Annotated in this window: 65 protein-coding genes (1 of these 65 running past the window's edge); 12 read left to right on the top strand and 53 right to left on the bottom strand. The window is 42.9% G+C overall.

Features of this window, described 5'->3' with window-relative positions; genetic code table 11:
* Positions 1-100 precede the first annotated feature (100 nt).
* From EV212_RS09175 to EV212_RS09245, 15 genes are all read right to left on the bottom strand, one after another.
* Complete coding sequence (locus EV212_RS09175; RefSeq protein WP_132092197.1) at positions 101-1,165, bottom strand: sensor histidine kinase; 1,065 nt, start codon at positions 1,163-1,165, stop codon at positions 101-103.
* The gene (locus EV212_RS09180; RefSeq protein WP_132092200.1) at positions 1,162-1,845 is read right to left on the bottom strand and encodes a response regulator transcription factor; all 684 of its coding nucleotides are present in this window, start codon (positions 1,843-1,845) and stop codon (positions 1,162-1,164) included. The genes EV212_RS09175 and EV212_RS09180 overlap by 4 nt, the downstream gene beginning before the upstream one ends.
* A 117-nt stretch (positions 1,846-1,962) precedes the next feature.
* Positions 1,963-3,333: a sensor histidine kinase gene (locus EV212_RS09185; RefSeq protein WP_132092203.1), complete on the bottom strand. Its 1,371-nt coding sequence runs from the start codon at positions 3,331-3,333 to the stop codon at positions 1,963-1,965.
* Positions 3,324-3,986, bottom strand: coding sequence for a response regulator transcription factor (locus EV212_RS09190; RefSeq protein ID WP_207669093.1), 663 nt, complete (start codon positions 3,984-3,986; stop codon positions 3,324-3,326). The genes EV212_RS09185 and EV212_RS09190 overlap by 10 nt, the downstream gene beginning before the upstream one ends.
* Positions 3,987-4,024: 38 nt before the next feature.
* On the bottom strand, positions 4,025-4,402 hold the full coding sequence (locus EV212_RS09195; protein ID WP_132092209.1) for a NisI/SpaI family lantibiotic immunity lipoprotein: 378 nt from the start codon (positions 4,400-4,402) through the stop codon (positions 4,025-4,027).
* Complete coding sequence (locus tag EV212_RS09200) at positions 4,395-5,138, bottom strand: lantibiotic immunity ABC transporter MutG family permease subunit (RefSeq protein ID WP_132092212.1); 744 nt, start codon at positions 5,136-5,138, stop codon at positions 4,395-4,397. Before EV212_RS09200 ends, EV212_RS09195 begins: the two co-directional genes overlap by 8 nt.
* 2 nt (positions 5,139-5,140) lie before the next feature.
* Positions 5,141-5,887, bottom strand: coding sequence for a lantibiotic immunity ABC transporter MutE/EpiE family permease subunit (locus EV212_RS09205; protein WP_132092215.1), 747 nt, complete (start codon positions 5,885-5,887; stop codon positions 5,141-5,143).
* The gene (locus EV212_RS09210) at positions 5,888-6,592 is read right to left on the bottom strand and encodes a lantibiotic protection ABC transporter ATP-binding protein (protein WP_132092218.1); all 705 of its coding nucleotides are present in this window, start codon (positions 6,590-6,592) and stop codon (positions 5,888-5,890) included.
* A 144-nt stretch (positions 6,593-6,736) separates the two neighbouring features.
* Positions 6,737-7,051, bottom strand: coding sequence for a helix-turn-helix domain-containing protein (locus tag EV212_RS13570; protein WP_207669094.1), 315 nt, complete (start codon positions 7,049-7,051; stop codon positions 6,737-6,739).
* A complete protein-coding gene (locus EV212_RS09220) occupies positions 7,048-7,245 on the bottom strand; it encodes a hypothetical protein (RefSeq protein ID WP_132092221.1) in 198 nt (65 codons plus the stop codon). The genes EV212_RS13570 and EV212_RS09220 overlap by 4 nt, the downstream gene beginning before the upstream one ends.
* Positions 7,242-8,150: a dihydroorotate dehydrogenase gene (locus EV212_RS09225; RefSeq protein WP_132092224.1), complete on the bottom strand. Its 909-nt coding sequence runs from the start codon at positions 8,148-8,150 to the stop codon at positions 7,242-7,244. The genes EV212_RS09220 and EV212_RS09225 overlap by 4 nt, the downstream gene beginning before the upstream one ends.
* Positions 8,143-8,910 carry a dihydroorotate dehydrogenase electron transfer subunit gene (locus EV212_RS09230; RefSeq protein WP_132092227.1) on the bottom strand — a complete coding sequence of 256 codons (768 nt, stop codon included), beginning with the start codon at positions 8,908-8,910 and terminating at the stop codon, positions 8,143-8,145. The genes EV212_RS09225 and EV212_RS09230 overlap by 8 nt, the downstream gene beginning before the upstream one ends.
* Positions 8,911-8,923: 13 nt before the next feature.
* Positions 8,924-9,808 carry a radical SAM protein gene (locus tag EV212_RS09235; RefSeq protein WP_132092230.1) on the bottom strand — a complete coding sequence of 295 codons (885 nt, stop codon included), beginning with the start codon at positions 9,806-9,808 and terminating at the stop codon, positions 8,924-8,926.
* Positions 9,809-9,811: 3 nt separating this feature from the next.
* On the bottom strand, positions 9,812-11,011 hold the full coding sequence (gene metK / locus EV212_RS09240; RefSeq protein WP_132092233.1) for a methionine adenosyltransferase: 1,200 nt from the start codon (positions 11,009-11,011) through the stop codon (positions 9,812-9,814).
* 19 nt (positions 11,012-11,030) lie between these two features.
* Positions 11,031-11,462, bottom strand: coding sequence for a DUF1934 domain-containing protein (locus tag EV212_RS09245; protein ID WP_132092236.1), 432 nt, complete (start codon positions 11,460-11,462; stop codon positions 11,031-11,033).
* Between the two features lie 187 nt (positions 11,463-11,649).
* Between EV212_RS09245 and EV212_RS09250 the strand changes: the two genes are divergently transcribed.
* Positions 11,650-11,994 carry a winged helix-turn-helix transcriptional regulator gene (locus tag EV212_RS09250; protein WP_132092239.1) on the top strand — a complete coding sequence of 115 codons (345 nt, stop codon included), beginning with the start codon at positions 11,650-11,652 and terminating at the stop codon, positions 11,992-11,994.
* A gap of 365 nt (positions 11,995-12,359) precedes the next feature.
* Here the strand turns inward: EV212_RS09250 and EV212_RS09255 are convergent, their stop codons facing one another.
* The 19 genes from EV212_RS09255 to EV212_RS09340 all read right to left on the bottom strand — a co-directional run bounded on the left by EV212_RS09255 (position 12,360) and on the right by EV212_RS09340 (position 31,043).
* Positions 12,360-12,836, bottom strand: a complete 477-nt coding sequence (locus tag EV212_RS09255; RefSeq protein WP_132092242.1) for an Hsp20/alpha crystallin family protein — start codon at positions 12,834-12,836, stop codon at positions 12,360-12,362.
* Between the two features lie 209 nt (positions 12,837-13,045).
* The gene (locus EV212_RS09260) at positions 13,046-13,924 is read right to left on the bottom strand and encodes an MBL fold metallo-hydrolase (RefSeq protein ID WP_132092245.1); all 879 of its coding nucleotides are present in this window, start codon (positions 13,922-13,924) and stop codon (positions 13,046-13,048) included.
* 15 nt (positions 13,925-13,939) lie between these two features.
* Positions 13,940-14,497: a helix-turn-helix domain-containing protein gene (locus EV212_RS09265; RefSeq protein ID WP_132092248.1), complete on the bottom strand. Its 558-nt coding sequence runs from the start codon at positions 14,495-14,497 to the stop codon at positions 13,940-13,942.
* 23 nt (positions 14,498-14,520) lie between these two features.
* Positions 14,521-14,694: a flavodoxin gene (locus EV212_RS13805; RefSeq protein WP_132092251.1), complete on the bottom strand. Its 174-nt coding sequence runs from the start codon at positions 14,692-14,694 to the stop codon at positions 14,521-14,523.
* 183 nt (positions 14,695-14,877) lie between these two features.
* The gene (locus tag EV212_RS13885; protein ID WP_330570489.1) at positions 14,878-15,156 is read right to left on the bottom strand and encodes a hypothetical protein; all 279 of its coding nucleotides are present in this window, start codon (positions 15,154-15,156) and stop codon (positions 14,878-14,880) included.
* Entirely contained in the window at positions 15,111-15,599 is a 489-nt protein-coding gene (locus EV212_RS09275; RefSeq protein WP_330570490.1) for a MerR family transcriptional regulator, read from the bottom strand. Before EV212_RS09275 ends, EV212_RS13885 begins: the two co-directional genes overlap by 46 nt.
* 170 nt (positions 15,600-15,769) lie before the next feature.
* Positions 15,770-16,660, bottom strand: coding sequence for a DUF3658 domain-containing protein (locus tag EV212_RS09280; RefSeq protein ID WP_243115520.1), 891 nt, complete (start codon positions 16,658-16,660; stop codon positions 15,770-15,772).
* A 147-nt stretch (positions 16,661-16,807) separates the two neighbouring features.
* Positions 16,808-16,933: a hypothetical protein gene (locus tag EV212_RS13810; protein WP_257591955.1), complete on the bottom strand. Its 126-nt coding sequence runs from the start codon at positions 16,931-16,933 to the stop codon at positions 16,808-16,810.
* Positions 16,934-17,420: 487 nt separating this feature from the next.
* The gene (locus tag EV212_RS13950) at positions 17,421-17,642 is read right to left on the bottom strand and encodes a flavodoxin (protein WP_132092452.1); all 222 of its coding nucleotides are present in this window, start codon (positions 17,640-17,642) and stop codon (positions 17,421-17,423) included.
* A 246-nt stretch (positions 17,643-17,888) separates the two neighbouring features.
* Entirely contained in the window at positions 17,889-18,272 is a 384-nt protein-coding gene (locus EV212_RS09295; protein ID WP_132092257.1) for a DUF6262 family protein, read from the bottom strand.
* Positions 18,256-19,752, bottom strand: coding sequence for a tyrosine-type recombinase/integrase (locus tag EV212_RS09300; RefSeq protein WP_132092260.1), 1,497 nt, complete (start codon positions 19,750-19,752; stop codon positions 18,256-18,258). The genes EV212_RS09295 and EV212_RS09300 overlap by 17 nt, the downstream gene beginning before the upstream one ends.
* Positions 19,742-21,499: a tyrosine-type recombinase/integrase gene (locus EV212_RS09305; RefSeq protein WP_132092263.1), complete on the bottom strand. Its 1,758-nt coding sequence runs from the start codon at positions 21,497-21,499 to the stop codon at positions 19,742-19,744. Before EV212_RS09305 ends, EV212_RS09300 begins: the two co-directional genes overlap by 11 nt.
* A 14-nt stretch (positions 21,500-21,513) precedes the next feature.
* Positions 21,514-22,638: a tyrosine-type recombinase/integrase gene (locus EV212_RS09310; RefSeq protein WP_132092266.1), complete on the bottom strand. Its 1,125-nt coding sequence runs from the start codon at positions 22,636-22,638 to the stop codon at positions 21,514-21,516.
* A 127-nt stretch (positions 22,639-22,765) separates the two neighbouring features.
* Positions 22,766-23,227, bottom strand: coding sequence for a type II toxin-antitoxin system PemK/MazF family toxin (locus tag EV212_RS09315; protein ID WP_132092269.1), 462 nt, complete (start codon positions 23,225-23,227; stop codon positions 22,766-22,768).
* Between the two features lie 187 nt (positions 23,228-23,414).
* Positions 23,415-23,870: an IS200/IS605 family transposase gene (gene tnpA, locus EV212_RS09320; RefSeq protein WP_132092272.1), complete on the bottom strand. Its 456-nt coding sequence runs from the start codon at positions 23,868-23,870 to the stop codon at positions 23,415-23,417.
* Between the two features lie 267 nt (positions 23,871-24,137).
* Positions 24,138-25,016: a LysR family transcriptional regulator gene (locus EV212_RS09325; protein ID WP_132092275.1), complete on the bottom strand. Its 879-nt coding sequence runs from the start codon at positions 25,014-25,016 to the stop codon at positions 24,138-24,140.
* Between the two features lie 65 nt (positions 25,017-25,081).
* Positions 25,082-28,132 carry a type III restriction-modification system endonuclease gene (locus EV212_RS09330; protein ID WP_132092278.1) on the bottom strand — a complete coding sequence of 1,017 codons (3,051 nt, stop codon included), beginning with the start codon at positions 28,130-28,132 and terminating at the stop codon, positions 25,082-25,084.
* A gap of 13 nt (positions 28,133-28,145) precedes the next feature.
* The gene (locus tag EV212_RS09335) at positions 28,146-30,005 is read right to left on the bottom strand and encodes a site-specific DNA-methyltransferase (protein ID WP_132092281.1); all 1,860 of its coding nucleotides are present in this window, start codon (positions 30,003-30,005) and stop codon (positions 28,146-28,148) included.
* Positions 30,006-30,017: 12 nt separating this feature from the next.
* Entirely contained in the window at positions 30,018-31,043 is a 1,026-nt protein-coding gene (locus EV212_RS09340; RefSeq protein WP_165873350.1) for a hypothetical protein, read from the bottom strand.
* Between the two features lie 115 nt (positions 31,044-31,158).
* Between EV212_RS09340 and EV212_RS09345 the strand changes: the two genes are divergently transcribed.
* Together EV212_RS09345 and EV212_RS09350 are read left to right on the top strand one after the other, a co-directional pair.
* Positions 31,159-31,770: a TetR/AcrR family transcriptional regulator gene (locus EV212_RS09345; protein WP_132092287.1), complete on the top strand. Its 612-nt coding sequence runs from the start codon at positions 31,159-31,161 to the stop codon at positions 31,768-31,770.
* Positions 31,767-32,981 (top strand): cation:proton antiporter, encoded by a 1,215-nt coding sequence (locus EV212_RS09350; RefSeq protein WP_165873351.1) that lies wholly within the window; start codon positions 31,767-31,769, stop codon positions 32,979-32,981. The genes EV212_RS09345 and EV212_RS09350 overlap by 4 nt, the downstream gene beginning before the upstream one ends.
* A gap of 217 nt (positions 32,982-33,198) precedes the next feature.
* Here EV212_RS09350 and EV212_RS09360 read toward each other — a convergent pair whose 3' ends face one another.
* The 4 genes from EV212_RS09360 to EV212_RS09375 form a co-directional block, all read right to left on the bottom strand.
* A complete protein-coding gene (locus tag EV212_RS09360; protein ID WP_207669095.1) occupies positions 33,199-33,858 on the bottom strand; it encodes a GNAT family N-acetyltransferase in 660 nt (219 codons plus the stop codon).
* Positions 33,859-33,931: 73 nt separating this feature from the next.
* The gene (locus EV212_RS09365) at positions 33,932-34,084 is read right to left on the bottom strand and encodes a MazG-like family protein (protein ID WP_132092293.1); all 153 of its coding nucleotides are present in this window, start codon (positions 34,082-34,084) and stop codon (positions 33,932-33,934) included.
* A 20-nt stretch (positions 34,085-34,104) separates the two neighbouring features.
* Positions 34,105-34,287 carry a DNA/RNA helicase domain-containing protein gene (locus EV212_RS13955; protein ID WP_334295612.1) on the bottom strand — a complete coding sequence of 61 codons (183 nt, stop codon included), beginning with the start codon at positions 34,285-34,287 and terminating at the stop codon, positions 34,105-34,107.
* Positions 34,232-34,513, bottom strand: coding sequence for an acylphosphatase (locus EV212_RS09375; protein WP_132092296.1), 282 nt, complete (start codon positions 34,511-34,513; stop codon positions 34,232-34,234). Before EV212_RS09375 ends, EV212_RS13955 begins: the two co-directional genes overlap by 56 nt.
* 103 nt (positions 34,514-34,616) lie before the next feature.
* Between EV212_RS09375 and EV212_RS14050 the strand changes: the two genes are divergently transcribed.
* The 4 genes from EV212_RS14050 (at position 34,617) to EV212_RS09395 (ending at position 37,098) form a co-directional block, all read left to right on the top strand.
* Complete coding sequence (locus tag EV212_RS14050) at positions 34,617-34,769, top strand: helix-turn-helix domain-containing protein (RefSeq protein ID WP_257591957.1); 153 nt, start codon at positions 34,617-34,619, stop codon at positions 34,767-34,769.
* 124 nt (positions 34,770-34,893) lie between these two features.
* The gene (locus EV212_RS09385; protein ID WP_132092299.1) at positions 34,894-35,688 is read left to right on the top strand and encodes an enoyl-CoA hydratase/isomerase family protein; all 795 of its coding nucleotides are present in this window, start codon (positions 34,894-34,896) and stop codon (positions 35,686-35,688) included.
* A 31-nt stretch (positions 35,689-35,719) separates the two neighbouring features.
* Positions 35,720-36,439: a 3-oxoacid CoA-transferase subunit A gene (locus EV212_RS09390; RefSeq protein ID WP_132092302.1), complete on the top strand. Its 720-nt coding sequence runs from the start codon at positions 35,720-35,722 to the stop codon at positions 36,437-36,439.
* Entirely contained in the window at positions 36,439-37,098 is a 660-nt protein-coding gene (locus tag EV212_RS09395; protein WP_132092305.1) for a 3-oxoacid CoA-transferase subunit B, read from the top strand. Before EV212_RS09390 ends, EV212_RS09395 begins: the two co-directional genes overlap by 1 nt.
* Positions 37,099-37,148: 50 nt before the next feature.
* On the opposite strand, the gene EV212_RS09400 is transcribed toward EV212_RS09395, so the two are convergent.
* Both EV212_RS09400 and EV212_RS09405 read right to left on the bottom strand, forming a co-directional pair.
* Positions 37,149-37,736 (bottom strand): helix-turn-helix domain-containing protein, encoded by a 588-nt coding sequence (locus EV212_RS09400; protein WP_306812251.1) that lies wholly within the window; start codon positions 37,734-37,736, stop codon positions 37,149-37,151.
* Positions 37,737-37,845: 109 nt separating this feature from the next.
* On the bottom strand, positions 37,846-38,526 hold the full coding sequence (locus EV212_RS09405) for a Crp/Fnr family transcriptional regulator (RefSeq protein ID WP_132092308.1): 681 nt from the start codon (positions 38,524-38,526) through the stop codon (positions 37,846-37,848).
* Between the two features lie 105 nt (positions 38,527-38,631).
* Here EV212_RS09405 and EV212_RS09410 point away from each other — a divergent pair, with 105 nt between their 5' ends.
* Positions 38,632-39,357 carry a 4Fe-4S binding protein gene (locus EV212_RS09410; protein WP_132092311.1) on the top strand — a complete coding sequence of 242 codons (726 nt, stop codon included), beginning with the start codon at positions 38,632-38,634 and terminating at the stop codon, positions 39,355-39,357.
* A 90-nt stretch (positions 39,358-39,447) separates the two neighbouring features.
* Here EV212_RS09410 and EV212_RS09415 read toward each other — a convergent pair whose 3' ends face one another.
* The 11 genes from EV212_RS09415 to EV212_RS09465 all read right to left on the bottom strand — a co-directional run bounded on the left by EV212_RS09415 (position 39,448) and on the right by EV212_RS09465 (position 51,239).
* Positions 39,448-41,307 (bottom strand): hypothetical protein, encoded by a 1,860-nt coding sequence (locus EV212_RS09415; RefSeq protein WP_132092314.1) that lies wholly within the window; start codon positions 41,305-41,307, stop codon positions 39,448-39,450.
* Between the two features lie 159 nt (positions 41,308-41,466).
* Positions 41,467-42,423: an NAD(P)H-dependent glycerol-3-phosphate dehydrogenase gene (locus EV212_RS09420; protein ID WP_132092317.1), complete on the bottom strand. Its 957-nt coding sequence runs from the start codon at positions 42,421-42,423 to the stop codon at positions 41,467-41,469.
* 71 nt (positions 42,424-42,494) lie between these two features.
* Positions 42,495-43,781, bottom strand: a complete 1,287-nt coding sequence (locus EV212_RS09425) for an aminotransferase class I/II-fold pyridoxal phosphate-dependent enzyme (protein ID WP_132092320.1) — start codon at positions 43,779-43,781, stop codon at positions 42,495-42,497.
* A gap of 50 nt (positions 43,782-43,831) precedes the next feature.
* Positions 43,832-45,007, bottom strand: coding sequence for a MalY/PatB family protein (locus tag EV212_RS09430; RefSeq protein ID WP_132092324.1), 1,176 nt, complete (start codon positions 45,005-45,007; stop codon positions 43,832-43,834).
* 86 nt (positions 45,008-45,093) lie between these two features.
* A complete protein-coding gene (locus EV212_RS09435) occupies positions 45,094-45,861 on the bottom strand; it encodes an RnfABCDGE type electron transport complex subunit B (protein WP_132092327.1) in 768 nt (255 codons plus the stop codon).
* A 13-nt stretch (positions 45,862-45,874) separates the two neighbouring features.
* Positions 45,875-46,471, bottom strand: a complete 597-nt coding sequence (locus EV212_RS09440) for an electron transport complex protein RnfA (protein WP_132092330.1) — start codon at positions 46,469-46,471, stop codon at positions 45,875-45,877.
* Entirely contained in the window at positions 46,471-47,157 is a 687-nt protein-coding gene (rsxE, locus tag EV212_RS09445) for an electron transport complex subunit RsxE (protein WP_132092333.1), read from the bottom strand. Before rsxE ends, EV212_RS09440 begins: the two co-directional genes overlap by 1 nt.
* Positions 47,157-47,729 (bottom strand): RnfABCDGE type electron transport complex subunit G, encoded by a 573-nt coding sequence (locus tag EV212_RS09450; protein WP_132092336.1) that lies wholly within the window; start codon positions 47,727-47,729, stop codon positions 47,157-47,159. The genes rsxE and EV212_RS09450 overlap by 1 nt, the downstream gene beginning before the upstream one ends.
* Entirely contained in the window at positions 47,729-48,679 is a 951-nt protein-coding gene (locus tag EV212_RS09455; protein WP_132092339.1) for an RnfABCDGE type electron transport complex subunit D, read from the bottom strand. The genes EV212_RS09450 and EV212_RS09455 overlap by 1 nt, the downstream gene beginning before the upstream one ends.
* Before the next feature lie 19 nt (positions 48,680-48,698).
* The gene (gene rsxC / locus EV212_RS09460) at positions 48,699-50,051 is read right to left on the bottom strand and encodes an electron transport complex subunit RsxC (protein ID WP_132092342.1); all 1,353 of its coding nucleotides are present in this window, start codon (positions 50,049-50,051) and stop codon (positions 48,699-48,701) included.
* A gap of 120 nt (positions 50,052-50,171) precedes the next feature.
* Positions 50,172-51,239, bottom strand: a complete 1,068-nt coding sequence (locus EV212_RS09465; RefSeq protein WP_132092344.1) for an FAD:protein FMN transferase — start codon at positions 51,237-51,239, stop codon at positions 50,172-50,174.
* A gap of 205 nt (positions 51,240-51,444) precedes the next feature.
* On the opposite strand from EV212_RS09465, the gene EV212_RS09470 reads away from it, so the two are divergent.
* From EV212_RS09470 to EV212_RS09480, 3 genes are read left to right on the top strand one after another with little or no spacing between them, the layout of a single operon-like run.
* Positions 51,445-52,503, top strand: a complete 1,059-nt coding sequence (locus tag EV212_RS09470) for an ABC transporter substrate-binding protein (RefSeq protein WP_132092347.1) — start codon at positions 51,445-51,447, stop codon at positions 52,501-52,503.
* A gap of 32 nt (positions 52,504-52,535) precedes the next feature.
* On the top strand, positions 52,536-53,423 hold the full coding sequence (locus EV212_RS09475; protein WP_132092459.1) for an ABC transporter permease: 888 nt from the start codon (positions 52,536-52,538) through the stop codon (positions 53,421-53,423).
* Positions 53,420-54,199: an ABC transporter ATP-binding protein gene (locus EV212_RS09480; RefSeq protein ID WP_132092350.1), complete on the top strand. Its 780-nt coding sequence runs from the start codon at positions 53,420-53,422 to the stop codon at positions 54,197-54,199. Before EV212_RS09475 ends, EV212_RS09480 begins: the two co-directional genes overlap by 4 nt.
* 47 nt (positions 54,200-54,246) lie before the next feature.
* On the opposite strand, the gene EV212_RS09485 is transcribed toward EV212_RS09480, so the two are convergent.
* Positions 54,247-54,756, bottom strand: a complete 510-nt coding sequence (locus tag EV212_RS09485; protein ID WP_132092353.1) for a CarD family transcriptional regulator — start codon at positions 54,754-54,756, stop codon at positions 54,247-54,249.
* 308 nt (positions 54,757-55,064) lie between these two features.
* Here EV212_RS09485 and EV212_RS09490 point away from each other — a divergent pair, with 308 nt between their 5' ends.
* A complete protein-coding gene (locus EV212_RS09490; protein WP_132092356.1) occupies positions 55,065-56,573 on the top strand; it encodes a carboxypeptidase M32 in 1,509 nt (502 codons plus the stop codon).
* Between the two features lie 245 nt (positions 56,574-56,818).
* On the opposite strand, the gene EV212_RS09495 is transcribed toward EV212_RS09490, so the two are convergent.
* On the bottom strand, positions 56,819-57,038 hold the 3' end of the coding sequence (locus EV212_RS09495) for an HAD family hydrolase (protein WP_132092359.1). It continues 446 nt past the right edge of the window; only the last 220 of its 666 coding nucleotides appear in the window; the start codon falls outside the window, past its right edge; it ends in the stop codon at positions 56,819-56,821.

A 57,038-nucleotide genomic window follows, 5' to 3' on the forward strand; every position in this document is an offset into this window, starting at 1 on the left:
TGGCAGGTTCTTCGGATCCTGCTTTTCTATTTTTAGACATAAAAATGGAGCCATTGCTCCATAGATGATTATTCATCTATTTTGCAACGGCCCCAGATGATTATTCATCTATTTTGCAACGGCCCCTTTTTCCATGTTCATGCGGGAGAAAAACAGAAAAGGTGGCTCCTTTGCCCGGCTCTGACGCTACCTTGAGATACCCACCCTGCATTGTGATAATCTCACGGGCCAGATATAGGCCAATACCAATTCCCTCTATATCGTGTACTCCGGGTTCCCGGTAAAATCGCTTGAATATCGTGCCATGCAGATTTTCGGGGATACCTTTTCCGGTATCGGTAATATCAATCTTTAAATAAAATTCCCAGCTTTCAACAGCAACATGGATTTTCCCACCATCAGGTGTGTACTTTACTGCATTATCCAGAATGTTAAACAGGGCCTCACTTGTCCACTTCCCGTCATGAGAAACAGCCAGATTTTCCGGACATTCGACGCTGACATGGATATGTTTTCTTTCCGCATTCAGGAAAATACCGCCTAGAGCTGTTGCCATCGTGTCATAAATCGGCTGCATTTTCTTTTCCAGTGAAATAACACCTGTTTCCAGACGTGAAGTCTTAATCATGGCCTGCATGAGAAAGTCCAGCTTATCAAGCTGTATCCCGCTATCCAATAAAAACCTTTGGCGTTTTTCCTCCGTCATGGGTTGCTCAAGCAATGTAGTATTTATCATTTTCAGATTCGTAATCGGTGTTTTTACCTGGTGGGAAATATCTGAAATCAGTTCCTGCAGATCAGCCCTTTCCTTTGCAACGATGTTTCGATTTTCCCGCATGACTTCATAAAGCCGTATCAGGCGGTGATTGATTTTATAAAACAGGCTTTCTTCCTCTGCTGCCTGCGGAGGTTCTGTTTCTTTGGTCAGCATATTGTCCAGTAGTTCACAAAAACGATTTGAGAACAGAACCAGCTTTCGTCGTATCAAAGCAACAAAAAGGGCAACACATAGCAACGTCAGCATAGTATAAGACAATCCACACAATACCACCGTTACATCGTTTGTAAGGAAATAAAGAACCTTAAGCTGTATTGCCGATACCAGCACAAGAAAAACCGCCATTATAACACAGGCTTTATTCATTGAGAGCTTTCGTGCATTCATTTTTTCAGCCTTCCAATCCACATGTAACCCATGCCATACACCGTTTTGATATATTGCCGACCATCCGTTTCGATTTTATTCCGTACCCGGCTGACTGCAGCTGTCAGGGCATGTTCATCCACAAAATTTTCATCAATATCCCACAGCTTTTCGAGAAGTACCTGCCTCGTCAGAACAACCTTTGGATTTTTCGTCAGCACCTTTAGCAGCCGGTATTCCAGCGGTGTAAAGGTAATCGCTTCTCCGGAAATGGTCGCAGTCATTTCCGAAAAGTTTATGAACAGGATACCATCCTCATAACAGTCCCCACCTGATTGCTTTGCTATGCGCCCCAGCAGCACCGCCAGCTTTTTTTGAAAAACGCTCATGTGGAATGGCTTCGTCACATAATCGTCTGCACCTAACTCATAGCCTTTGAGCATATCACTTTCCATATCATTTGCAGTCAGGAAGATGACTGCGGTATCAGGATACCGTTCTTTGGCTTCCCGGCAAAACTCAAAGCCATTTCCATCCGGCAGATTCACATCCAGCACGATCAGATCGTAATCCTGCTTCTCAATAAAATTCGTTGCCGCCTGCTTTGATAAAGCAGAATCTATGATATATCCCATCGTATTTAGGTTATAGCATAGTGTATTATTCAAAAGACGATCATCTTCGACTACCAAAATTCGCATTACATCACATCCTTTTCTTTATAGCGTATCAACTAAATGTCACAGAAACCTCACGGCTAAACTATTTTTTATCCTTTTTATATCGTTTGTCAATCGGTTTTTCCGCAGTTTTGAGAATCAGCCAGATATGGGAATTTTGATTGTAACCTGTGCGCCGCCAGTTTTTTCGGAATTGCCTAAAATAAGTTGCCCGTTGTGTTGTTGAACAATAGATTTTGTGATAAACAGGCCCATTCCAAAATGCAATTTAGAACTCCGACTGCGGTCTGCCATGTAAAATTGTTCCTGTGCGTGTAATAAATCCTCCTGTGAAAAGCCGCTGCCTGCATCTGCCACGGAAATTTGCAGGTTTTGCTGAACACCCATAATTGTAATATAGACGCAGCCATCTCTCGGAGAATAATCCAGCGCATTGCTCACCACGTTCATAATCGCTCGTTCTAACAATAGCGGATCTGCTGACAATGTGTCAGGCAAGTGACGGGTTTCCATCTGCAAACCGATTTTTTTCGTCTGGCATAAAGCGTCAATCTGCCCCCGCAATTGTTCCGCAAAAGCGGGTAGGTCAATATCCACCATATGAAGTTGATAGCCAACCGCCGCCCGTGAAATATCAATCAAGGTTCTAATATACAACTGCATCTGTTCGGAACTGCTGCTGATATATTCCGCATATAACCGTTGTTCCTCGTTCAACTCCGTTTCAATGATAAGGTCAGCATTTCCCTGAATAACCGTCAGGGGCGTTTTCAAATCATGGGCAAGTGCGACGATCTGATCTTTCTGTGTCTGCTCCGTTTTCCATTGACGTTCTAACGAAATTTTCAGATTATCTTTCATATCTGAAAAAGATGCAAGGACATCTTCAAACTCTTTGATTTTAGAATGTCCTACTTCAAAGTCAAGGTTTTGCTTTGCAACTTCCGTAGTAGCTTCAAAAAGCGGTGTCAGCTGTGTACGCAGGTTCTTTGCAAATCTGGCGGTCAGAACGATAATGACCAGCAGCGAATTTACACCCATCAGGATAAAAGTAAGCGTGTCAGGAGATGGAAAAAAATCCGGCAGCCATGACACTGTAAATTGGGAATCAATGTAATACCTTAAAACGCAAAATTCATTTTCCCGGACAACAAGCGCAAACTGCCTCCCCGTAGCATATTCAATATATTCTCCTTTTGCGTACAGCAGAGCAATTTCTTTTTCATCATCGTCCATGTTGCTGTAAAGCTCGTTAAAATTCTTATCCAGAATTAAGTAGCCGCATCCCTGTGGAATCACAACCTTTGTAATATCCGGGGCAATCGTCAGCGTTGGAATAATCTCTTTTACCTGCAATTCACTTTGATTTGCCCTTGTAGCCAATCCTGCATTTACAGCGAGGCTCTCCAAAGCAAAAGGAACAATAATTGCCGCTGCCAGCACGACAATAAGGAAAATAGCAAACTGGCGAAACAATATTTTCAATGTGGGTTTCTTTTTCACTCCCATTTATATCCTATCCCCCATACGGTGCTGATCGGGCTTATTTTGAAATGCTCCAATTTCGCACGAATATTTTTTATATGCGTTGAGATCGTAGAGTTATCGCCTATTCCATCAAACCCGAAAACGGCTTCATAGATTTGTTCTTTTGTAAAAACCTGTCCCCGGTTTTTTGCAAGGTATTCACAGATGGAATACTCGCTCTTGGTCAGGGAAACCGGCTGTTCTGAAACATACAGTGCCTTTGCGGAAAGGTCAAATCTTATATCAGGCTCAAAGGAAAGCGTACTGTGACGCTCCCTTTTTTCTCTGCGTAAATGTGCTGCAACACGGGCGCGAAGCTCCTGAATACGAAACGGTTTCGTAATATAATCATCCGCCCCGAGACCCAATCCAAATAATATATCTTCCTCTAACGTCTTTGCGGTCAGAAAGAGAATCGGGCAGTCTACCATATTCCTGATTTGCTTGCAAAAATCAAATCCGTCTGTTCCAGGCATCATTACATCCAAAAGAATGAGGTCATAGCAACGCAGCTTTTTGATGTCTACATCATCCGCATTTTGACAGGCTGTTATCAAATAGCCGTCTTTCCCTAAACTATTCTTAATCAGTTCCAGGATAGAAACTTCATCGTCAACTACAAGTAAGTGGGTCAAAAAATCACCTCCCGCCCCATTGTACCACATTACAGGGGTTACTCGTCATTATATTTAATGTCAGCTTTCCGATATTCGTTGTTGATATTTACAGCTACGGCATTGCTTATATCCACATCCACAATACTGTAGACATAGCCGAAACTGAAATCTTCCCCCGCCACATTCTTGAAGCGTTTCGATACCTGCCCGATTTCTTCTTGCAGTTCTGACATTTCCAGACATTCATCCGTTATGGTATAGGTCAGGCCGTTATAGGAAATTTCATCATAGTTTGCGGCGTTCAGTTCATAATACGGCAGAGATTCATTTAACGCCTTGTTTTTACCGGCAGTATTGCGGAGCGCACCGCAGGCCGATAAACAAATAAGACTCACAAGCATCATTACCACGGCAAACAGACACTTTTTATTCACTGTTTTTACCTCCCTCCCAACTACGAAACCAAACTAAACTGGTAATCAACAAACAGACAGTACAGCATACAGAAATAATCATACCACTGGAAAAATCAGTTTTTACCTGTGCATACAGTTGGGGACTATCCCATGCAAGCACAGTATAATCCATAGCACGAACGCTCCAGGCCCAGGGAATGTATCTCCATACAGCGTCACCAAGGCCTGTTATCATAAGGGCAGCTATGAGACTTCCGGCAATGCCCAATCCCATAGACGCACCCTTTCCAAAGCTCATTCCCACAAACAAATGAATCAGGTAAATAGGGAGTATGGTAATCAACAATAGAATCCCTGCTTTCAGGTATAGGCTTGCCGGGGCGTCCCTGTATAGTACAGCAAATGTTCCCAATGCTAAAAATGTTGCACCCATAGCACAGATCATCAGAAACCCAAGTTTACCAATATACGTTGCTATGCGGGATGGGATTGTTCCTAACAAAAGCTGATAATGCCCGGCCTGATTTTCAATCTGAACAACCAGACCCACTATAATGCCGATCAGGAACGGAAAGGCAGCGGCCAATACTTCCAGATAGGCACTGATTTTGGTCGCCGGTTCCCATCTGGATATATGATAATACCCCACAAAAACCGCCGCACACATAATTGGAATCAGGCTGTGCATATAGAGCAAAATGCTGTGTTTACACTTCTGATATTCTGCTTTCCAGCACCGAATCACAGATACCATAGTTACCCCACCTCCTTTTTTTCAAACCATCTTGCCGTTAAAAATGACAGCACCGCAAACCAGGCCAACGAAGTGACAAGCACAAGTAGAATCATCCAAAACGCCATTGCCGCGCTCTGATCTGGAACCGGTTCACCGTTCGGTAAAATACCTAACACGGAAATCATAAGATGCGGCACCCAACTATACGGGCAGATCATCCACAAAGAGGTTGTAGCCGTGAAAATTCCCAAAACGCTGCCAAGTCCGGCATTAAGAATCACCGCGACAAAGATACCAACCTTTTTTGATAACCATAAGCACAACGGAATTTCCCACAGGCTTGCAATGACGATACAAGCGGTTCCGGCGATGGCCTGCCCAACACCGATTGTCAGGGGAATTTGGTTGATAACTAATATTGCAAAACCGCCCAGCAGATTTAGCGCCATGAAAATGAAGTTCCCCACGCAAGAGTAACTACCGGCCACTCCAATTTTAGCTTTCCAGACTTTGTTCTGCGAAACAGGCAATAAAGCAACCGCACGATATTTTAATTTGCCATTATCCCGCTGCTCAATCAAAGCGCAGGTAAGCGTGAGAAATCCTGGATAGAGCAGGATATACCACCAGTTATAAGAATTGAGCTGGAACCAAAGAGGGGCGAAAAAGTTCATCAGCGCAGTTACAAATGGGGCCAGAATCATCAGCGTTTTCGTGAAAGTTCTCTTATGCTTTAGGTTCTCGGCCTGAATATATGCCATTTCCATTTAATATCCCTCCTTGCCATTCCTACGGATAACATCCATAAAGAGCTGTTCCAAATCTTCACCGGCGCGAAGTTCCCCCTCATATCCAAGGATGCCGCCAGCAATAATACCTACATGATCTGCAATCTGCTGGACTTCTGACAAAATATGGCTTGACAGAATGACCGTAATTCCATTGGACGGAAAAGAACGAATCAGTTCACGAAGTTCCTCAATTCCCAAAGGGTCAAGTCCGTTTGTCGGTTCATCCAGAATCAAAAGCCGGGGACTGTTCAGCAATGCAATAGCAATACCAAGCCGCTGCTTCATGCCAAGAGAAAACTGTCCGGCCCGTTTCTTGCCGGTATTCGTAAGCTGAACAATTTGTAATACCTCGTTAATTCGCGCATCATCCAGGCCAAGCAATGTAGTTCTGACTTTGAGATTTTCATATGCAGTCAGATTTTCGTAAAGCGGGGGCATCTCGATCAAAGCGCCGATATGCTCCAAATCGTTCCGTTTCCACGGGTGGCCGTCAAATTCAATGCTTCCCGATGTGGGGCGTAAAATGCCGGTGAGCATTTTCAAAATTGTAGATTTACCAGCCCCATTCGGCCCCAGCAGGCCATAAACCGAATTGCGCCGGATATTCAGCGACACGTTGTTTACCGCCATCTGCCCTTTGAAATCTTTGCAGAGGTCAGTCGTTTTCAAAATCATATCCATGTAATCAAGTCCTTTCTTGTAATTTCATGGATATCATACAGAGTAATTTTGAAGATTCCATAAAGATTTCTTCTTGATTTTTTATCAGAGCACATGAAAACATCCCAAAGCAGCAATTCTACATTGTTACTCTGGGATGTTCTTTTACCCCACAAACTTATATCCTCTCCTGATAACCGTCTGTATCATATCCGGGTTCTTCAGTTTCTTTCTAATCTGGCAAATCACGTTATAGACCACGCTCTCACAACCAGACACGGGACCTGCAACCAATAAACCAAGAGGCATTGGCAACGAAATAATACTGTTCAATAGGGAAAATGCCACATCTGACTTTGGAAGAAACCCGCTAATGAGTGTGGTACTGCCAAGGCCAAATAATCCAATGAAGGCAGTACAGATAACGTTATATTGCAACTCATTTCCAAAATGATTTATTGTAAAAGTTCCAATCATCATACCTGCGGAATAAAGAAAACCATACAAATTGTGGCGGCGAGAGTCAAAACGAAAAGCCGCTTATCCATCAGAAATATCCGAAACCCTTCTTTCCATTCCGTTACAAATCCCATCGAATTATCATCCACTCTTGCGATATAAGGAATTTTCACATACTTTCCAGACAATTTATCGTTCCGTAAATCTATCCTCAATCAATACATCCTCTGATTTCCTCCAGAGAAGGAATCCTGTTTTCTTTCATGTATTGCCTGATTCCATCTATGATTTCCACAGACGCATATGGATTATGGAAATTTGCGGTTCCAACAGCAACCGCCTGTGCGCCTGCCATAATAAATTGAAGGGCATCTTCAAATGTCGAAATACCACCCATTCCAATCACCGGCACATCAACGCTATGGCAGACCTCGTAAACCATCCGCAGGGCCACTGGCATAACACCCGGGCCGGAATAACCGCCTATCTTACTGGCAAGGATAGGCCTGCGCTTATGAATATCTATCTTCATCCCTCTTAGGGTGTTAATTAGTGAAAGGGCATCAGCCCCGCCGGAAACAGCAGCTCTGGCAACTTCCATTATATCAGTGACTTCCGGCGATAATTTTACAATCAAAGGCTGCTTTGCATAATGGCGCACAGCCTTTACCACTCTTTCTACAACATGAGGATCTGTTCCAAAACTCAAACCGCCCTCCTCCACATTCGGGCAGGAAATATTGAGTTCCAACATGTCAATGTCACAATCTGCAAACTTTTCTGCAACTGCACAATACTGTGATAAAGTATGTCCACAGATATTGACGATGATCTTTGTATCGTACTGCCTGAGAAACGGAATATCATGATTTATAAAATACTCTGCTCCTGCGTTCTGCAGGCCGATAGAATTTAAAAGACCGCTTTGGGTTTCTGCAAGTCTGGGGACAGGATTCCCTTTCCACGCTTCCTCAGAAACTCCTTTTACTGTGATCGCCCCTAAACGGTTTAAGTCGATCAACTCCCCATATTCACGGCCGGAACCAAATGTACCGGATGCTGTTGTCACCGGATTTTTCCATGTTACGCCTGCGATGACTGTTTCCATTCTGCTATCCATTCCAGACTACCTCCTCCCCTGAAAAAACAGGGCCTTCTTTGCATACCCTGAGATATCTCCAGTCCTGCTCTCCTGGCTTTTGTATTTTCACTCCACATCCAAGACAGGCACCAAGGCCACAGGCCATCCGTTCCTCTAAGGATACCTGAATGGGGACGTCATGCCCTTTTGCCCACATCGAAACAGATTGCAGCATCCGGCGAGGTCCACAGGCAAATATCTGTCCCGCCGGAAGAGTGAGATTCTCCAGCAAATCCAACACGGTCCCGTGAAAACCGTAGTTTCCTGATTGGCTTGCAATATGGACCTCCAGACCTAATCTTTGAAACTCCTCTTCCATAAACGGATCTTCCCGATACCCAAGCAATGCCACTGTATTTCCATGAAGCCTTTTTGCAAGTTCCAAAAGAGGCGGGATACCCAGGCCGCCGCCAACAATCACATTTTGTTCTCCTGCATCCGGAAGCGTGAAACCATTTCCCAACGGTCCCATAACACGGACCATATCATCCACTTGCAGGCATGAAAACTGCTTTGTTCCTTGTCCCACAACCCGATATACCACCGTCACACTCTCTTTAGATATGGAGGAGAGGCTGATGGGACGCGCCAGCAGATTTCTCTCATCCGGTGGATATAACTGAATAAATTGTCCCGGCCTTGCCGTTTTTGCGATCTCCGGCACCGCCAGCTCCATCTTCCATACTCCCGGTATGATTTCTTCGTGGTTTATCACCGTTGCAGTGCAATATGTACTCATGCCTGTCCTCCCATTACAGATGCCGCAGATTTTCACGATACCTTCTAAGCTCTTTTTCGTCCACAGAACTGATCACTTCATCCAGCCATTTTATCATCCTCGTTTTATCCTTTGGCAAATGTCCTTCCACATTGACACAATTCGATGCGCCCATCGTTGCAAAATAGGTATCAATATTCAGATTTCCGATCAGCACTTTCAGCTCCATAAGCTTTTCGATTTCTGTTTCTTCTTTCCAGCTACCGTCCTGAATCTCCTGATAGAGCTCAGAAGTACAGTAGATCGTCATCATAGAGTTAATAATAATCTTAGGATTCAGCTGGTTGAAGACTACCGCCGTATTCTTTGCACCGATTTCTCCACGTCCACGGCCATAAATTCCGGCAAGGTAGAAAAAGTTATATTCCATCCCGGCCTCATCCAGCCGTTTACATTCACGAATAATTTCCTTTGTACCAAAACCCTTATGCATAAAAGACAGCGCTTCATCATCTCCGGCTTCTACACCAATCGTAATACTGTTATACCCCAGCCGGCGCAGTTCCTTCAGCTGCTCATCCGTCTTAGGCGTAATATCGGTAATGCGGGCGAAACAGCCAATGGACTCTGCCTTTGGATAATATTTCCTGACCAGCCCTGCCAGAGTTTTCAGTTTATCAAAACTCAGGACAAACGGGTTTGCCCCGGTAAAAAATACACGTTTCGCATTCCGGTAATAGCAGCTGATCTCTTTCAAATCTTCTTCCACCTCTGATAAAGGGGACATACGGAATTTAAACGGTACATCCTCATAAAGAGTACAGAATTTGCATTTATGGTGGGTGCAGCCAGCCGTCACCTGAACCAGCGCACTATAAGCCTCATAAGGCGGTCTCCAAATTGTTCCTGTGTAATGCATAGATCATTTCTCCTTTCCATCCTCTGTTTTTGCTAATGCATTGCGAAGCACTGTCACTTTATCTGTCCATTCCCAGGGCAGCTGCAGATCTTTCCGGCCAAAGTGACCATAAGCAGCCGTTTGCCTGTAAATTGGTTTCCTGAGCCCTAAGCCATTGATGATGGAAGATGGACGCAGATCAAAATAAGTATCGATCAGTTCCAAAACCTTCTCATCTGAAATTGTTCCCGTTCCAAAGGTATTTACCGAAACGGAAACAGGCCGTGCAACACCAATGGCATACGCAATCTGTATTTCACACCGGTGGGCAATTCCGGCTGCAACCAGGTTCTTTGCCACATACCGGGCAGCATATGCGGCGCTGCGGTCAACCTTCGTCGGGTCCTTTCCTGAAAAAGCACCGCCGCCATGTCTGGCAAATCCGCCATAAGTGTCTACCACGATTTTCCTTCCTGTCAGGCCGGTATCTCCCTGCGGTCCGCCAATCACAAAACGTCCGGTAGGATTGATCAGATATTTGGTATTTTCATCCATAAGCTGTTCCGGGATAACCTCCCGGATGACCTGTCCGATCATATCTTTTTCAATCGTAGCATGGTCGGTTTCCGGCAAGTGTTGTGTGGAAATGACCACCGTGTCCACCCGCACGGGCTTATCATCTTCATATTCAACCGACACCTGTGCCTTCCCATCCGGTCCAAGATATGGAATAGTTCCATTCTTTCTTACCAGAGCAAGTTTCTTTGTCAGTGCATGGGCCAGATAAATTGGCATTGGCATCAGTTCCTCCGTTTCATCCGAAGCATATCCGAATACCATTCCCTGATCGCCGGCCCCAAGTTCCCGTTTTTTACCTCCCCCGACTTCTAACGCCCTGGTAACGCCCTGTGCTATGTCCGGGGACTGCCCATGAATGGCTGTGATCACTGCCACAGTATCCGCATCAAATCCAAAGCGATGGTCGCTGTATCCGATTTCACGGATCGTATCACGGGCAATCGTTTCAATGTCAATTCCATTCATCCCACCGTCTGATACTTCGCCCATAATAAAGACAACCCCTGTTGTGGCAAATACCTCGCAGGCCACTCTTGCATCAGGCTTTTTTCGTATAATTGCATCCAGAACAGCGTCCGCTATCTGGTCGCACAATTTATCCGGATGACCTTCTGTTACAGATTCAGAAGTAAACAATTTCTTCATAAAATGATCCCTCCCTGTCTTATTCGCTGACTAAATCCGCATTACAGACGTGGATAGTCAGAGTATTTTCTGAGAACAACTGATTGCCTGCGTAGAGCTTATATTTCAGCTGTACATTCAGCTCATCCTCTTTCCTATCCAAGTGATAAGTTTCCGTTTCAGCCTCAAAAGCAATCTTCCCAAAGGGTGTCAGGTAATCGGCCACTGTCTTTTCGCCTGGAATAAATAAAAATCGTCCGGCAACAGAACCGCTTTTACTCAGCCGCATTTCTGTTTCTGAAAGAAAAAGAAGATTGTCTGTAGCGGTTCCATTTTCATCCAGTTCACAGTAAAGGATTTTGTGAAACCCATTTTCAAAACAATAGTCTCTGGCTGTCTTTGTCAGAATTGCTTCTGGTTCACTTCCGGCATTCTGGATACCTAAAAGGGATATCTGAATGTTCTGTTTCATCTCTTTCGCCTCCGTTCAAGCATAGTCTAAATCGAAAAAAACAATCCTACAAGTACTGTCTTTTTGTTGTCCTGGACCGTTTTTTGACACCTGGTATCTTTTGAAAAACCGGTATGAAAAAAGACACTATCTTGATATTCGGAGGAAAATACCGTATAATTTTCATCGTATAAAGGAGGTCTTTGCTATGACTGACAACAAATTTTCACGCAGTCAAAGCCTAATGGCAAGCTGCGTCCCGATGACGACACTACAATCCATTCTTGGCGGCAAATGGAAAATTTTAATCGTATGGTACATTGCAGTATATAAAGTCCAGAGATTTGGAGAATTACAAAGAAGAATCGGGGATGAAATCACAAAATCAACACTGACAAAGCAGCTTAGAGAACTGGAAAATGACGGCTGGATCAACCGCCGGATTTATCAGGAAATACCACCCAAAGTGGAATATACCCTTACAGAATTGGCTGAGAGTTTTGTCCCTATTTTGGAACAGATGAAGGAATGGAGCGAAACACATTTAATGTAAGCCTGCCCTGCATTGAATTTACAGCCAAATTCAATGACCGTCTTAACATTTTTTTCTACCAAAAAATCTTTAACACCATCTTCGATTTTGCATGGGGCATCACTGCGGATAAATCTCTGAAACTTAATATACCTCCCCGTTACTGTTGGCGTATATCCCCTCCATCCTCTATAATAAACTATCACACAGCGGAACAGTCAATACACTTTTCCTCACAAAATCAATTACCAGGCAGTTTCACTGTAACCAAGCCCTGCTATCGCCTCTTTTCCCACCACAAAACAGAAAAATGCCCGGATCCGGGCAGTTTCCAAACCGCGCCGTACTCCGGGCTATCCTGTTTTATTTTATATTAAGAGGTGCCGTTATCCCTCGATGGCAATATATTTCTTTTCTTCAACCTCCGGCTTTCTTGTCTCCTCCTTCGGAATACTCAGTTTTAATACCCCGCTCTCATACTTTGCGTGGATATCTTCCTGCTTTACATCCTCGCCGACATAGAAGGATCTGCTCATGCTTCCTGCATAACGCTCCCTGCGGACAAATCTGCCTGTTTTCTTTTCCTTCTCATCCTTGTCAAGTCCCTTCGCTGCATTGATCACCAGATAGCCGTCTTTCAGTTCCAGGGAAAGTTCGTCTTTCTTAAAGCCAGGCAGGTCAATATCTACTTCATAGTGGTCGTCATGCTCCTGCACATCGGTCTTCATCATATTCGCCGCATGGCGTCCGTACAGCTTCCGCTCTGCTTTGCGCATCGCTTTATCGTCATACGACGGGAAATCAAAAAAATCATCAAAGAAATCGTCAAATAAGTTTTCTCCAAAAATACTAGGTGTCATCATAAGTCATCGCTCCTTTTCCAAATTAAAAACAACTTGTTAACCGGAACTGGGGATGATTGGGAAGAAAATGAAACCTTCTACCGGTTCCTCTCTTTCCTCTTCCTTTGTTCTATCTGTGTTATAACACTTTTATTGGCACTCGTCAAGCAATAGTGCTAATAATTCTGTGAAATATTTGTGAACTCTGTTTTACACACATTGTGCCCCCACTATACCCTCTGCCAGAGCAACATATTGTCCTGAAATTCAACCGCTATCTTCCCGTTATCTTTCAGCCACGAAAGATAGGATCGCACTGTACTGCCTACCAGCACATACTGTTCAAAGTTCATGTCAAGCCCATAACCATTGAACAATTCCTGCAAAATACGCTCAAAGCGTATTGGCTCCCCGCAGATGGATAAAATCTTGTCCGCCACCTCATGTACCTTATCCCTGTTGTAACAGACAAGTTCCTTTATGTCGGCAGACGCCTCTGCATGGGCGGGAACAAATGTAGCCCCCTCCATCTTTTCCACCATATCCAGCGTTTCCAGATAAGCACCCACATCATAAATGAAGGAAACTGCATACTTATCCAATGTCTCCCTGCTGCTGATGCAGTCCGCAAGGAATACCACACCATCCGGCATACGGAATCCCACCATGTCAAAGAAATGCCCCGGCAGCGGTATCACCTCGATCTCCTTCGGAAAACTCTCATCTGAAAAATCCGTCACACTGCTCTCCTGAGCCATCAGGAATTTGTGCCGCAAATCCTTACACGGATAACCGCCGTAAAGAAAGGACGGCTCCAAGACCGGGTATTTTGTGAATGCCGCCTCTATGCCGCCGGAATAAACCTTACATCCTGTCTGCCTCTGCAGGTATTTGTTCCCGCCGATATGGTCTGCGTTGGAATGGGTATTCAGAATGGCAGTGAGATGCCAGCCATTCTTTTCCAGAATCTGCCTGACCTTCCTCCCCGCATCTTTATCATTCCCGCTGTCAACCAGATAGATATGATCCTTGTCCGCAACGTAGACGCCGATCTTTGCCGGGCAGTTTATGTAATAGCATTTCTCACTGACTTGTACCAATTCATACATTTTCCGTTTTCTCCTTTACTTATTGGCATAAAATATCACATTATAAACGGCGCAGGCTTTATCCGAAACATTATGATATACATGGGAAATGTCAGCCCCAAACCGTATGGACTGCTTTTCCTGCAGCAACACTTCCTTCCCGCCTATCACAATCTTCAGCACCCCATGCACCAAAAAAATATATTCCTCCACGCCTGTTACATGAAGAAGTGAAGCATGACGCACCCCTGCGTCAAACTCAATATAAAACACTTCTACGTTCCTTACCGGGTCAAAGGGAAACAGCGGGTATGCTCTCATTCCTCCGTCTTCTTCCGTGATCACATTCTTTTTTTCAAGCCCGGCCACCGTGTACTCCGCTTCCTCCTGTTTACAGAAAAAGGACAGCGGTATTTTCAGCCCTGTTGAAATCTTCCATAATATGTTGATGGTGGGCGAGGACTGGCCACGCTCAATCTGCCCTAACATAGGCTTGCTCACGCCAGTCAGCTCTGAAACATCATCCAGCGTGAGCTGCCTTGTATTTCGGATTTCTTTCAGCCGCTCCCCTATCTTCAATGAAACCTGCTCCATAATTTCTCCCCTTTCATTTGTTTTTACATACAAAATATATTATAGCATACCACTTGTAAAATAAAAGAGCCTGCTTTTGTGTAACCTGTCGTAAGTATAATAGCAAACAAATCCGCTCCGACGGAATCTGCTAAATTTTCTGCCACTCTCGCAGTTATGCCTGTTGTTGAAAAATATGCTACCAGTTTTTTACTCATTTAGAAACAAAGTCAGCATCATATTTTCTATTTTTCTCACATAGCACCTCCTTCTGGGCATGAAAAAACCGGCAGGTATTTCACTGCCGGAAAATGTCGGTTATAAAACATAATTAATTACTTTTGCGTTCTATGTCATTAAATGTTTCCACCATAGAAATTTGAAGTAAATAGATGTTTGACTTATTGATAAAAATGCTTAATTGCATTTGCAAAAAAATCTGATGCCCCTTCACCATAATCTGCATCATTTTTTTCTCGCACCTTCGTATCACGATATGATTCTGCAACAGAAAGCATAACTGGTTTTTCATCTTTAATCTGATAAAGCATTTTCATAATAAATCCATACTCTGCTACTGCTTCTTTGATTTCAAAAGAATCCAGTGGATACTCTCTTCTTGCCAATAATTTTCTTAAAACTGTATCAATTCGTTTATTAAAGCATTCTGCTGTTTCCATTCCTCTTCACTTCCAAACTCGTTAATTGAAATCTTTCTTATATTTTCAGGCATATGATCAAGCATAGTCTGAAACATTTCTTCGATTTCCTTCTCATTGAATACTGAAAAATCCATTTTGTTCTCTCCTTTCAGAATATCATCAATACTTGCAATTAAACGCTCCATACGTTCTTTTTTTGCAACAAGCATTTTTCTCTGCATCTGCAGAATTTGGTTTCTATCAAAATCAGGAGATGTTATAATAGATTTTATTTCTTTTAAAGGAATATCAAACTCACGAAAAAACAGTATTTGCTGTAATGTTTCTAAAGCTTTATCATCATAGAGTCTGTATCCTGCCTCACTCTTTGCTGTCGGCTTCAATAATCCAATCTCATCATAATAATGAAGCGTACGTGCACTAATCCCTGTAATTTCTGCAATTTCCTTTACGGTCATCATTATCATTATCCTCCTGTCTTTGATAATCTGAATATACTCTATGACGTTCCGTGAAGGTCAATACTTTTCTTTAAAATTTCTGCGCTGAAAAACAGAATCATTCCACTCAAAGAATAATAATTATTCAGCTCTACAAATCATTAACCCGAAAATTAAGTGGTCAATCAACTTTATCCTCTGTTGCTGCAAATCATTCTTGCATATTTATTCTTTGAATCTTCAACAACACGAATCTCCCCCTGTTTAATATAATACTCTATTCTTCGATTGTACCACCAGTCTCCCACTCCAATTGGGGACTGACCAAGGATATCCCCAATCAGTCTGGCTTCTTTCAATGGAACATTTTTCAGCCTTTTCCATATTAGGAAATCATAGAAATCTTCCGGAACGCTAAGGACTTTGCCATTAACTACCGCGCGAAGCGGGCTGTTCTCTTCAATCAATCCACTCCATAACATAGCATACATACGAACTTCTTCTTTTGAAAGCGATCTTTCATATGGTAAAAATCCTGCAAATTCTTCTGCTGATACTTCACTCCAACTTTGGTATGTGACAATGCATTTCTCCCGAACGATATGCGCTGGAAGCTTTACTGCCGATGTTTCGTTTTCATACCCTTTTAATATCTGGCACAGGTTATAGAAACCGCATCTGGAATAAGGCGTATCGCTGTACCATATCCTGACAGCTTCTCCATGATCCAAAAAATCCATCAATCGATATAATTCTTTTACATAAACATCTCCGACATTTTTCAGTTCTTCCTCTGTCTCTCCATCCTGTTCCCACTGATTTTGCGCATACATAGAATAAATCAATTCCCTGCGGTAAGGACTGTCCATTTGCTCTTTGATGTTTCCAATATCCAGCATAAAGCCAAGACAAATCACTTCCTCCGATGTTCCCTCTATCCATCCGGTAAAAGGTTTTTGTGGCGGTGTCTTTTTCCCTGCCATCCATACAGAAACAGGGCCATTGACCTTACCAACCACTATTTTATTTTTTGCTGCTTTCATGGAACCGGCTTCGCTCTCACCAAACAATATTTCAATCATTAACCCCATTTCCTCCCTGGCTAAACTCACTTTTGGGTACATTATTCGAATACCCTTGTCTCCTCGACTTCCAATTTGTTCATTTCAAGGGGCATAACTCTATGCCCCTCATTTTACACCTTATAACCTGTCTTGTATATCAAAAGATTACCCGATACTCGCTTCTGTGGTTCTCACTGCATCCTCTTTCACATCCTGTTTCTGGTTCAGTTCTTCCTCTTTCGAGAACGGTTTTTTCACCTCTTCCATCGCATTTTTCAGCTGTCCCTGCACCGTCTCCAGCTTACGCTCTGCTTCCGCCAGTTTTTATGGGATTGCCTCCAATGCGTTATTGATCCTGATGATATATGCTGTCCGACATTGATCATGGCATACATTGTCTGGTAGAGTTCATAAAAAAGAGGACTGAACCAGACAACCGGAACTAATGTCCGTGCGAGCTAATTCAGTCCTAAAAATAAATATATTCAGTTATCACCGCTTTCATGGTATGCAAATCCATATCCAGTGTTCTGGACTCACAGTAACAAGATACGGGAATCCCTTATAAGCAACCCTGTTCTTATCGTAAATAACAGGTTCTATCTTAGGTTTCTTTCTGTTAGTAATGATAAAGCGAAAACATTCTTGAATAAGTGGCTGGTCAAAAGCAAACAGAACTTCATTCAATTCAAAAGCAGGTCGGTTAGTCCTGCAACATATCCAAATGCATATCCAACCTCGCAGAATTCAAAAACTAGCCCTTTAGTAAGATTCCTTTTCAATACAGGCTATTTATCCATTCTTTTACTTCTACCTCAGTTACGTTGTTTAGTCTTTTTCCGCCTGCAATATTTACGTCGGGATACAGTTCCTGTAAATCCGATATGCTCTGTTCAATTCCACTGCTTCCTGACGTGCAAAACACATAGACTGTTGCCCCACTGATGTCATAACTTTCTATAAATGTCTGTATAATTCGAGGAGCTGTCCCCCACCAAATGGGATATTAAACTGTACCCACTCCCCGCAACCCGTTGAAAATGCGGGCTTTAACGGAATACACAATTGTGTTTTGTGTTCTTCTTTGCTCCGTTCTCATCGTACACCTCCAGCCTATTTCCATTATAAATCTCCGACCCGATGTTGAGAATATCAGATAAGTTCACGAGTTATAAACTAAAGGTTACAACTAACAGAACCAGCAGGTATCGCATTTGTACTTGCTGGTTCTATGTACTTTCAATTCTTATAGATTCTTAATCACGCTGAGGCTTTTCTTTTTCACGGCCTTCTGTAGTTTCTGATTCTCCGCCCGCAGCATTTCATTCTCTCTTTTTAACTCTGCTATCTGTTGCAGGAGTAATTCGATCCGGTTGTTCATCGCCATGTCGAGAATGCCCCGGCGCGGATCAACCATTCCGACCTGCCGGTCTAAGGCTTCGCTGATCTGTGACCGGATGACCACGTTTTTGTAGAAGAATCCTTTTGATAAGCCGGTCATCTTCATCAGCTTAGAAACAGTTACCTTTTCACCGTTCTCCATCAGCTTTTTGATCGCCTCGGCTGCCACTGAGATTTTTGCCTCGCTGCGCTCCTGATTCATTTCTACCATCCTATCGTATTTGCTCATATTCATCACCCCATCCCTGTAAGTTTTCGAGTAGGATTCTCGTCTGGATTTCTCTGGCCCTGCGGGTTTCATCTGCCAGAAGCCGATGGCTCATCTTCCTATAGTATTGCACCGCCCGGACATTCTTGTGGCCGAGGAGTTTTGCGATTGTCCAGTCATCTAAGTGCAGTTCCGTCAGTTTCACACCATAGGCCCTTCGGAACATATGGGTGTTAAAAACGAAGGGTTTTCCATTGTCATCGCGCAAATCCAGCTTTGTGATCAATCCAATTACCTTGTGCTTAATCGTTGAGTATTGGAGCGGTTTTCTGGTATCTTTTTCGTCTACAAAAATGTACGACGTTTCCCCATATCGTTCCTCGGTACATTGGATTGCCCTCTGAATCAGCGCCGCCATCTCTGCGCTGATTGGTTTTTGGTAGGTACGTGTTTTTACCTGCTGGATAGTAATCATATCGACGCCGTTTTGCCGGAACAGGCAATCCTTCCGCAGTGTTAAGGTATCAGAGATTCGAGTGCCGAGCATCTGGTGTATGATCAGGCACCGGGTGATCTGTGCATCCAGCTTGGTGATCTGCGCATTCAGCCGCTTCAGCTCCGCATCGGAGTATGCTTTGAATTCCGGCTGAATTTCTGACGGGATATCCGTGTTCAGGAACAGCCTTTCCAGATGCTCATAACCATATTTCTTGCCGATGGTTTCCAGTACGGAACGAAGCTGTTGGATATGTGTGCTGTTACCCCGACCACTACCTCCATCTGTCGCTTTATGCACTAAATATTCTTCAATGATTCCCCGGTCGATGTCGGCGCAGGATTCCACTTTACTGTATTTGGAAGTCAGGTAGGCAGAAAACCGCCGCATTGTACTCAATTCGCCGCAGACCGTACTCAGCTTTTCATATTTCAGGTGCAGATAAATCGCTGCTTTGACTTCATCCCGGATGCCCTTCTGTGTGATCTTAGTAAAATTCAAGGTCTGCCGGTTGTAGATTGGATTTACCTCCAGAGGAATGCCCAAGCGGTCAAGCCGCCAGATATCCTTTTCTTTTTCTTCCCGCAGATCCTCCGGTTGTAGGAACCGAATGACCCGCCGCAGAAATCGGAGTTGATGTGCTTCCACGAAATGCACCGTTTGATATATACTCGTTTTCTTTTCGAATATGGCAATTCCATTTAACATCATCCAGCTTTTAAATATGCTGATCCATTTGCTTTCCTCTAAATCGAGCAGACTTTGTGGTACCTTTTTCGCCCGGATTGCCTCACAGAACTGCTTAAAATAAGTCTTTTCATGTTGGATTGTGCGTAGTGTCACCTGCCTGCCCCGGCTATATAAATATCGCCGGAATTCTTCCCGCATAGTTTCTCCCGGCAATAAGGATAAATCATAAAAATCCATCTTTCCGATCATACGCAGAACACTTTTCTCTGCTCCCGCATAGCAGGCCAGTTCCCTGTAATAGAGCTTATCGTCCATGCCTTCCTCCTTTCTTCCTCTGTAATCCGGCGGTAAGGCTGTTGCCGGGAGTGCTGAAAAATTCATCACTTTCCCTGGCGATCCTTCTTGGCGTATAGTCGATGTACTGCTCGGTCATTTCCTCATAATTATGTCCAAGGTAATCCCGGACACCCTGCAGGGAAACACCGTTATCATAGAGCATGGTGGCTACCGTATGCCGGTAATCGTGGGACTGGAACAGGTAGTCGCCGTCCTCAATAACATTTTCCTGGCAGAATTTCTTCATCTGATAGCGGAAAGTCGCTGTGTAATATGCACCGCCGTTCTTGTTTTTAAACAGATACTCGTCAGGGCCAATCTCATTCCTCCGGATGTACACCTGCATGATCTTGTACAGCCCTTCCGCAATGGGAATCCGCTTATAGGTTTTCATCTTTGTCTGATAGATCTTGATCCAGGCATCCTGCCCATTTATTTCATAGGCATCGCCTTTCAGCATACATACCTCGCTGATCCGCAGCCCCAGGCACCACAGGTGAAGATACATACATCGGAGATGCTCCGGCAGAAGAGGCAGCTTTTCAAGTATCTCCATGCACACATCCGGCGAAACGCTCCGGTTTAAGTGTTTTGGGATCACCTTCTTCTGATAGTATTCCATGCGGAAGGGGACACGCTTCCTATGTCCCATCACAACCAGGAAGCTGAAGAAATGGTGGAGCGCCGCCAGATACTCATTAAATGTCTTAGCGGTTACACCCCTTTCTTCCAGTGTGCGGATATATTCATCAGCCATCTCTGATGTGCATTTGCTCACATCCTCACCATACTCGCTGAACCACATCAGCATAGTGTGGACTTCATTATATTTAATCCGTATCGTGCCGATGGACTGGCTTGAAATGCCGAACTGGTATTTCATATAGTCCTTCAGGTACTGGCGGTTACATGGTAGCGCGATCTCTCCGAAGGTTACTTTTTCAAAGGAACCGCTTGGATTCACCCGGTTTTGCGGTAGATGCAGCCGCTCCAAGTACCACACATTTGCATCCCAGTTGATCTCTGCCGATTGCAGGAACACAGTTTTGATACAGAAATTCAAGCTTGGCAATAACTGTGCTTTTCTGGATTTGCTGTTTGTCTGTTCCTCCAGATACCTTTCAAAGCGCCTGACCTGTTCTGCATCCAGCAACTCGATATCCTCGATCCTCTCCGCTATGCAGAATTCGTACAGTGCCTGCAGACCGGAGAGCTTATGCTCCCGCGACCGCTTCTCTTTGAAATCTTCCAACATGGCGTTGAGGGTAGTGAAAATCTGCTGCTTTACGGTCTGGCTGGCGGCCTTGCTGAAATCCCATACCATGTTGTTTTGGTGCCGCACAGAGTCGAACTCCATGGCAAGCGCCTGATTTGGATGATAGGGAATAAACAGTACCGTGTTATTCATCTCCCACCGGCACTGATATCTTCCGGTCAGAGTTTCCATCTGCTTTCGTATGGCGTACTGCTTCACCCGGTCATAGGCCAGCAGATATCTTTTGGTCTGCTGTATCCTCTGATTGTGAATCAGATAATTTTCATACTCCCGTCGGAGAAGGTAATCCATCTCATGGATGCTCCGAATGCCTGTCTGCCTTAGAAATTCCTTTAATTTATTTCGCCCGACCGAGTCAAGCTCCGTACAGGCGTCAAGCTCCATGCAAAGCTGTATGGATAATATGCGGGGTTCTTCCGCCCGTTCTATCCGCTGTACCCATGCAGGCATTGTCGCTCACCCCCTTACAGCAGATCCTGTATTCCATACAGGGCTGAGTGCTTCTCGTAAAACTGCTGACTGGCCTCCAGCAGTTCGTCATCCACAATATTGAGGTACTTGATGGTGGTATCGATGTGCTTATGGCCCAGGGCCTGCTGGATCAGTTCCAGACGCCATCCGGCTTTCCGGCGCATATTGGCGAAATATCGCCGGAGCATATGCGGCGTGATGAAAATGCCGGTTTTCTCCTGAAGGCGGTTTCGCATTGAATAGACGCCATCTGCTGTTAAGGGCTGTCCCGCCGTATCCCCGGAAATATTGATGAAAAGCTTTTCCTGATGCTGTAATAGCTCCCGGTATTCCGCCAGATAGTACATGAGGAATTCAAAGGTTTCATTGCTGATCTTCGCCTTCCGGTATTCTGCGTTTTTCGCCCTTGCATGGTTCTCGTTATCATCGCGGAAATAGACGCTAATCATTTGGTGCTGATAGTCAATATCCCTGACATAATCCACGCCAAGCAGTTCGCCGATACGAAAGCCTGTTTCCGCCAACAGCAGGATGAGGAGCTGGTCGCGGCAGTTGGTGCAGGCATTCAGGATTGTGATGATTTCCTCCTGCTCGGCAGGCCGGACATTCCGTTCTTCCGCTTTCAAATAACCCTTAAATGCCTGATACCGCAGCTTCTTCTGTACGCCTACGGCATTGACCGCCATATGGTAGCTGTAGGACAGCACCTTCAGGCTTCCAAGCCGTTCATACTCCGCTTCGATAAAAAGATAGAACCTGAACACATCTTCTAAGTATGCGTTACAGGTTCCATTGTGGATTGGTTTTAAGTTGTTCTCTTTATCTGACCGGTGGTTTCCTGCTTTCAGCCAGTGCAGGAAGTCTACAAAATGTTCGCTTTGTTTCTCATAGTTTAGTTCATAGACCTGCGTGATCTCTATTGGGATTTCCCTGAGATACTCCAGGTAGTAGCATATGGCAAAGGCGGCCCGCCGCACCGTATTGGGAGAACGGTTGGCCTTTATCTTATGTTTCAGGTACTTGGAGGGCAGCAATACGATCTCCATGCTTTCCCGGTCACGGATAAAGAAATACGTTACCGCGCCCTCTGAGATTCTCTCAACGCTATATCTTCTCATTTGCTGTTCCTCCTTTCCTTCACTCGGTACACCGACAGTATACCGTGTTGTTCCGCAAATAGCTATCACAAAATCCAATAAAAAACCCGTTTTTTTCGGTCGGAAAACCACCACTACCAACAGCCGTTTATCCCTGCTCTCTGACCTCGGACACTCCGGTTTCTTCACCAGGAAACAGAATTTTATCCAAACCAAAGCTGGCCGCAATAGCCGCATCTACCTCCTGCATCATCCTGGCGCTGAACTGTGTTGTCACATCGCCCGCTCTGCTGTTTTCTCTATTCCGCCTCCGGCATCGTTCCCTCTCGTTCCTGTCCACGTGATGTCTGTTCCTATTTATTCCCAGGCTGACCGCAAGAGCTGTGTCCACTGCCTGCATCGTGCGATCATCGAGCCGCCCAATGTATTTGGCCAGCCTTGTCCGGTCAATTGTCCGCACCTGCTCCAACATGACGCAGGAATTTCTGTTCAGTCCGGCCTGCCGGTAAAGCCGCACATGAGTCGGCATCCATCGTTTCTTTCTGCCAGTGATAGCTGCCGCGATCACTGTGGGACTATAATAGTTTCCTTTATCATTCTGAATAGTCATGACCACCCGTAAAACGGGTGGCTTGTTCCAGGGCTATAAGCCCATGATACTAGGCCAGCGTCTCAAGGCGCTGGCTTTCTCTTTCGGCTGTGGGAATTCTGCTTACGCATTTTTCCCACAGCTCCGTTCAAGCCATACTGCTCTTGACTCGTCGCTACCCCTTAAGGGGTATTGATACTACTTAGCCTTAACCCTTAAAAGGGTCTTCATATTCTTTCACGCTTAACTTATCCATTGCAATATCATACTTTTCCTGCTCCTGGATATATTTCCTGATAGTGGCTTCATTTAATCCCACTGTACTAACATAATATCCCTCTGCCCAGAAATGCCGATTTCCAAATTTATACTTTAAATTTGCGTGTTTATCAAATATCATAAGTGCGCTCTTCCCTTTTAAGTATCCCATAAAAGAAGATACACTCATCTTTGGCGGAATACTTACCAACATATGGATATGATCTTTCATCAGATGTCCTTCGATAATCTCAACGCCTTTATAACTGCACAATTGTTTAATAATATCCCTTATATCCGCTTTGTATTGATTATAAATGATTTTTCGTCTATACTTTGGAGTGAAGACGATATGATATTTGCACATCCATTTTGTATGTGCGAGTGAATTTTCTTTCTTCGCCATAAATTACCTTTCCTTTCTGCAATATAGCCTGAACAACTTTATTGTAATCGGAAAGGTAATTTTTTTGTATAACAAATTGTCTCCGCCCGCATAGCAGGCGGTTTATTGTTTCACCGCTTTTCATTTTTATTCCCAGAAAAACTCAAACCGGTTCAACAGGCTAAAGCCCATAATAAAAAATGTGTAAAGTATGTTTCATTCATACCTTACACATTGATTATATTCCACATTATCCAATCATGTCTAATACCCATATCAAATCATTTTCTATGCCTTAAAAGCATTGATTTCTTCTATGAATTTATTCATTGCCAATGAATATGGAATATTCCTTCTCCATGCGATTACCGTACTTGCTGTTATTTCAGGATACAACCTTCTTTGAACAAGCAAATCCTCTCTCCAATATTTTGCAGCACCTTCAATCGAAACCGGATATCCCAGCCCATGAATCGCCATAACCCCCGCGTTCGTTCCAAGATTACTGATAAAAGATACATGGAGCTTATTGAAATCCTTACCAAACCAATTTGCGAATTCGCTCTGTACATTCTGTCTCCGTGGAAGAATAAGTGGTTTATCCAGAAGATCCTCTTTTGTAATATATTCCTTGTCCACTAATGCATCATCCGGCTTCATGCCAACAACCCAATGGTCACTTTCCATGATTCTGATATAATCGAGTCCTTCTGTATTGACCGGTTCCAAAAATAATCCAATGTCCACCAGACCCTGATTCATCATTTCATATACTGAATCTGCCGTTGCCGTGTATAATGCGATCTGCACCATTGGGTATTTTTTCTTATACACTTTACAAATTTCTGCTAAAGTTTCAACAGCAGCAAACTCACCACAACCGACTGTAATCGTGCCTTCTATCAGCTCTTCTCTCGCCTTAATTTCATCCAGCATTTTTTCTTCCAGATCAATGATTTCCAAGGCTCTTCGTTTTAATAGTATCCCAGCCTCCGTAAGCGTGATACTACGACTCCCTCTTATAAAAAGGGCCGTGCCAAGTTCCTCCTCCAATGCAGCAAGCTGTCTTGAAAGTGTGGGCTGTGTAATATTCAATTGTTCTGCAGCTTTCGTAAAGTTCTGTTCTCTCGCCACGGTCAAAAAATATCGAAGTATTCTAATATCCATCTTTATATACCTCTTTTTCAGAATCCACATAAGTAAATCTGTAGAGCATATCCAAAACTCCTTTGTTATCTCATCACCTTTTCAAGTAATGCCTGGTAACTGTCTACCACATCATAAATCACATTTTCACCACTGATTGCCTTGAAATGTTCTCTTGCACAATGAATCTTCGCATCCTCAATGCCACGCAATTCCATTGTATCCATAGACCCTTTCGTCTCGGCCACAAAGTAAATATGCTTAACAGTCCCACTCTTAAATGCAATCGCCCAGTCAGGATTATAATGACCGACCGGTGTAGAAATATAGAATCCATCCGGAAGTTTCACATATACAGCAACGTCTGATGCCCCATCCAACGCCATGGCAAACTTACGCTCATTTGTAGAATCATACACAATATGATCAAACAGATGCTTGTCAGTCTTCATTGCATTTACATCAAGCTTACCTTTGATTGTAACATCCGTAAAAATATCCGTACCATATCTGTCATCCAGAACATCATAAGTAATATGCTGAATGATTGCTGTAGCTTTCTCATTATTGATAAGTTTCGCGGCCTGAAGGATGAATTCTTCCGGATTGTCCTTAAACTGATTGAATACAGAAGGTTGGATTCCCGTCAAAATCTGAATTACTGCTTTTCTTGTCAGTCCTGTTTCTTCAACCAATTTCCCAACGAGATCATATTTAACACTTGTATTGGCAGCTACCTTATGCTGGTCATAGGTTCCTGACTTCTGCTTTTCAAATGAGGAACCGGCAAGTAAATCGTCTTTTGACTTAATCTCCTTCATGGAACCAGTCTCAACTTTGAAGAAAATCTTCGGTACATGAAGCTTACGATCAAGAGCCGCCACAGCTTTGCAAACCAATTCATCTGTGTCAAAATCTACTACATATGCAGTCCTTGCATTAATCTTACTCCACAATGCCTGGAACTCCGGCATGGCAAGCTTATCCGGATTAACCTTCAGCTCAACGTTGTTACTTCTGGCATTTTCCGGCTTCATCTTGGTATCATCATAAATACTGTCAAGAATATCAATAAAATCTGGCTTGTACTGATCCATTTCCGCCCCAAAACTTACTTCTCCATTAGCCTTCTCTTCATAAAACTTATCTGTCAAGGCTGCATCCTCATCAATGTAATCCATCTTAATCATATAATGAATAAGTCTTCTAGCCATTGCGGAGTCAATGATTTCCTCATGACCATCCTTGTCATGCACTTTGATATTTTCAAATAGGACCTCTGTAACCTGACGCGGTCTGCTGCTAACAGCTTCTGCAATTTCAGACTGTAATCCCTTAGCAAACTTATCATAGCTCTCACTGGCAATAACAGTAAGCACATTGATATTATGAACATCCGCTCCAAGCACATTCTCGTCCATACGCTCTCCATCCTCATTTACACAAAGACGCATACCACGACCGACTTCCTGACGCTTACGGATGTCACTGCTGCTCTGCTTCAAAGTACAAATCTGGAATACATTCGGATTATCCCATCCTTCTCTAAGAGCCGAGTGAGAGAAAATAAATCTAACCGGCGACTTCTGTGGATTTCGATTCAAAAGAAGCTCCTTGTTCTTCATGATAAGGTCATATGCATCAACATCATCCGATGACTCTTGCGAACGTCTCACCTTACTATTGATCATACGCCCCTTCTTATCAATAGAGAAATATCCCGCGTGTGTGTTCTTTGCACTGATACACTGCAGATATTTGATGTAATCATCTTCTCCGATTTCAAGTTGTAAATTCTGGATAATATCCTCATATTCCTGCTCAAACATATCTGCAAAAATACCATTTTCAGGATTTCCGGATTTATCATATTTTCTGTAATGTTCTACTTCATCAATAAAGAACAGTGAAAGTACTTTGATTCCCTTATAGAATAGCTGACGTTCTCTCTCAATATGCGAAAGAATAGTCTCACGGATCTGTATTCTACGGAACTGCTCTTCACTCACTTCACCAATCACATCCCCGGCATAGAGCTTGATACCATTAATGAACTCAATAGAGTCATCCCGGCCATCGATACTTTTCACAATAAAGTTATTCTTGTACTCTTCCATCTCACCGGAATTCGGATACAGATTAAATCCAATTCTAACCTTCCTGGAGACCGTCTTTACCCCTAATGTTCCCTTAGCATGGAACTGAATTGTCGCTGTAGGATCGGATTTTGATAGATTTATTCCTTCCAAATAAACATAGCTGTCTGTCGCAGTGGTACCAGATTTCTGGATACCCTTAACTGCAATCTTCTTAACAAGCTTTTTGTTATACGCTTCCATAGCATCCAAGCGATAAACCATATTATAGATACTATCACTTCTATGAGTAGCAGAATAACGAAGTGTCATCAGTGGATGAAACTCTTCCAAATTCTTCTTGGTCTGTTTTCCTTCTACAGACTGTGGTTCATCGATGATGACAATCGGATTTGTTTTCGCTATGATATCAATTGGTCTTCTGGACCTAAATTCATCCAGCTTCATATAAATTCTTCTGGCATCCTTGCCCTTTGCGTTGAATGCCTGGGAATTAATAATCATTGCGTTAATAGAGTTATCCGACGCAAATCTGTCAATCTCAGCGAGCTGCGTAGAATTGTAAATGAAGAATCTGATTTTTCTACCATATTCTTCTGCGAAATGCTCCTGTGTTACTTGGAATGATTTATAAACACCTTCTCGAATAGCAATACTTGGAACAACGATAATGAACTTGCTCCAACCATAATGTTTATTCAGTTCATACATAGTTTTGATGTAAGTATATGTCTTGCCAACACCCGTCTCCATTTCAATTGTGAGATTGTATGTACCTTCCAGCCTTGGGGATGGCTCAATCTGATTTGCTCTCTGAATCTTCTGAATATGATCCAGAATAATCTGATTATTAAGTTCCGGTACAATACGCTGATTGCCCCAACCTGTGAAATCCTGCGCATCTGTTAAAGACATCTGGTAAGTTCCGGTACCCCTATCCATCATATAAGAAGGCGTCAGATACGGCTGTCCTGCAAAAACATCAACTACTGCTTTTGCAGCATCAGCCTGGAACTTCTGATGCTTAAATTGTAGCTTCATTGTCATCTTCTCCTTAGATTACTTTCACTGATGTATCCGGTGACATAAGCTTAAAAATCTCACCAACATTAATCTTTGACGGACTTCCAGCAAAGCTGCTGTCTCTGAATACCGCACGCAAAGGCTGCTGCTTTGCAATGGTTTTGATTACGGTGTCCGGAATATTCTCATCAAAACACGCGATCAGATCACCATGGTTATAATTGTGAACTGTGTATCCTTCAACCTTTTTTGAACTGTAAGGCAGGGAAAGTGGAAGTCCCCACTCAATAAGGCAACCAAATAGCAGGTCCTCTGCTGTCCTATCATCTTTTATATTATATAACATCTCTTCAATAGTAGATTGTGAATATTCATTTGCTGAGTAGTAGACGTCTTTCATATTACTATCATCAACTTCAAAAACCCTAAATCCAACGTCAATCGCTTCCTTACCGGCGGTTATTTTTTCTCCGGCCAGCTTTATCCTCTGTATTCCAATTTCACAAATGTTACTATATCCGGCCTTAGCTCCATAACTTCCTTTTGTGCATGTCTCAGGAATTTGTATCATTATATATTTGCGTTTTCCTCCATCCTCGGCATTCAGTTGCATGACTGCATCTGCAGTTGTCGCCGAACCCGAAAAGAAATCGAGAATAACTGAATCCTTGTCTGATGCAATTTTCAATATCTGCTTAATTAATGATGTAGGTTTCGGAGTATCAAACGGAGTCTTAGTTCCAAAAAGTGCTTTCATCTCCTTATTCGCAGCATCATTATGCCCAACTTCATCAAATGGCCACCATGTAATAGGAACACGCCCTTGCTGAACTTCATTGAGATACCGCTTTAATTGAGGCGCCCCTTTTCCATCTTTTCCAAAATAAATCCTATTTTCTGATAACCATTGCTGCATTGTATCCCTGGATGCTCTCCAGCAACTACCTTCTGGCGGATAATATTCAACGCCTGTATTCGGATTAATTATCGGATATACACCTGACTGTGAAAAGGATTTCACCAAAAGATTATCGCTTCGCCATAATCCTTTTCCATCCATATCGTCATGCTTATAAGGAGCATTTTGCTCTGCCGTTCTTGGCAGCAAATTACGTGTCATCTTATTAGCATTTTTTGCATATACAACGATATAATCATGTGTTGTTGAAAAACCTTTTGCATCATTCGTTGCTGCATACTTCTTTTGCCAAACGATTGTTGCGACAAAATTCGAGTTTCCAAATACCTCATCACAAATATTTCTTAAATTATGAAATTCATTATCATCAATACTAATGAATATCATTCCTTCATCTGCCAAAAGATTCCTGGCCACAATCAATCTGGAGAAAATCATGCTGCACCAACTAGAATGAAATCTTCCATTTGAATCTGTATTCCTAATCATTTTAGAACCCTGATCTGTTATTTCACCAGACATTTCAGCATATTCATTTTGACTAATAGTAAAATCATCTCTATAAACAAAGTCATTCCCCGTATTATAAGGAGGGTCAATATATATGACTTTCACTTTATTCAGATAACTTTCTTGAAGAAGCTTTAATGCTTCCAGATTGTCTCCTTTTATGTACACATTCTCTGTAGTATCCCAATTGACGCTCTCATCCTTCTTAGGTCTGAGTGTCTTTCTTATTGGCTTACTCGCTTCTATCAAAGCTTCTTTCTTACCTACCCAGCTAAATTCATAATGTTCATCGCTTATTGACACCTCTTGGTTCAATAGCACCCTCAATAAATCGATGTTAATGGAACTGCAAAGCTTACCATCAACACCTTTACTTTCTTGAATACATTCCGGAAACAATTCTTTTATCTTGTCAATTCTAAACCTATCTGGATTCCTTGTTTCAAATAACATTTTTTCCATAAAGCAGTACTCCTACTCATCTATAAATTTACTAATCTTTTCTTTCAAACTTTGATTTCCCGCGACGCTCATTTTCAAAATAGTTTCATTACTTATAATAAAATCTACACTTTGCGCTTCATCAACATCAACTATATTGTAAAAAGATATTATTTCATCGTCATCACAAGGTCGACTTTCATGATGTAACAACCAAAAATATGAAAGTATCCTTTTGGCATAATTAGATTCTAATTTATAATTAGCCTTATCATATTTAGGCTTCCAATCAGGTATTGGCGGCTTGCTTGATCTTTTTATTTCTACCAACACACCCTTGTTTCCTAAATTATTTATAATTATTCCATCGATATCTAATTTAGTAATATTCCTGCTTAAGGTTTGCCGACTCCAAAAATGGAAATAATCTGACAAATGGCTATTTTCATCCTTACCGGTGCCTTCGTCATTAAAACATACTTCTAGTGCAGAATATATTCGTTTTCTTAACTGCTCCCCTTTAAGTATTTCGTGCTCAATTTTTCCATTCACTTTTTTTGAAATATCAAACCAATAAAACAATACTTGCTTTCGGTTATAAACACGTTCTGTATCGGCCCATTTTCCTCCATAAGTTTCTCGCAGACTAGGATAAACAATTATAACAAATGGCATATGACTCTTTGATGAAATTTCTTCTCCATATTTCATTAATCTTTTGAATGAAGAATTGCTTTGATATTTTTGATTCATAATGTCCCCAATGGTTTTCCCTTTCAACCCTTCTAATGGACTATATTCAACTCCGATGTTAAGACTAAACATTTTAGGCTCGGTACCATTTTTTCCCCATAAAAGCAAGTTGCAATCCTGTTCGCCGGATATATAGTTTTCTGGATAATTTCTTTTTAAATATTCATCTAGTTCATCTTTTCTCGCATTGGTTAATTCTTCTGAATCCTTTGTCATAATTATTTTCTCTCTTTCTTTTGGGCATAATTTTATTATATCGTCAGCCTGACACCACGTCAATTCTTCATAAGCTTTTTCCCAGGGCACAGCACTTTTATAGTTCAGCAGTTTTTACAAAAATTTCATAAATCAAAAATTGACTGGTCGGTCAATTTATGATAACATAGTCCCATAGCAAAGGAATTCCATCAGGGAGGTATTTATGAAAAGAACAGAACGGACAGAATTGACCGTATCAAAAATACAGGAAGCAGCATTAGAAGAATTTGGTGTAAACGGTTATGCTGGCGGAACGATCAATAACATCTGTAAGAGAGGAATCAACAAGGGGCTTATCTATCACAACTTTAAAGATAAAGATGAGCTCTATCTTGTATGCCTGGAGAACAGCTGCAAAAAGCTGATCTCGATGATTGAGGAAAGTGGCTGCGTCTCTGATCAGCTGCAATATATGAAGCTCCGAATGCATTTTTTTACAGAATATCCCAATGAGGCGCACATTTTCTTTGAAGCTATTTTGCAGCCTCAGGAAAAATTACGGGACAGAATAAAACAGATTTTAGAGCCCTTTGAAGAGATTAACGAAAGAATCTACCGCTGTGTTGTCTCCGGTATCACATTGCGGGACGGAATCACAGAAAAGGACGCCATTGATTATTTCCGTCAAATGCAGCGTATGTTTAATGGATATTTCAGCAGCTCCGCTTACCACTATATGACGCTGGATAAGCGAATCAGAGAACACGAGATGAACCTTTCCAAATTACTTGACTTCATGCTGTACGGGATTGCAAAAGGAGGTACACAAAAATGATACAATTACTGCGATGGCTTATGGTGCTTGTGCTGGCGATGCTTGCCGGCAAGCTGGTTTCCAAAATCAAGCTTCCATCTATTTTAGGATGGCTTATCATCGGTATGCTATTTGGCCCACACGCGTTTGGTCTGATACGTCAGCCCGTCCTCGACGCCATGTGGTATAAAACCGTTATCATGTGGATGCAGTGCGCGTTTGGCCTGATGCTCGGTACAGAGCTTGTGTGGAAAAAGCTCAAAAACTACGGCAAGGGACTGATCGTCACTACCCTGACCCAGTCTTTGGGCACCTTTTGCTTTGTAACGCTTGTCTTTGCAATTATATTTTTGTTGGCAGATGTGCCTGTTTACCTCGCCTTCATCTTCGGCGGGATTGCACTGGCTACCGCTCCTGCACCGGCGTTATCCATCGTAAACGAATTTCACGCAAAGGGACCTGTAACCAACACATTGCTGCCAATGGCGGTATTAGATGACATCGTAGCGATCATTGTATTCTTCACGGTCAATTCCGTTGTGGCCAGTTCGGTATCGGGCGGCTCCATTCCGCTATATATGATCCCCGTAATGGTTCTTTTGCCCGTCATCATCGGTCTTGTTACAGGACTTCCCGCCGGATGGCTCCTGAACAGGGTCAAAGGGCGTGCACAAACATTGGCCGTTTTGCTTGCCGGTATCACACTGACAGTCGGGATTGGCTGGTTCATAAATACAAAAATACTGTCCGGCATTACGCTGAACTATATGTTGATGGGCGTTTCCTTTTCCGCTGTATTTACAAATATGGTCGGCAAAGAGCGACTTGAGGAAATAACAGACGATTTTCATCCCATCCTGGCCGTCAGCCTGCTGGCCGCTATTGTTGATCTCGGCGCCCCGCTGAATTATCATCTGATTCTGGGCGCGGGATTCTATACCTTTTTATATATTGCGGCAAGAGGAGCCGGGAAATATTTTGGGGCAAGATTTGGCGCCAAAGCAATGAAGATGCCGGATGCCGTACAGAAATATCTCGGCCTTACATTGCTGCCCCATTCGGGCGTCTCTCTCGTTTTTACCGGGATTGCCTGTGCTACTTTGGCCTCACAGCCAGAACTTGTCGGCATCCTGCAGGGAACGATTGCCGCTGCAGCTGTAATCAATGAAATTATCGCTGTAATTGCAGCAAAAAAAGGCTTTGAATTGGCAGGGGAAATCGAAAGGATTTAAACACAGGCATTAATTTTTTTCTATAATAAACTTCAATTTCCATACGCAAAAACAACGGGTAGGATATCCGGAAATCTCCGGAACCTGCCCGCTGCTGACTTGTGTTCTCTATAACTCGTTCAATCTCTTTCAGCTCAATATCAAAGTCTATCAATTCGTCCAATGTAAGGTAATATAAATTGGATAATTTTTTTGTTTAGATTTAGCTGGCGCTTATTCAGCATGACTCGTCTGAAGACAATTCGTCTACAAAAGAGTGACTCATGATATAAAATTCTTCCTGTGAAGGCAGATATTTACGTTCTTTCGGAGGCAAGGTGTCATCATATGCCTTCGCATCTTCCGGATTCACAAGCATCACCGGGCTATCCTTGTAATACCACTTTCGGCCATCCAACACGCCGGGCTTAAGCTCTCTTATCAACATAGCTGCAGGGAACTTGTCACCTTCTACACATACATTATGTCTCTTACAACTTACGAATCCGCTGGATACATAATTCGATGGCATTCCCAAAATAACCACCGTATCATACCCCATAGACACTGCTTTTTCAAAAGAGTGATGAATCAGCAACTTTCCATAACCTCTGCGCTGATATTCCGGTTCTATACAAAGGGGTCCAAATGTCAGGATATTTTTTACATTGCCGGCTTCATCCGTTAATGTGGCTTTCGTATACATGATATACCCAATAACTTCGTCGTGAAGCTCCAAAACGAAATCCAGTTCACGAATAAAATCCTGATGCTCCCGCATTATGTGAACAAGATAGTGTTCCACACATCCAGGCATATATAAATTATAAAATGCGTTTCGTGTTATATTTTCTACGATTTCATAGTCTCTCGGTTCTTCATTACGAATACTCACCAATTTAATTTCCTCCAGTAATTTATTTTTACAGTTCTCTCCAACGTGCCAATATCGTCCTTGGATTACTTCTATCTCAATTCTGTATATTTTTCCCGCAGACATCAGCCATAAGAATACAGTAATTTATCACATCTGCAAGTTCCTCTCGGATTTTATCTATTTTCTTTTCACATTTTACATCTTCAGCACTCCATTGAAATACCTCGTTTATTGTATCCTGCTTCATTTCTATGCACTCCTTATTAACTATAATGTATCTACATACTGTGAAATATATTTTCTTAATTCTGAATCACACACATATAAATAAGTTCCTCGAATCCCCCTGGTCATCAGAACATAATATATGTATTGTATGTATTCCTTCAATTTTTCATCGGATATGAAAGTCTGTGTCGCATGTACTAATTTCCACTTCTTTTCTATCAATCCATGTGATCTGAATATATGGACTTTGATTAATCAATTTCAACATCTGATCAATCTGATCGATCGTCCCCTGCGCTTCCAACGCCACACTTCCGTCCCACTCATTTTTTACCCATCCGGTCACTCCCAGATTACTGGCTGCATAGCGGGCCCGATATCTGAAACCGACACCTTGCACCCGACCTGTAATTTTCATATGCTGACGGATTAGTTTTCTATTTGCCATAGCAACCTCCCTATTCCATATACGGAATCTGCACAACCCATTTTCCAGACAATTATAGCATAGGTTCTGTTTTCTGGTACACTTATCATATAAATTATTACGTATAAAACGAAATCTTACCCAAAAACAGCTTACCTGCATAGCTGGTGTGGCGGCCAGCACCATTCATTCTTATGAATCGGGTAATCGTTACCCATCCTATGGCGTTTTAATCAATTACCTGACTGACTACCCTGTTTTTCATCTATTAAAATGAAAATTTTCTTTTTCATCTCATAATTTACAGTTTATTTTAAATATCCATTGAATTTTTCTGTCAAATCACATATAATATAATTATGATATTTTTTTATCAATATGTATTGAAGGGGGTATTACATATGGAACTGCAAAAACTGATTTATACCGTTGAAAATGGCGTGGCTATTGTTACGATGAACTACATGAAAAATCTCAATGCCATTGATGAACAGATGGCCGATGAATTAATGTACGTTGTCGACGCAGCCGAAAAGGACCCAAACGTCAAAGTCCTGGTTTTGAAAGGCTCTGACAGAGCATTTTCGGCCGGTGGAGATATCGGCTATTTCTACCAGTTAATCCAAGCCGGAGGCGAAGTGAATATGGACGGGCTCATCGCCAAAGTCGGCATCGTTGCTGATGGATTGAAAAAGATGAGCAAGATGGTCATCACCTCTGTCTGCGGTGCAGCAGCAGGCGCCGGCGTGAGTCTCGCTCTTGGCGGCGATTTTATGATTTGTGCAGATAATGCAAAATTCATTCTGGCCTTCGTAAATATCGGTCTTGTTCCAGATACAGGTGCTACCTATCTGCTCTCCAAGGCCATCGGTGTATCTCGCACGATGGAACTGGCGGCTACAGGACGTCCTTTAGGAGCTGATGAAGCCAAAGCCCTCGGTCTGGCCTACAAAGTAACCACACCGGAAGAGCTCGATGAAGTAACGATGAAATTTGCCAGAAAACTGGCGGCCGGTCCACTTCTCTCCTACAAAAATATCAAAAAACAAATTTACGATGCAAACTATTCTGACTATAAACAATGGCTCGATAACACCGAAATCCCAACTCAGCGTGAATGTGCCGCATCCATGGATTTCCAGGAAGGCTGCAAAGCATTTATAGAAAAACGCAAAGCTGTTTTTGAAGGTAAATAACAAAAATATCTTATGAAAGGTGGAAACTAAATTGCTGTCTAAAGTAGTAACGATGGAAGAAATTCTCGAAAAATTCCATGATAATCAAACCATCATGTTCGGCGACTGGCACGGTGAGTTCGCAGCGGACGATATCATCGACAGACTTCTTGAAAAAAACATTAAAGGTATCGACGCCATCGCTGTTTCCGCTGGTATGCCGGATCAGGGTGTCGGCAAACTTATTAAAGCAAAAATGGTAAAAAGCCTTATTACAACGCATATCGCCTACAATCCAATCGCCCGCGATCAGATGTTTGCCGGCGAACTCGATATTGAATTCAGCCCTCAGGGTACATTTTCTGAACGCATCCGCTGCGGCGGCTTCGGACTTGGCGGATGTCTTACCCCGACCGGCGTGGGAACGGATGTGGAAAAAGGCAAACAGAAACTGACGATCAACGGTAAAGAATATCTTCTTGAGCTGCCTTTGCGTGCGGATATAGCACTCATTAAGGCAAGCAAGGCGGATACGGCCGGCAACCTCTCCTTCCGCATGAATTCCAGAGCCATCTGCAGCAACATGGCCTTTGCCGCAGACCTGGTAATCGCTGAAGTTGAGGAACTGGTGGAACTTGGCGAGCTTGGACCTGAGGAAATTCAGGTTCCGGCACCAGTCGTTGATATGGTCTATGTAAGAACCGGTGAAACCCGGCATATGTGCCCGATGTGGCAACGTTTAAAAGCAAAAGCAGAAGGAGGTAAAGAGTAATGGCAGAACTGACTGGACGTGCACTTATTGCATCTCGTTGTGCAAAATTCTTTAAAGACGGCGATTTTGTAAATCTTGGAATCGGCGTTCCTCTGATGTGTGTCAATTATCTTCCGGAAGGTGTAGACCTCTGGCTCGAAGCCGAAATCGGTACAGTAGGCAGCGGACCTTCTCCAAAATGGAGCGATGTGGATATCGATATCATCGATGCGGGCGGTATGCCAGCTTCCGTCATCAAAGGCGGCAGTGTCTATGAACATCCGACCGGATTCGGTCTCATCCGTGGCGGCCATATCGATATCGCTGTTCTCGGGACACTACAGGTAGATCAGGAAGGCAATATTGCCAACTGGACCATTCCGGGTAAGCTAGTCCCGGGTATGGGCGGTGCCATGGACCTTTGTGCCGGTGTAAAGAAGATCATCGTTGCCACCGATCACTGTGAAAAAAATGGCGATTCTAAAATACTCAAAAAATGTACTCTCCCTCTGACCGGAAGTAAATGTGTCACAGATATTGTGACCGAACGATGCTATTTTGAAGTTACTCCGGAAGGATTGGTCTTAAGAGAACTGGCTCCAGGCTACACCGTTGAAGACATTCTTGCATGCACTGATGCGGATGTTATTGTCCCTGATGAAATCGGCGTTATGCAATAATAAAATCGGGCTGCTGATTTTTTCAGCAGCCCATTCTTGTACAGTCAATATCAAAAAAATATCTCCAGTAATTTAAACAAAATCATTGTCACTACAAAACCAATCGTCCCGGATATGAGCACCTTCAATATGTCCTGATAGGGCCGTTTTGCCTCCTCCTGTTTCCGGGCAATCTCATCCAGACGCTCCCCATTACAAAATGCAAGTATTTCCTTATAGGTTTGGATATTATTCCGTTTTTTATAGCCTTCTACCTTAAAAGCAAAAATCATCGTAATAGTAAAAAGTACACATGTGATCGCTATGCCGTAAACCCCCAGAAAATAGGCCAGTGGTGCCACTGTCACTACCGTCCCCAAAAGCAATACCGAAAAAATACCTCCGTAGAAATTAAACTCTCTAATCTCTTTTTTGCTCACTGTTTCTCTCATCATCTCTAAATCTCCTTTAATTAATTGATCCAGAGATACATTAAATAATGAACTCAACAACAGCAGGCTGTGAATATCCGGATAGCTTTTGCCTGTTTCCCAATTGGAAATTGTCTGCCTCGTAACATATACCTTTTCGGCCAATTCCTCCTGAGATAAATTCATCATCGTACGATACTTTTTAATTTGTTTGTTCAGTTCCATCATGTAATTACCTCCTGATCTGCTTCCAGCATAGGTCATTATTGTTGTTTCGTCTATCAAAAGAGGTTAACATCGATTCAAAACGTCATGTCAAAAGGTTTTGACTCCCCCATTACATCAATCCATACTCCGATGTCTCAACATTGAGTACAAAATAATTGCGGTTTACAGTTAATACTCCTTCTTTCTGCATCTTACTCAACTCATTGGACATGGCACTCCGGTCTACACTCAGATAATCGGCCAGCTGCTGCCGATTAAATGGAATAGAAAAATTCAAACTTCCCTGCCGGGCAGCCTGATAGGACAGATAGGAAAGGAGCCTTCCCCGGATAGACTTTGATGTGGTATGGAAAATACGACGTGAAAGGTTCAGATTTTTCTGTGCCGATATCGTTAACAAATTTTGTATGAGCCGCCCGTGAGAATGGCACTCTCCCGAACATGTTTGCAGGCCCTCACTCACATTTAAAAAAAGGACCTCCACATTCTCCGATGCCACAACGCTGACCATCATCGGCTCTCCCGGGACACAGGCATACGTTTCAGCAAACACCTGTCCCGGACCAATATTATCCAAAATGCTTTTATTTCCCCAAACATCATCATTTTCAATGTTCACACTTCCAGTCAGGACAAGCCCCAGACTCTGAACCAACTCACCTGCCCGAAAAATCACTTCACCTTTTGAAAAATGCTGTTGCTTTGCACCAAGACAATCAAGCATCTTCTCAATTTCTTCCTCTGTCATTCCCCGAAACAAAGTCGTTTTCGACAAAAAATTAAAATTCAAATTTTTACTCCCTTCGTTGTTAAAACAACATACTTGTTGTTGCTATTGTATTATACTGTCCTCATGAAGTCAATAAACAAGCAATAATGACAGGAGGATATCCATATGATCCGTAAAATTATAAACATCAATGAAGAAAAATGTAACGGCTGCGGCCTCTGTGCCCAGACTTGTCATGAAGGTGCCATCGGCATGTTCCATGGCAAGGCAAAGCTTTTAAGAGATGACTATTGCGATGGCCTGGGAGATTGCCTTCCGGCCTGTCCTACCGGCGCCATCACTTTTATTGAACGTGAAGCTGCCGCATATGATGAAGCTGCCGTTATAGAAAATAAGAAGAGACAACAGCAAACTGCTGAAAAGCCATTGGCCTGCGGCTGTCCGGGAAGCCAATCCCGTCAGATTCAGCGCGATAATGCACCTTCCGAACCATCCAGGACTCCTGCCTCTGACCAGGCTGTACCTTCCCAGCTCCGTCAATGGCCGGTTCAGATTAAACTGGCTCCTGTGAATGCACCTTACTTTAACGGCGCGCATCTGCTGATTGCTGCTGACTGTACTGCCTATGCCTATGGCAATTTTCATCAGAATTACATCCGCGGTAAAATCACCCTTATTGGCTGTCCAAAATTGGATGAGGGCGACTACAGTGAAAAACTGACTGAAATCGTCAAAAATAATGATATTAAAAGTCTCACTGTTGTGCGAATGGAAGTTCCATGCTGTGGAGGTATTGAGCGAGCTGCTGTCACAGCCTTAAAGAACAGCGGTAAATTCATTCCATGGCAGGTCGTTACGATTTCCACAGACGGCCGTGTTCTTGAATTATAAAAATACGCTCTTCATACACAAGAGCAGCCATCCCGACCTTAATCGTCAGAATGGCTGCTTTTGTAATTACATAACCGCCTCCAATACTAATTACTTAAATTCGTATTTATATTCGCCTGTGGCCGGGTCATAAATCAGACGGCTGTGGGCGCCTTCCAGAACAACCGGTTCCGGTTCAACCGCTGGTATTTCCGGTTCTGCTGATATTTCCACCTCTGCTTCTGGTGCTTCTGGTTCAACCGTCGATATCTCTGATTCTGCCGTCGGAAGCTCTATCGTTTCTGACGTTACCACATTTTCCGGAAATTCCTCACTGGTTGACGCTTCCATGTTTTCCGGAGGCTCTACATTCTCTGTACCTGCTTCCGAAGATTCCACAGCAGGCTCTTCATCAATCAAAGGCGTTTCTTCAGGAACAACTTCCTCCGCATCAATTGCTGCTGTGACGACTGCTGCAGCAGCATGGTCAGTTTCTTCCTTCATTGCCGATAAAGCTTTATCTTCCTCCTTCGAAACCCGGGCATATATTTGACGCATATCTTCATCATCGTCATCATCGCCCGGACCTGCCGCTGCCTGTCGGTCAGAAATTATTTTCGCAGTCGCAATTGCCCCTAAAAGAACAACAATCACAGTAATAACGATCAGCACCCATCGAATCGGGAATTTTGGACTTTGATCCTTCTGAATCAATGGTGTCTTCAATGATTCACTTTCTTTATCATTATTTTCACCTTTGGTTTCTTTTTTAATCATACTCTCCCGGCTTTCAGGTTCCAGAGTTTCTCTCGTCTCCCGTGGAACAGTAACACCAGAAGTATTGCTTCCGTCATCACTATAGTATCCTGCCATCGGAACCGCCGGAACACCATAATAAACATTACCTTCACCATTATTGACCGGCATATGAATGCCGCCACTGTTATCTCTGTCGACAGGATTTTGAATATTTCCGCTGCCGCCGGAACTTTCTCCGTTATTGTTTGTCGGTCGCTGTGCATAATTCACCTGAAGCGTTGCCTGAGTATAATTACCAGCTTTATCACGGACAAGAACCGTATAATCGCCCGCTGCCGTGACCACATGCATCGCATCATTTGTCCAGCTCATACCACCATCCCAGGAATATGGTTGATCTGCCAACCCTGAGCTGATATCAGAAGCGCTGGCTATCAAAATCACACTTCCGCCTTCACCTTCATACAAAACACCACCATCTGCAATACTGACCCGCACAGTTGGATCCGATTTATCAATATTATCCACCGTGATATTCTGTCTTGTTTCGTTCCCCAGAGCATCTCTGACAACAAAATCAATCGTCGCATTTTCTTCAAATGTAATAAAATTATCTTTTGTCCAGTTCTTTCCTCCATCAAAAGAATAGGCCCCTTCCGGATGAAGGCCGCTGCCATGGACCCTGTCAGCATTCGCTGTTTTACCGACATTTTCTGTCGTCGTGTTGTTTTGTTTCTCTGGCTGATAATCCTCACATTCAACCGTAACTTTCACTGGACTACTGGTCCATTCCGATGTATCCTTAACCACATTAATTATTTCTGGTCCGGTTGTATCGATATTTTCAACATCTATTTGAATATCATCCGATGCAGCCCCACTGTTTTCCGCCGGTTTCCATTTTACCGTATAAAGCCCATTTTCTGTGACCGTGTAACTTTCAGCCGTCAGTGTATCCGCATTTTTATCATTTTGCCACAAAAATGAAAACTCCGGCAGAACCTTGCCGTCATCCGGAACTGCCGAAGCCTTCAAAATAACTTCTTTCGTCCATTCTCCCGTATTTTTTTCACAACTGAATACCCCTATCTGCTGCTGTTTTGTATCTTTGATCGGCTGATTGTATTCCGTCTGTTCCGCTCCATAAACAACTGCAGGAACAGACAAAGCTATTAACAGGCCGGTTGCTGCAATTTTCTTAATCGCTGTCATTCTTCCAACGTGCCTCCTGAATGTTTGTATTTCTTCACATTAATATATAATACCACCAGGAGTGGGGGGTAGGTCAAGAGAAAATGTCGAGTTTTGTAATATTTATTTAATTTTTATGAAATATAGTTAATTTCTATATACATTTTTTTAACATATTGTTTAAAATTCGTTTTTAAGGCTTCGTGTAAACAGGGCATCTAACGCTTCTGACGGTTCCCGGTTTTCATACAAAACTTCATAGACAGTATGACAAATCGGAAGCTCCACGCCATATTCCTTTTCCAGCCGCATCAAAGCCTTTACCGTAAAATAACCTTCCGCCAGATCATCGCTCTGCTTTCCCTGTACAAATAATTCGCCAAAACGCCGATTATGACTGAATTCAGAAAAAACCGTAGCCTCATAATCACCTAAATGACACAAGCCATAGGCCGATAACTCATTGCCGCCCATTGCTTTGATCAGCCGGGCAACCTCTCTGGTCCCCCGGGACATCAGAGCTCCCTTTAATGTGGACAAATGAAAGCCATCCAACATTCCCGCAGCGATGCCAATGACATTTTTCGCAGCAGCTCCGATTTCATTTCCAATCAGATCCTGGCCATAATAAAAGCGAATCAATGTGCTGGAAAATTCTTTTACAAGCAGAGATTTTGTCTCTTCATCCGAGCTGTCAATCACCATACAGTTTGGTATGCCCTTTGTAAATTCCTGAACATGCCCCGGCCCTAACCAGACAGCCACCGAATTCGAGCTATCCAGATTTTCCCCGGCAATCTGGGATAAACGGCGTCCGGTCTCAATTTCAATTCCTTTCATACAAAGGACAACCTTCTTATCCGCCAGATTCAGAATTTTCAATTCGTCCATCAGCTTTTGAAGTCCCTGAGAATTAATGGATATAATAATAACCTCAGAATCCGCCGCAGCGGATAAATCCGTTGTCAGTCCCACGGATTCCGGCAAAGTCAGCAGGTTATTCTTCCGTTCCTTTAAAAATCGCTGCATATGGACAGAGCTTTCCCTTCCATATAGAAATACCTGATGTCCGATAGAATCCAGATACCAGGTAATAAACGAACCCCAACGTCCGCAGCCAATCACTGTAATCTTCATCTCTTCGTCTCCTCCATACAATGATGTGTTATAAAGAATTAAGCGCGGTGCGATGCACCACGCTTTTCATTTTACATGTTTTCCAATAATTTGTCTATACTTACCAACTTCACACAGAGAATAAATAAGTCTGCCGCCAAACCCAGTTCATCCATTGAAGGGTATGTCGGTGCAATACGAATATTACTGTCTTTCGGATCTTTGCCATACGGGAAAGTGGCTCCCGCACCTGTCATGATAACACCGGCCTCCTTTGCCTTGGCAACAATGGCTTTGGCACACCCCTCCAGGGAATCAAAACTTATAAAATAGCCGCCAATAGGACGGAGCCATTCACCAATGCCAAGTCCTCCGAGTTCCTTATCCAGTTTATCCAAAACCAACTCAAATTTCGGACGGATGATTGCCGCATGTTTCATCATATGTTCTCGCATTCCATCGATATTCTTAAAGAAACGCACATGTCGAAGCTGATTCAGCTTATCATGGCCAATCGTCTGTATCGACAACTGCTTTTTAATATCTTCCAGATTCGCCTGAGATGCTCCGAGGGCCGCCACACCAGAGCCCGGAAAGCTGACTTTAGAGGTAGAAACAAATTTATAAGCCAAATCCGGATTTCCGGCCTTACGGCATTCATCCAGAATTTCAAGAATCGTATCCTGTTTATCTGGATACAAATGATGAATACAGTAGGCATTATCCCAATATAACCGAAAATCTTTCGCTGCTGGTTTCAAACGGGCAAAACGACGAATCGTCTCATCCGAATAACTGATTCCCTGCGGATTGGAGTATTTCGGTACACACCAGATACCCTTGATAGCCTCATCTTCCGAAACAAGTTTCTCTACGATATCCATGTCCGGTCCTTCCGGTGTCATCGGAACATTGATCATTTCAATTCCAAAATACTCGGTAATTGCAAAATGTCTGTCATATCCCGGTACAGGACAAAGGAATTTCACCTTGTCAAGCTTACACCATGGTGTATTTCCCATGACACCGTGAGTCATTGAACGAGCTACTGTATCATACATAACATTCAAACTGGAATTTCCATAAACAATGATATCTTCCGCACGGCACTCCATCATAGATGCCATCAATTCCTTCGCCTCCGGCAAACCATCCAGATTTCCGTAATTTCGACAATCTAAACCATCCGCTGCGGTTAAATCTGCTCTGCTGTGAAAAACATCCATCATTCCCATGGATAAATCCATCTGTTCTGAAGATGGCTTACCTCTGGACATATCCAATTTCAATCCCCGGGCTTTAAAGTCATCATAAGCCTTTTCTAAATCGGATTTCAATGCTAAAAGTTCTTCCTTACTCATCTGACTGTAAGCTTTCATGTGTCATTATCCTCCCTGTCACTTTATCAATGTTAAATTATACACCAAAGTTAATTCATTGACAATACCTGCTTGAAACGAATCAAGGCATCTTTTAAAACACTTCTCGGACAGGCAATATTAATTCTCTGGAAATTCTCTCCTTCCTTTCCAAACATACTGCCGCCGTCCAGCCATAATTTAGCTTCATTCAATATTTTGTCATTCAATTCAACATCCGAATATCCAAGAGAACTGCAATCCAGCCAGATTAAGTATGTCCCCTCGGGTTCTATCAAATGGACCCCAGGCAACTCTTCCCGGACAAAAACTCGCACGAAATCAAGACTTTCCGTCAAATAAGCCTTTAAAGCATCCAGCCATGGACGGCCATATCGGTACGCTGCCTGAGCGGCATAGATTCCCATCATATTCGGACTCATATATCCTGTCCGGTTCAGAGCACTTATAAACCTTTTCCGCAGTTCCGGATTGACAATAAATATATTTGAAATCTGAAGTCCGGCCAGATTGAATGTTTTACTCGGCGCCGTACATATGACCGAATGTTCAGCAAATTTTTTCCCCAAAGAAGCATATACTGTATGTTCGTGTCCGCTATATGTGAAATCACAGTGAATTTCGTCCGAAACCACAATAACACCATAAGTCTGGCATATTTCACCCATATGCATAAGTTCTTCCCGAGTCCACACTCTTCCCACTGGATTATGCGGACTGCACATAAGGAACAGCTTTACATTATTTTCTCGAATCTTATTTTCAAAATCATCAAAATCAATACTATATTTTCCATTATTATAGCAAAGAGAATTTCTTATAACTTTCCGGCCATTTCGCTCAATAGATCGGGCAAATGGATAATATACTGGCGTTTGAATCAATACGGCGTCTCCCGGTTCTGTTAATCCACGAATTGTCGTGGAAATACCGAATACAACCCCAGGGACCCGTACCATCCATTTTTCTTCCGGCCGCCATCCAAAACCTTCCTCAAACCAGTCCGCCACAGCCTCATAATAATCTTTCTTTGTATCTGTATATCCATAGACACCATGCTCCGCCGCCCGAACTAATGCCTCACGAACCTCCTTCGGAGACTGAAAATCCATGTCCGCTACCCAGAGAGACATGACATCCTCCGGTTTATGAAATTCTTTCATAAAATCATATTTCAGACAATTGGTATTTTTCCGATCAACTACTTTGTCAAAATCATAATTCATCCTATCGTCCTCCCAAAACTTCAGAAGCAAAAAAGGGGATATCCCCATCTTACGATTTTGGATATCCCCTGCTGCTCAGTTTTTAATTACTGAATCGCATGTACCGGACAAACTTCTTTACAATGACCACAGTTTGTACACTTATCATAGTCAATTGTAGCATTAAAGTTTGTTACGGTGATAGCGCCGGCTTCACATTCTTTCTGGCACTTCATACAACCGATACAACCAACTTTACAAGTTTTTCTTGTTTCAGCACCTTTGTCTTTATTGACACAACGTACGTGCTGTGTAAATTTCAAAGGTTCGATAATAATAATGTGTTTTGGACAAGCTTTTGCACAAAGTCCACAACCTACACAGAGGTCTGTGTTTACAGTAGCAAGACCATTGCAGACTGTAATCGCATTTTCCGGGCAGACAGCGGCACAGTCGCCATGTCCGAGACAACCATACTGACATGCACTGTCTCCGCTCCACATCTGGCTGACAGCCTGACATGTATCAATACCCTTGTAATCCAGTTTCTGGCTAACAGAATCGCATGTACCAGCACACTGGATAATTGCAACTTTTTTCTCCATAGAACCGGCAGAAACACCTAAGATTTCTGCACATTCTGCTGCAACATCCGGGCCGCCCGGAGAACAGAGACCAACTTCAGCAGTACCGGCTGCCAGAGCTGCTGCATAACCGGAACAACCAGCAAAACCGCAGGCACCACAGTTAGCACCTGGTAATACGCCTACAAGAGCTTCTTCTTTTTCATTTACCGGTACGGCAAATACGATAGAAGCTACGGAAAGAATCAGACCTGCAATAAGGCCGATTACTACAACAACAATTATTCCCATGAGTAAATCCTCCTTAATTGAACAAGCCGTCTACTAATCCCTGGAATCCAAGGAAAGAACAAGCAACAATAGATGCAGCTACTAATACAATTGGAAGTCCCTGAAGGAATTTCGGAACATCACTGGTTTCCATACGGCCACGAACGCCTGCAAAAATAGCCATAGCGAGCATGAAACCAAAACCGGCACCAACAGTATTTACAATAGATTCAACGAAGTTATAACCTTCATCAATATTTAACACAGTAACACCAAGTACAGCACAGTTTGTTGTGATCAGCGGAAGGTAGATACCGAGGGCTGAATAAAGAGATGGAACATATTTCTTTAAGAAAATTTCTACAAACTGTACCAATGCAGCGATGATCAAAATAAATACGATTGTCTGCAGATATCCTAAACCATTAGGGTCAAGAATAAATGTCTGAATCGGCCATGTAACTAATGTAGCCAGAGTCATAACGAAAATAACGGCCACACTCATACCAACGGCTGTATCCAGTTTTTTGGATACACCAAGGAATGGACAAATACCTAAGAATTTGGACAATACGAAGTTATTCGTAAGAATAGCTGCCAAAAAGATTGAAACTAAACCTGTAACTGACATTATTCACATCCTCCTTTCTCAGCCTGTCCGCAGCTTGCTGCTGCCGGACAACCAGCACAACCAAGTTTTGCCGGCTCTTTGCCCTTCTTCTCTGCAATCTTGTTTGCACAAGCCATTAACATGCCGAATACAAAGAAACCGCCTGGAGCAAGGATTAAGATCAACATTGGATCGACAGCCTTTGGAATGATCTGCATACCGAACCATGTTCCGGCGCCGATGATCTCACGGATACTGCCCATGATCGTCAGGGCGATGGTGAAACCAAGCCCCATGCCAATACCATCGAGGATGGATGGAAGCACTGGGTTCTTACCTGCAAAACTTTCTGCTCTACCAAGGATGATACAGTTAACTACGATCAGAGGAAGGAAAATACCTAAGGCGCTGTCCAAAGCCGGCACAAACGCTTTTACAAGCATCTGCAGAATGGATACGAATGCAGCGATGATCGTAATGTAAACCGGAATATGAATCTTATCCGGAATAATGTTTCTTAATAAAGAAATAAGAGCATTGGAGCAGATCAATACAGCCGTTGCCGCAAGCCCCATACCTACGCCGTTAAACGCCATTGTTGTAACGGCCAATGTCGGACAGGTACCGATTACCAGACGTAATACAGGGTTTTCTTTAACAAAGCCGGCTGTAAAAACCTCCCATAAACTTTTCTGTTTTTTAGCCATTAGTTTGCACCTCCTGTAATCTGCTGATAAGCTTCGATTGCATAATTTACAGAGTTTGTAACAGCTCTGGAAGTAATTGTTGCACCGGAAATCGCATCAATCTGATTTTCAGCAGTTTTACCGGTTTTTGTTACTTCAAAAGTATTTCCATCCGGAATAGCCATTACATACTGAGCTGTAAAGGATGGGTCGGACTGGGCTTTCATACCAAGACCAGGAGTTTCATTACAGTCTACAACTTTAACACCTGTAATCTCACCGTCTGCTGAAATACCTGTCATAACACCGACAGCACCGCCGTAGCCTTTATAAGATGTATTGAAAACATAACCTGCTCCGTTAGCAGCAGCATAATATTCTACATCTCCTGTGGAAATAGAAACTGTTTCTGTAGAGAAGCTGTCTGCTTCAGGAAGTACTTCCATTTTAGCTTCATCAGCCGTCTGCTGATTTAAAACTGCAATTTTTTCTGCTGTCAGGCTGTTTGTACCTACAACAGCTGCTGTAAACACAAGACAAACACCCACTAAAACAGCGGTAGGCCCAATAATATCTTTCGGATTCATGTTCATTATTTGGAGGCCTCCTTTCCAACACCAAATGTCTTCGGAGTTGTAAGATTTTCAATATGTGGTGTCAGAATGTTCATCAGCAGGATGGAGAAGGAAACACCTTCCGGAAGGGAACCAAACTGGCGAATCATAACTGTGATAATACCACATCCGATAGCATAAATAACTTTACCTTTATTTGTAATAGGACTTGTAACATAGTCTGTTGCCATGAAGATCGCACCGAGGAAAAGACCGCCGGAGAGAATCTGCATAACCGGATCCTGTCCTAAAACTGCAGAGAATACAAATACTGTTGCAATATAGCAAACCGGAATTATCGGGCTGATAACTTTTTTAGCAACCAGATAAATACCACCGATCAACAGAGCAAGAATACATGTTTCACCAAGACAGCCTGCTCTATCTCCAAGGAACATCTGCATGTATGTAGGAAGTTCTGCTGTATTACCTGCAGAGATCAATGCCAATGGTGTTGCTGTAGCTGTTGCATCTACAGCGCCTCTCCATGCAAATGGAGCAATCCAGGTTGTCATACGCAATGCAAAAGATGTCATTAAGATAATACGTGCTGTAATCGCCGGGTTTGCAAAGTTGTGACCAAGACCGCCAAACATCTGTTTAACCATAACGATAGCTACGACACCACCGATAGCTGCAATCCAGAATGGAAGTGTCGCCGGGTAGTTGAATGCCAAAAGCATACCTGTAACAACTGCACTGAGGTCGCCAATTGTCTGCTCGCGTTTCATAACCTTACGAGAAATATACTCAGAAATAACACAGGCAGCCACAGTTACACATACAAGTGCTAATGCGCGTGGTCCGAAATAGAAAACTGATGCAATTAAAGCAGGAATCATTGCGATAATAACATCAAGCATGATATTTTTAGTCTTCACCGTGCTGGAAATGTGCGGCGATGAAGAAACGATTAATTTACCATCCATTGTTTATTACACCTACTTTCTAATTGCTTGCATTTCTGACCAGGCCTTTGCCTAATCGGATGGACTGTACAAGTTTACGATTAGCCGGGCATACAAAGCTGCAGCATCCGCATTCCATACAGTTCATAATATTGAGTTTCTGTAATTCGTCTGTGTTTCCGATGTTTGTATATGCTTCCAGTTTTGTAGGCATAAGGTTCATCGGACAGGCATTGACACAACGTCCGCAGCGGATACAAGCGGATGGTTCCGCAACTTCTGCGTCCTGTTTATCAAAAATCAAAATACCGTTGTTCTGTTTCAGAATCGGGAATTCGTCAGACACCATAGCCTGTCCCATCATAGGACCACCAGAGATGATCTTAAATGGAGTACCCTTATAACCGCCGCAGAATTCGACAATATCTTTGATCGGTGTACCGATCGGGACACGTACGTTCTTAGGTTCGCTGATTGCAGAACCATCAACGGTCAGACGTTTTGTTGTCAACGGCATACCTGTTGCAACATAGTTTGCAAGAACTGCGATGGATGTTACGTTCATAACAACACAGCCAACGTCGGACGGCAGTTTTCCCGGAGGTACCTGACGGCCTGTACACTGGTCAATTAAAACCTTCTCAGCACCCTGTGGGTAACGGGATGGTAAAGTCTCTACTTTGAAATTAATACCATCAATCTTAACCTGTGCAAGACGTTCTGTCATAAGTTTGATTGCTTCCGGTTTGTTGTCTTCGATACCGATCACGGCATTTTTAACATCCAGCAATTTGGCAACCATCTTCATACCTTCAACAATGTTTTCAGAATCTTCAAGGATTTCTCGAACGTCTGGTGTAAGGTATGGTTCACATTCTGCCGCGTTGATCAACAGGTAATCAATTGTAGCTTTAACTTCCGGCTTCGGACTAATCTTAATATGAGTAGGGAAACCGGCACCACCAAGACCTACAAGACCAGAATCGTGAGCGGCTTTGATTAAATCTTCGTCACTGTTGATTACCGGTGGCTTGATGGCCGGATCAACTGTCTGCTGTCCATCGCTTTCGATGATTACAGCCTGAGCTTTTGAACCGTTCTGCATCAAAATTGAATCAATTTTCTTAACCTTTCCTGACACACTGGAATGAATTGGTGCGGAGAAAGGTGCAGTGCTGTCACCAACAATGGTACCGACAAACACTTCGTCGCCAACTTTAACGGTAGGCGTACAAGGTGCACCGATATGCTGCTGCATAACCAGGGTGACCTGTGCAGGAACTGGCATGTCCACAGTCGCACAATCTTTTGTGTTTTTTCTGTGAGGCACGGCTGCTCCAGGGCTTTTTACAATTCCTAACTTACAAAGAAGTCCATTTGAATTTTTAGCCATTTGAATCCTCCTCTTTAAATTTAAACCTCGGGGTATCCCCCTCCGTTTAATGATTTAATATATAATATACTAAATAGTCCCGAACCTCTATCCATTCTGACTATCTAGGTATATCCTTTTTCAGCCTTCATAAGGTTTTAAAGCGTATCCTTCCGCTTCGCCCTCAAAAGACAATAAATCTAAAATACTCTCATTATTATAATATACATTTCGCTGATTATCAACAAATATCGCCAAGACACCATATTTATCCATCAAATCCATGCCTTCATCCAGGCCAAGGATAAAACCGGCTGTGGAAAGTGCATCACACAGGGTGCTGTTATCGGCTATAACGGTTACGGACATCAGACCACTGTCTGCCGGATATCCGGTCCGGGCATCCAGAATGTGATGGTAACGCACACCATCCTCTTCAAAATACCGCTCATAATCCCCCGATGTGGAAATCGAAAGATCTGTCAGTGTCATGATACCAATCCGATCGTCCTGGCCGCCTCTCGGATCGCGTAACGCTACCCGGAATTTGCTGCCGTCCGGCTTTGTACCGAAAGTCAATATAGAACTTCCCGCAGACAAGATACCTGCAGACACTTCATCCCGGTCAATCTCTGCTGCAGCCTGCTCAATCGCATAACCTTTTCCAATGGCTCCAAGCTCGAATAAAAGATGCATATTGTCTGTTTTCAGTGTCCCATCCGACAGTGTAGCCGCCTGATAATCCACATTCTTTAAAGCATCTTCTATCTCTGCCTGGGATGGATGACGTTGATTCTCACCACCAATATCCCAGAGACCGGATACAGAAAGCACTGTCGGGTCAAAGGCCCCGCCGCTGTCCTGTGCGACTTTCAAAGCCATCTGAAAGACTTCCTCTCTGTCATTGACAGAAACTTCATGCTGACGATTAAATACGCTGACAAGCGAATCTTCTTCCCGCCAGGAAATATCCTGGTCCACATCATTCAGACACTGGCTGATCCTATCCAGATTTTCTTCCAGTTCTTCCCTGTTTCTTCCATATAAAGTAGACGTTATTGCCGTCCCCATGGAAAAAGCCGTATCCTGAACATCTGCTGTCTCCTCAGTTGAAACTTTATTACATGAAATGAAAACCATTATTACCGACACCAGAAACACTGCCAGAATAATCGTCTTTCCCGGATTACCTGAATGTATATCAATCACCTCAACTATTGCTCTCCATTCTGTTTTATTTTACACTGTTATCTTGTCTTTTTCAAGCAACAACCCCTGTTTTTTCTCCGAACTTTTTTTTGTATTGAAAAAAATACAACTGATTTCATTCCCCATGGTTTTTCCATTGACATTCTTATAAGCCGCGATGTAGAATAGCCTTTAGAACTTATCAACATACCAGGAGGAATATACTATGAAAAAATCTTCATCTTTATTGAAACTGGCTCTTTGCACAGCCATCATCGCTTCGATGCTCGGCGGGTGTGGAAACAGTTCAAAAACCGAAACAACAGCCACTGCCGAATCTGCAGCAGAATCCAATGGAGAAACTTCTTCTAAAGCAGACAGCGCAGCCGGTTCTTATACAATCGGTATCTCTCAGCTGGCCGAACACGGTTCTTTGGACAACTGCCGTGAGGGCTTTATCAAAGGCCTTGCTGAAGAAGGCTTCATCGAAGGCGAAAATCTGACGATTGATTACCAGAATGCTCAGGGTGATACAGCCAATGCCAGTGTCATCGCTCAGAACTTTGTTTCAAAAAAATACAATTTGGTTTGTGCCATTGCCACACCAAGCGCCATGGCCTGCTATAACGCTGCACAGGGTACAGATATTCCTACTATTTTTACTGCTGTATCCGATCCGGTTGCCGCCGAACTGGTAGAATCTCTCGAAGCTCCTGGCTCTAATTGTACAGGAACAAGCGACGCCCTTCCTGTGGAAGACCAGTTGAAAATGATTCGCGCTATGATGCCGGAAGCAAAAACTATTGGTATCATGTACACAACAAGTGAAGTAAACTCCATAAGCACTCTGGAAACTTACAAAGAACTGGCGCCAAAATATGATTTTGAAATTGTTGAGTCCGGCGTTTCTTCTTCATCAGATATTCCGATCGCTCTGGATGCTCTCATTACAAAAGTTGACTGTATTTCCAATATGACAGATAACAATGTTGTCAACAATCTGGATACTGTTCTTGCGAAAGCCACAGAGGCTGGTATCCCTGTATTTGGTTCGGAAATAGAACAGGTTGTCAATGGATGTGCCGCTTCTATGGGTCTTGATTATGTGGAACTTGGCCGCCAGACGGGTAAAATGGCTGCCGCCGTATTAAAAGGCGAAGATGCTGCCACTATGCCGGTTCAGGTGATCAGCAGTGGTTCTCTCTACGTTAACAGTGAAGTTATGAGCCAGTTTAACCTTACGATTCCGGACGAATATAAAGACACTTATACCGAAGTAGAATAAATAGCATCAGGAGGAATTGAAACGTGGATATTATTATTTCCATCATCCGTGGTATATTGGAGCAGGGGCTTATTTACGGCATTATGGCTCTGGGAATCTATATCACCTACTGCATTCTGAATTTTCCGGACTTGTCGGTAGATGGGACCTTTCCCCTTGGCGCTGCCGTAACAGCCATCCTTTTAAGTCTCGGTTTTAATCCATGGCTTGCTCTGGTCGTTGCTTTTACCTGCGGTGCCGCCGCCGGATGTGTTACCGGTATTTTCCATGTCAAACTGAAAATCACTGATCTTCTGTCCGGTATCCTGACCAGTACCGGCCTCTACTCGGTGAATCTGATGATTGTCGGCGGAACCGCATTGCTCTCGATCACAAAAGCAAACACCATTTTTAACAGCGGACTGGCTGTACTCTTTCCTGAATCCATCTCCAGATATGTGACTTTGATCATTATTTTTATTCTGGCAATGATTTTAAAATATTTGCTGGACTGGTACTTAAAAACCCGTTCCGGAATGCTTCTGCGCGCCACCGGTGACAATGAGATCATGGTAACTTCCCTGGCAAAGGATTCAGGCAAAGTCAAAATCGTCGGATTAATGATTGCAAATGGTTTAGTGGCCACGGCAGGTTCCGTTCTCTGTCAGCAACAGCGCTATTTTGAAATTTCCATGGGAACAGGTATGCTCGTTATGGGTATCGCTTCGGTCATTATCGGTATGGCCCTTTTTGGTAAAATACCCTTTATTAAGCCGACCCTGGTTGTCATCCTCGGAGCTATTGTTTATAAGGCCTGTCTTTCTCTGGCCATCAATCTCGGTATCAATCCGAATAATCTGAAGCTGTTAATGACCATTATCTTCCTTATAGCTCTCGTTTCCAGGCGGGCTATTGACGCGAAAGGAGGCTCTAAGTCATGATTGAACTAAGTCATATATACAAAACTTTTGAGCCGGGGACCGTAAACGAATCCATTCTCTTTACGGACTTTAACCTTTCGATTCACGATGATGATTTTATTGCTGTCATTGGCAGCAATGGTTCCGGAAAAACGACCATGCTGAATCTGCTCTGCGGAAGTCTTGCCCCGGATAAAGGTCAGATTATCAAAGACGGTCAGGACATTACAAAAATGAAGGAATATCGCCGGTCTGAATTTATCTCCCGGGTATATCAAGACCCTTCCAAAGGTTCTTGTCCATCCTTTAGTATTCTTGAAAACATCGCACTGGCGGATAATAAAGGAAAACCTTACAACCTGGGCCTCGGTATCAAAAAAGACCGGCTCGATTACTACCGGACCTTATTGGAAACGTTAAAGCTCGGTCTGGAAAACCGTATCCACGATAAAGTGGGTTCCCTTTCCGGCGGACAGCGTCAGGCCCTGGCCATGCTGACCTCCACTTTGACGCCAACATCCCTAATGATCCTCGATGAACACACTGCGGCTCTGGACCCAAAAACAGCAGATAATATTATGGAACTGACAGATCGTCTTGTCCATGAGAAAAAATTGACCACACTGATGGTCACTCATAATCTGAAATTTGCACTCCAGTACGGTAATCGACTGATCATGATGCATCAGGGCAAAGCTATTATAGATGTTTCCGGAGAAGAAAAAAAGGATCTTCCTCTGTCGGAAATTCTTAATAAATTTAATGAAATCAGTCTGGAATATGGAAATTCACTATAAAGGTAAAGGGATGACCCCATCGGGCCATCCCCTTTTCATCAACTAAATCAATGAATACTTTCTTTCATACTGTTGGTTATATAGGAAGGTACATCTTCTTTCGGAATCCCAAGTACGTAAGAAAATTCATCGCAGATCATCTTTTCTGCTTCCTGGAGCATCCGTTCATCAGCCACGTGCAGTTTCTTCCCACGTGCCACAACCTTCTCCCGATGTTCCATCAACATTTTAATCAACTGAATTAACTCAAAAGTGTCCGCCCGGCTGGTCATGTCTTTAAAGTGTTCCTTCCGGGCCCGTTCATCAGCCATCCATTCCTCCTGAACTTCTGGAATCGCACGAATCTTTGCATCAATTTCTTCTTTTGTCAATACATATCGCATCTTTGATGTCAGCTTTTCGTTATTTACCGGAACAAATATTGTGGAATTCGCTGCATAAATCGGCTTCAAAATATAATACTCCACCATCCGGCCGCCGCAATCTCTTTCATCAATGTCTACCACCTTGCAGACACCATTTGTTCCATACAATACCATATCATTTACCTGAAACATTCCGATTCACCTCTTTCTGTGGAAATGCCCTGTAAAATGTTTATTATAAGAAAAAGCGTCTTGTTTCACACAACTGGATTTACGTTCCACTTCCTGTAAACAACACGCTGTATTACTATTATAACCCATTTTTCACAAAAATGTTATAGGCATTTTATACGAAATTAACAACATTAATATTTGTATACAATGAATAATTGACAATTTTATACGATATAACTTCGTGATTATGCCATTACACATAATCTGCAAAAAAGTGTATAATCTAATAATTATAAAATACACACGGAAAGGATCGTAAATCATCGATGAATAAAATATTTGACAAGTTGAATCCCTGGCTTACAAAAGCCTACGCACTGGGTGCAGCTCTCATTTTATTTGAATGGGATAATGAAACAGAAGCGCCGGAGGCGGCTTCCGAACTGACCGCCCGCGCCATTGAAGTGCTTTCCAATGAATATTATGAGACAATTATTAACAGAGATGTTAAAAAATTATTGAATCAACTTTCAGAAGAAAAAAATCTGACCGATAAAGAAAGGGCCATCCTGAAGGACCTAAAAAAGCAATATGAAAGTATGGAACCCATTCCTCCGGAAGAATATCAGTCTTACCAGGGGCTCATTGCAAGAGCGCCTTCTATTTGGGCCAAAGCGAAAGCGGCCGATGATTATAATATTTTCGCACCGACACTTAAAGAAATTATCAACTATCAGAAAAAATTTATTAAATATCGTCTGAAAGCCGGTAAAAAGAAAATAACTCCATATGATCTCCTTCTGGATGACTACGAGGAAGGCTTCACCACGAAAGAACTGGATGTCTTTTTTGAAAAGCTCAAAAAAGAAATTGTCCCGTTGATTCAGGCAGTAAATGCAAAAAAGGATAAAATCAATAAGGAATATAATTACCGGGACTATCCTGTTGAGCTTCAAAAAACCTTTAATCGTAAACTGGCAGAACACGTGGGTTTCGATTTTGACCGGGGTGTCATAAAAGAAAGTGTCCACCCATTTACAACAAACCTGCACAACAAGGATGTTCGTATCACAACAGCCTACCGTGAACATAATCTGGAAAGCGCCCTGTTTTCAACGATCCACGAAAGCGGCCATGCTCTGTACGAAATGCACATTGCCGATGAGCTGACAACAACGCCGGCCGGCACCGGCACTTCCATGGGCATGCACGAAGGACAGTCCCGTCTTTTTGAAAACAACCTTGGGCGCAGCCGTGCCTTTTGGGTACCCCTTTTCCAGAATTTAAAAGACACTTTTCCGGAACAACTGGCCGATATCGATTTGGATACATTTATTCTCGGCATTAACAAATCTTCACCGAGTCTTATCCGTACCGAAGCGGATGAACTGACCTACTCGCTCCACATTCTCATCCGGTATGAAATTGAAAAGATGATTTTTGAAAAGGATGTGGATATTGATCAACTTCCGAAAATATGGTCAAAAAAATATGAAGAATATTTGGGAGTAAAACCGGAAAAAGATTCCGAAGGCATCTTGCAGGATATTCACTGGGCCTGCGGAAATTTTGGCTATTTTCCTTCCTACGCACTGGGAACGGCCATTGCCGCACAGATTTATGCCCATTTAAAACAAGTCATGCCATTGGACGAACATTTGAAAAATGGAAATTTCCAGCCAATTAATGATTACTTAAAAGACCATATTCATCGTTATGGAAAAACTAAGACAACCAATGAAATTCTCATAGATATGATGGGTGAAGGCTTTAATTCTCAGTATTATATCGATTATCTGAAAGAAAAATTCGAAAAATTATATAATGATTTATAAAGCAAAAGGGATAAGCCACATTCAGTCGTTTATCCCTTTGCCTTCATACATCTCAATATAATGCTTTATAAATTCCAAGCACAGTTTCCAGAGTTTCATAAACCCTGGTCTCCGGATAATTTAGAATTCCGGAAAGCAAACGGTTCAGGTCCTGAATAGTACCTACTGGCTGAAGTTTCTGATAAGTTTTATAAACTTCCGTAAATAAAGCATAATCAAACCGCCTCCTGATTCAAAGCTCGGATTTAGAGTAATTTCTGCAGATCCCTGATATCTTCCAGTATAATATCCGCAGCCGCGATTTCTGCTTTTGTTCCAAAACCATAAGCACAGCCGGCTGTATACACTTTATGATATCTGGCCACCTCCATATCGTGGAAACGGTCACCGACCATAAGATATTCGGAAGGATATTCTTCTTTAATCACATTGAAAATTTCATATTTTGGTTTCTGGTCATAGTCG

Origin of the sequence: Frisingicoccus caecimuris (assembly GCF_004340975.1) — a bacterium.
Taxonomy (GTDB): Bacteria; Bacillota; Clostridia; order Lachnospirales; family Lachnospiraceae; genus Frisingicoccus; species Frisingicoccus caecimuris.

What these genes read in the sequence shown, in the direction of transcription:
- EV212_RS09245 (WP_132092236.1), bottom strand. Translation starts at nt 11,462, where the DNA reads ATGAAACAGAACATTCAGATATCCCTTTTAGGTATCCAGAATGCCGGA.
- EV212_RS09365 (WP_132092293.1), bottom strand. Translation starts at nt 34,084, where the DNA reads ATGAAGCAGGATACAATAAACGAGGTATTTCAATGGAGTGCTGAAGAT.
- rsxE (WP_132092333.1), bottom strand. Translation starts at nt 47,157, where the DNA reads ATGGCTAAAAAACAGAAAAGTTTATGGGAGGTTTTTACAGCCGGCTTT.
- EV212_RS09325 (WP_132092275.1), bottom strand. Translation starts at nt 25,016, where the DNA reads ATGGATATTAGAATACTTCGATATTTTTTGACCGTGGCGAGAGAACAG.
- EV212_RS09255 (WP_132092242.1), bottom strand. Translation starts at nt 12,836, where the DNA reads ATGATGACACCTAGTATTTTTGGAGAAAACTTATTTGACGATTTCTTT.
- EV212_RS09480 (WP_132092350.1), top strand. Translation starts at nt 53,420, where the DNA reads ATGATTGAACTAAGTCATATATACAAAACTTTTGAGCCGGGGACCGTA.
- EV212_RS09200 (WP_132092212.1), bottom strand. Translation starts at nt 5,138, where the DNA reads ATGGTATCTGTGATTCGGTGCTGGAAAGCAGAATATCAGAAGTGTAAA.
- EV212_RS09490 (WP_132092356.1), top strand. Translation starts at nt 55,065, where the DNA reads ATGAATAAAATATTTGACAAGTTGAATCCCTGGCTTACAAAAGCCTAC.
- EV212_RS09260 (WP_132092245.1), bottom strand. Translation starts at nt 13,924, where the DNA reads ATGTATGAATTGGTACAAGTCAGTGAGAAATGCTATTACATAAACTGC.
- rsxC (WP_132092342.1), bottom strand. Translation starts at nt 50,051, where the DNA reads ATGGCTAAAAATTCAAATGGACTTCTTTGTAAGTTAGGAATTGTAAAA.
- EV212_RS09455 (WP_132092339.1), bottom strand. Translation starts at nt 48,679, where the DNA reads ATGGATGGTAAATTAATCGTTTCTTCATCGCCGCACATTTCCAGCACG.
- EV212_RS09300 (WP_132092260.1), bottom strand. Translation starts at nt 19,752, where the DNA reads ATGGACGATAAGCTCTATTACAGGGAACTGGCCTGCTATGCGGGAGCA.
- EV212_RS09435 (WP_132092327.1), bottom strand. Translation starts at nt 45,861, where the DNA reads ATGGGAATAATTGTTGTTGTAGTAATCGGCCTTATTGCAGGTCTGATT.
- EV212_RS09180 (WP_132092200.1), bottom strand. Translation starts at nt 1,845, where the DNA reads ATGCGAATTTTGGTAGTCGAAGATGATCGTCTTTTGAATAATACACTA.
- EV212_RS09225 (WP_132092224.1), bottom strand. Translation starts at nt 8,150, where the DNA reads ATGGATAGCAGAATGGAAACAGTCATCGCAGGCGTAACATGGAAAAAT.
- EV212_RS09375 (WP_132092296.1), bottom strand. Translation starts at nt 34,513, where the DNA reads ATGGCAAATAGAAAACTAATCCGTCAGCATATGAAAATTACAGGTCGG.
- EV212_RS09415 (WP_132092314.1), bottom strand. Translation starts at nt 41,307, where the DNA reads ATGACAGCGATTAAGAAAATTGCAGCAACCGGCCTGTTAATAGCTTTG.
- EV212_RS09350 (WP_165873351.1), top strand. Translation starts at nt 31,767, where the DNA reads ATGATACAATTACTGCGATGGCTTATGGTGCTTGTGCTGGCGATGCTT.
- EV212_RS09275 (WP_330570490.1), bottom strand. Translation starts at nt 15,599, where the DNA reads ATGATGACCGTAAAGGAAATTGCAGAAATTACAGGGATTAGTGCACGT.
- EV212_RS09425 (WP_132092320.1), bottom strand. Translation starts at nt 43,781, where the DNA reads ATGAAAGCTTACAGTCAGATGAGTAAGGAAGAACTTTTAGCATTGAAA.
- EV212_RS09335 (WP_132092281.1), bottom strand. Translation starts at nt 30,005, where the DNA reads ATGGAAAAAATGTTATTTGAAACAAGGAATCCAGATAGGTTTAGAATT.
- EV212_RS13805 (WP_132092251.1), bottom strand. Translation starts at nt 14,694, where the DNA reads ATGAGTAAAAAACTGGTAGCATATTTTTCAACAACAGGCATAACTGCG.
- EV212_RS09205 (WP_132092215.1), bottom strand. Translation starts at nt 5,887, where the DNA reads ATGGAAATGGCATATATTCAGGCCGAGAACCTAAAGCATAAGAGAACT.
- EV212_RS09485 (WP_132092353.1), bottom strand. Translation starts at nt 54,756, where the DNA reads ATGTTTCAGGTAAATGATATGGTATTGTATGGAACAAATGGTGTCTGC.
- EV212_RS09450 (WP_132092336.1), bottom strand. Translation starts at nt 47,729, where the DNA reads ATGAACATGAATCCGAAAGATATTATTGGGCCTACCGCTGTTTTAGTG.
- EV212_RS09440 (WP_132092330.1), bottom strand. Translation starts at nt 46,471, where the DNA reads ATGTCAGTTACAGGTTTAGTTTCAATCTTTTTGGCAGCTATTCTTACG.
- EV212_RS09385 (WP_132092299.1), top strand. Translation starts at nt 34,894, where the DNA reads ATGGAACTGCAAAAACTGATTTATACCGTTGAAAATGGCGTGGCTATT.
- EV212_RS09470 (WP_132092347.1), top strand. Translation starts at nt 51,445, where the DNA reads ATGAAAAAATCTTCATCTTTATTGAAACTGGCTCTTTGCACAGCCATC.
- EV212_RS09315 (WP_132092269.1), bottom strand. Translation starts at nt 23,227, where the DNA reads ATGACTATTCAGAATGATAAAGGAAACTATTATAGTCCCACAGTGATC.
- EV212_RS09210 (WP_132092218.1), bottom strand. Translation starts at nt 6,592, where the DNA reads ATGGATATGATTTTGAAAACGACTGACCTCTGCAAAGATTTCAAAGGG.
- EV212_RS09265 (WP_132092248.1), bottom strand. Translation starts at nt 14,497, where the DNA reads ATGGAGCAGGTTTCATTGAAGATAGGGGAGCGGCTGAAAGAAATCCGA.
- EV212_RS09410 (WP_132092311.1), top strand. Translation starts at nt 38,632, where the DNA reads ATGATCCGTAAAATTATAAACATCAATGAAGAAAAATGTAACGGCTGC.
- EV212_RS13885 (WP_330570489.1), bottom strand. Translation starts at nt 15,156, where the DNA reads ATGGAAACAGCAGAATGCTTTAATAAACGAATTGATACAGTTTTAAGA.
- EV212_RS09345 (WP_132092287.1), top strand. Translation starts at nt 31,159, where the DNA reads ATGAAAAGAACAGAACGGACAGAATTGACCGTATCAAAAATACAGGAA.
- EV212_RS09185 (WP_132092203.1), bottom strand. Translation starts at nt 3,333, where the DNA reads ATGGGAGTGAAAAAGAAACCCACATTGAAAATATTGTTTCGCCAGTTT.
- EV212_RS09280 (WP_243115520.1), bottom strand. Translation starts at nt 16,660, where the DNA reads ATGATTGAAATATTGTTTGGTGAGAGCGAAGCCGGTTCCATGAAAGCA.
- EV212_RS09175 (WP_132092197.1), bottom strand. Translation starts at nt 1,165, where the DNA reads ATGAATGCACGAAAGCTCTCAATGAATAAAGCCTGTGTTATAATGGCG.
- EV212_RS09305 (WP_132092263.1), bottom strand. Translation starts at nt 21,499, where the DNA reads ATGCCTGCATGGGTACAGCGGATAGAACGGGCGGAAGAACCCCGCATA.
- EV212_RS09430 (WP_132092324.1), bottom strand. Translation starts at nt 45,007, where the DNA reads ATGAATTATGATTTTGACAAAGTAGTTGATCGGAAAAATACCAATTGT.
- EV212_RS09420 (WP_132092317.1), bottom strand. Translation starts at nt 42,423, where the DNA reads ATGAAGATTACAGTGATTGGCTGCGGACGTTGGGGTTCGTTTATTACC.
- EV212_RS09310 (WP_132092266.1), bottom strand. Translation starts at nt 22,638, where the DNA reads ATGAGAAGATATAGCGTTGAGAGAATCTCAGAGGGCGCGGTAACGTAT.
- EV212_RS09230 (WP_132092227.1), bottom strand. Translation starts at nt 8,910, where the DNA reads ATGAGTACATATTGCACTGCAACGGTGATAAACCACGAAGAAATCATA.
- EV212_RS09250 (WP_132092239.1), top strand. Translation starts at nt 11,650, where the DNA reads ATGACTGACAACAAATTTTCACGCAGTCAAAGCCTAATGGCAAGCTGC.
- EV212_RS09330 (WP_132092278.1), bottom strand. Translation starts at nt 28,132, where the DNA reads ATGAAGCTACAATTTAAGCATCAGAAGTTCCAGGCTGATGCTGCAAAA.
- EV212_RS09400 (WP_306812251.1), bottom strand. Translation starts at nt 37,736, where the DNA reads ATGATGGAACTGAACAAACAAATTAAAAAGTATCGTACGATGATGAAT.
- metK (WP_132092233.1), bottom strand. Translation starts at nt 11,011, where the DNA reads ATGAAGAAATTGTTTACTTCTGAATCTGTAACAGAAGGTCATCCGGAT.
- EV212_RS13570 (WP_207669094.1), bottom strand. Translation starts at nt 7,051, where the DNA reads ATGATGATTGGAACTTTTACAATAAATCATTTTGGAAATGAGTTGCAA.
- tnpA (WP_132092272.1), bottom strand. Translation starts at nt 23,870, where the DNA reads ATGGCGAAGAAAGAAAATTCACTCGCACATACAAAATGGATGTGCAAA.
- EV212_RS09295 (WP_132092257.1), bottom strand. Translation starts at nt 18,272, where the DNA reads ATGAGCAAATACGATAGGATGGTAGAAATGAATCAGGAGCGCAGCGAG.
- EV212_RS09235 (WP_132092230.1), bottom strand. Translation starts at nt 9,808, where the DNA reads ATGCATTACACAGGAACAATTTGGAGACCGCCTTATGAGGCTTATAGT.
- EV212_RS09395 (WP_132092305.1), top strand. Translation starts at nt 36,439, where the DNA reads ATGGCAGAACTGACTGGACGTGCACTTATTGCATCTCGTTGTGCAAAA.